This is a genomic window from Mesorhizobium sp. M7A.F.Ce.TU.012.03.2.1 (assembly GCF_004006095.1).
Classification (GTDB): domain Bacteria; phylum Pseudomonadota; class Alphaproteobacteria; order Rhizobiales; family Rhizobiaceae; genus Mesorhizobium.
The window spans coordinates 1,455,494-1,511,694 of the sequence record NZ_CP034779.1; the positions used below are offsets into that span (position 1 = coordinate 1,455,494).

A 56,201-nucleotide genomic window follows, 5' to 3' on the forward strand; every position below is an offset into this window, starting at 1 on the left:
AAATCGCCCCGGCCGATCGACAGACGCGGGGGCGGACGCGACCGCCGGGGCGCCATGCCTGAGGGTAATGATAGGGCCGGGTGACGCTGGGGAGTGTTCGGTTTTCCGCAGTGATTGTGCGGGGTTCCGCAGGGGGAGTCGGCAGTGCGCTTATGCTTTGCAGCCGCGCTGCGAGCAGATGCGCCAACGGCGCGGCGCCAATCTCCCTCCTTGAGGGGGAGATGGCCGGCAGGCCAGAGGGGGTCGGCACGACGGGACGCGACCTCCTACTTTAAACGGGACGCGACCTCCTACTTTAAAAAAGATGATGCTAGCGCTCTACGCGCGACGACCCCCTCTGTCGCCTTCGGCGACATCTCCCCCTCAAGGGGGGAGATTAGCGTTCCACCGTCGGCCACTCACCTCGGCCCAGCGCGCCGACCGCACCAACAATCCGCGCAAACGCCGCCGCCGCTGCCGGCAGCGACGTTCGGGCGCGCAGGAAGCTGTGCACCAGCCTCGGCTCCTCGTGCCACCAGGCCTTGCCGCCGGCGGCCACAATGCGGTCGCGGTAGGTCTCGCCATCCGACGACAGCGGATCGCATTGCGCCGTGACGATCACCGTCGGCGGCAGGCCGGAGAAATCGGTGTCGCGCAGCGGCGAGAAGGTCGGGTCGTCGGGCGATTGCCGCCAGGCCGAGCGGACGTCGCGGTAGAAGGCGATGTCGGCCACCGACAGCAGCGGCGCGTGGGCGTGCTCGATATAGGAACCGGCGGTATCGTCGCCACCGAGTTCGGGATAGATCAGCACTTGCCCGACCGCAGCTCTGATATGGCGGCGCGTCGCCTGCGCCACGGCGGCGGCGAGATTGCCGCCAGCGCTTTCGCCACACAGGACCAGCGGCAGGCCTGATGTCGCTGCCGCCCATTCGAAGGCGGTGACGGCATCGTCGAAGGCTGCGGGGTGGACGTGCTCCGGCGCCAGCCGGTAGTCGACCGACAGCACGTCGAAACCGGTGCCGGCGCAGAGCTCGGCGCAGATGTCGTCATGGCTTTCCAGCCCGCCGAGGATGAAGCCGCCGCCGTGGTAGTAGATCACCATCGCCTGGGCGGCCTTGCCCGCAAGCCGGTAACGGCGGATCGGGATGTCGCGGCCGGCGGCGGCGATCAGGCCGTCGCTGGCCTTCACGTCGGGCGGGCGGCCCTGGTGGAAGGCGCGGCTCATACGGTCATAGACGGCGCGCTGCTTGTCGATCGGCAGGCCGAGGATTTCGGGCGGATACCAGGCGTTGACGGCGTCGATATAGGCCCAAAGGGCCGGGCCGAGCCGTGTTTCGTAGGGGCCGCGCGTCATAGATCGGCGTAAAGCGCGGCCGCGTTGTCGAAGGAGAAGCGCAGCGGCACCGAGCCTTCGACCTGCCAGGCGGTGACGGTCTCGCCGGCCAGCAGCCGGCAGGCGCCATTGGTATCGGTGACGGCGCCGCCATAGAGCCGGTTGGCGAGGTTGAGGATGCCGGTCTGGTGCATGGCGGCGCTGCCGCTGCCGCAGGCATCCTTGACCAGAAGCACGCGAAAGCCTTTGGCCACCGCATCCTTGACCGTCGCGTCGATACAGGCCTCGGTCCAGACGCCTGATATGACCAGCCAGTCGATGCCTGAAGACTTGATGTCGCGCGCCGCCGGCCCGGTGCGGAAGGCGCTGGCCTCGGCCTTGATCAGCAGCGCCTCGCCGTTGATCGGCGCCACCTCACGGCAGATCTCGGTCAGCGGATCGCTCTTGTCGGAAAAAGCCGACTTGCCGTCTTCACCCAGCGGATGAAACGGCCGGTCCTGGCTGTCGAGATCGACGATGTAGGCCCAGTGGTAGATCGGCACATGGTTTTGCCGCGCCGCCGCTTGCAGGCGCTGGACGTTGGCGAGGATCGTGTCATAGCCGTCGACGAGGTAGCGCTTGTCCTGCCGGTGCTCTTCCTGCAGGTCGATGAAGATCGCGGCCACGGTGCCGGGTTTGATGGCGATGGGGGTTTTCATGCCGATGCGCCTTGGTTGTGGGCGGGCGACACCGCTCTGTTTAGCGAGCTGGCGCAAGCAGCGGTGATTGGCCGGCGCCTCCCCACCTTCGTCATCCACGGGCGGAGCAGGAGCGAAGCTCCGTCGCGGAGACCCGAGGATCCATGCCGTGACGTTGATCGAATGGTGCAGCGGTGCAGAACTTGTACCGTTGCGGTGCATAGAGGTCGCGGCATGGATCCTAGGGTCTGCGCCGCGTCGCTGCGCTCCTTGCTCCGCCCTAGGATGACGAAGTGGTGGGCGTTCGCGCTAGCCACGAAGGTCATGTCACCGAGGCGGGTTGCGGATATCAAACCTGCGTCTCCAGAAACTCATCCTCATAGGGAAAGCGCGACAGCAACTCCGTGCCCGTCTCTGTGATCAGGATCTCGTCCTCCAGCTTGACGCCCTCGCGGCCGCCTTTCTCGCCGATATAGCTTTCCACGCTCACCACCATGCCTGGCACGATATGGCCGTCGCGGCCATAGGTTTCGTAATCCATGGCATGCGCGATGAACGGTGTTTCGCCATGCATGCCGACGCCGTGCATGACCGAGGTGTAGCGCTGGTCGACGAAACGGTCCGGGATATTCCAGGCCTTTTCGGCGATCTCGCGGAACGCCATGCCGGGTTTGACGATCGAGATGTTGTGCTGAACCTGGTCGTGCGCCATGCGGTAGAGCGACTTCTGGTAGGGCGTCGGCTTGCCCGGCCCGCAGCGGAAGGTGCGCGAGAAATCCGAATAATAGCCGTAGCAGCCGATCGTGTCGGTATCGAGCGCCAGCAGTTCGCCGGGCCGGATCTTGCGGCCGCTGGCCTCGTTGAACCACGGATTGGTACGCTGGCCCGATGTCAGCAGCCGCGTCTCGATGAACTCGCCGCCCTGGCGGATGACCTCGCCATACATGATGGCGAACAGGTCGTTTTCGGAGACGCCGGGCTTGATCGCCTCGCGCACCGCATAGACGGCGGCCTCGGCGCCGGCCATCGACACCTGCAGGCATTTGACTTCCTCGGGCGTCTTCACCGCGCGCACCGCCAGGATCTCGCCCTGGCAATCGCGAACCTCGCAGCCGCGCTTTTCCAGGGCGAGCGCCTGCAGATGGCTGCAGCGGTCGAGCCCGAGCTTCATCGAGCCGCCACCATGCTGCTTCAGAAGCTCGGCGATCTCGTCGGCGAACGGCCCGGCGGTCTCGTCGTCACGGCCGGAGACCGACGACCAGACCAGCTTGGAAGGACGCGCCTCGTCGATCGTGTCGAGCACCATCGAGACATGATAGCTCTGCGGATATTCGAACAGCACGATCGGCCCTTCGGTCGGGATGAAAAAATAGCGGGTCGAGTTGCGCAGGAAATAGCCGAACATGTTGCGCGAACCGGTGGCGTAGCGCTGGTTGTAGGGGTCGAACAACACGACGCCGCCATAGCCGGCGTCGCGCATCCAGCCGCGCAGCTTGGCCAGCCGGCCCTTGCGCAGGGCATCGGCATCGATGAAGGACGGCTCGGTGTCCGACAGCCACATGCCGCCGGCCGGATCGGCCGCGGCCGGGTGGCGCATGCGGTCCTTGAAGTCCACGTCCTGCGTGCTGTCGGGGTCGAAAACGACGATGCTCATTGGGGGTACGGCCTTGGCTGGGTTGCGAGGTCGGAGCATGGCGCAGGAGAGGCGGGAGAATTGTGCGGAAAACCGCGTGTGTTGTGCGGGATGCCGCTGGCTAATCGGTTACGTCGCGATCCTTCGCGCCCCCCTCTGCCCTGCCGGGCATCTCCCCCTCAAGGGGGGAGATTGGCAGTTTCGATGCCGCCGTTCTTTTCTTCAACATCTGAGATTAGCGAAAGCAGAGATGCAGTCCGATCTCCCCCCTTGAGGGGGAGATGTCCGGCAGGACAGAGGGGGGCGCTGTCCCGCCAACGTCTCACCCGTCAGCAAGCGCCCTAATGCCGTCTCGCCAGTTTCGGCGGATGCCCGTGCTCTTCCCGAAACGCCCGGGCAAAACTCGACATCGATGCAAACCCACACGCCAGCGCCACGTCGCGCACGGCGAGCGTCGAATGCGCCAACAGGTCGGCGGCACGTTTCAGCCTCAGCCGCCGGTAATAGCCATTGGGCGAGATGGCGAGTTCGGAGCGGAAGGAGCGTTCGAGCTTGTCGGTCGACACGCCGAGCTTTGCGGTCAGCTCGGCCATGCCGAGCCGCTCCTCGACCGCGTCCTCCATGATGGCGATGGCCGACAGCACCAGCTCGTTCTGGACCCCGGTGCGCAGCCGCAGCGGCATCATCTTGCGGTCGATGCTGGAACGCAACTGGCTGTGCACGAACCATTCGGCGACGCCGGCGGCGAGCTCGGCACCATAGTCGCGGGTGATGATCTCCAGCATCATGTCGAGGCTGCCGACGCCGCCGGCCGAGGTGAAGCGCTTGCGGTCGATGACATAGAGGTCACGCCTGAGCTCGATGTTGGGGAAGGCTTCGGTGAAGGCGGCCTGGCTGGTCCAGTGCAAGGTGCAGGCATGACCGTCGAGCAGGCCGGCGCGGGCGAGGAAGAACGCCGCATCCGCCACCGCGCCGATATGGGCGCCGTTGCGCAGGCTCTTGCGGATCCAGTGTGCCGCGTCCTCGGCGACGAGATGATCGGCATCGCCGCCCGAGCAGACGACGATGCGATCGACCTTCGGCGCATCCTCGGCGTAAAAACCCGGCTGGATGACGACGCCGTTCGAGGCCTCGACCGAGCCTTTCGTGCCACCGACGATGATCCAGCGATAGCATTCTCTTTTCGCCAGGACATTGACGGCACGCAGTGGCTCAATGACCGAGCTGAACGCCATCATCGGAAAGCCGGGGAAGACCAGCACCGCGAAGGTGAGAGGGGTGTCGGTGGGTTTGGGTGGGGCGTGTGTGGCCATGGGCGCTAGACTTCGGGCAGATGGGGTGCGGCGTCAATTGGGCTGATGCTTGAACCTGGAACGTCAGCGCCGCCCCTCACCTGCCTGCCGGCATCCTCTCCCCGTAAACGGGGCGAGGGACGCTGTTATCGGCGCTTACGCCAATCACCGGCGGCCGCGGTTAGCGTCTTTCTTCCCGTCGCTATACGGGGAGAAATGCCCGGCAGGGCAATGAGGGGCGGCGCCGATTTTGGCGATTTGAGGGTCTATCCCCCCAGCGCCTGCTCCAAATCCGCGATCAGATCATCTCCATCCTCGATCCCCGCCGACAATCTTACCAGCGAATCCGATATACCGATCTCGGCCCGTTTCTCCGCCGGAATGGAGCCATGCGTCATCAGTGCCGGATGCTCGATCAGGCTCTCCACGCCGCCGAGGCTTTCGGCCAGCGTGAACAGTTGCGTGCGTTCGAGGAACTTTTTGGTGCCGGCAAGGTCGCGGTCGAGCACGGCCGTGATCATGCCGCCGAAGGCGTGCATCTGCTGGACGGCGACGGCGTGCTGCGGGTGGCTGGCGAGGCCGGGATAGATGACGCGGCGGATGTCGCGGCGCGCTTCCAGCCACTGCGCAATCTTCAGCCCGTTGGCGGAATGACGCTCCACGCGCAGCGCCAGCGTCTTCAGCCCGCGCAGCGCCAGAAAGCTGTCGAACGGGCCCGAAATGGCGCCGATGGCGTTCTGCAGGAATTTCAGCTGGGCGGCGAGATCCTTGTTGTCGCCGACCACGGCGACGCCGCCGACCATGTCGGAATGGCCGTTGAGATATTTGGTCGTCGAGTGCACCACGATGTCGATGCCGAGCTCCAGCGGGCGTTGAATATAAGGGCTGCAGAACGTGTTGTCGGCGACCGTCAGAATCCCCTTGCGCCTGGCAAGTGCCGCGACGCCTTCGAGGTCGACGATGCGCAACAGCGGGTTGGTCGGCGTTTCGACCCACAGCATTTTCGTCTCGGGCCGGATCGCGGCTTCCACGGCGGCCAGGTCGGTGAAGTCGACGAACGAGACCTGCAGATTGGCCGAGCGTTTGCGCACCCGCTCCATCAGCCGGAACGAGCCGCCATAGATGTCGTCGGTGGCGACGATGTGGGCGCCGGAATCGAGCAACTCCAGCACGGTGGCGATCGCCGCCAGGCCGGACGCGAAGGCAAAGGCGGCCGAACCGCTTTCGAGGTCGGCCACGGCGCGCTCGAAGGCAAAGCGCGTCGGGTTCTGGCTGCGGGCATATTCAAAGCCCTTGTGCACGCCGGGCGACTGCTGGGCAAAGGTCGAGGTGGCGTAGATCGGCACCATCACCGCGCCGGTCAGCGGGTCGTGGCTCTGGCCGCCATGGATGGTGCGCGTCGAGAAAGCCAGACGGTTCTTGCCCGGTGGTGGTGTTTCAGCGGTCATCGTGCGCGCCTCAGATGGTTGATCAGGTCGATGCGGGTAATCAGGCCGACGAACTCGTCGCCGTCGAAGATGATGGCGACCTCGTTGCGGTCGAACACCGGCAGCAGCGCATCCAGCGTCTGGCTGGCCTGTAGCGTGTGCAGATTGGAGGTCATCGCCGTGCGCACCGGGCCGTTGAAGCGCTCCCAGCGGCCGTCATAGGGGCCGTCGACCTTGGCCAGGATGTCGCTTTCGTCGACGATGCCGACGAGCTTGCCATTGTCGAGCACCGGCAGCTGCGAGACATCGGAACGGCGCATGCGGCCATAGGCGTTGAGCAGGCTTTCGTCCGGGCCGACATAGACGGTGTCGCCGGTGCGGTGCGAGCGCATCACCAGGTCGCGCAAATCGCCATGCTGCTCGTGCTCGGCCAGCCCCTGCTCCGCCAGCCAGAAATCGTCGAACACTTTCGACAGGTATTTGTTGCCGCTGTCGCAGACGAAGGTGACGACGCGTTTGGGCACCGTCTGCTCGCGGCAATAGCGCAGCGCGGCGGACAAAAGCGTGCCCGAGGATGAGCCGGCGAGGATACCTTCCTTCGACAAGAGGTCGCGCACCGCCAGCATGCTCTGCTTGTCGGGGATCGAATAGGCCTTCTTGACCAGCGACAGATCGGCGTTGGGCGGCACGAAATCCTCGCCGATGCCTTCGACGGTCCAGCTGCCGGCCTCTTCCATCTTGCCGGTCTTGATCAGCGGCGCCAGCACCGAGCCGACCGGATCGGCCAGCACCATTTCGGTCTTCGGCGACACTTTGGCGAAGTAGCGGCCAAGCCCGGTCAGCGTACCGCCGGAGCCGACGCCGACGACCACCGCATCGACGTCACCGTCGAGCTGCGAAAAGATCTCCGGACCGGTGGTGGTCTCATGCGCCAGCGGATTGGCCGGGTTGGCGAACTGGTTGGCATAGAAGGCGCCGGGCGTTTCCGCAGCGATCTTCTCGGCCATGTCCTGGTAATATTCGGCATGGCCCTTGCCGACATCGGAGCGCGTCATGCGCACCTCGGCGCCGAGCGCGCGCAGATGCTGGATCTTTTCGCGCGACATCTTGTCGGGCACGACCAGCACGATGCGGTAGCCCTTGGGGATGCCGACCTGGGCAAGGCCGAGGCCGGTATTGCCAGCGGTCGCCTCGACAATGGTGCCGCCGCGCCGGAGCTTGCCATGCTTTTCAGCCGCGGCGATCATCGACAGCGCGATACGGTCCTTGATCGAGCCGCCCGGGTTCTGGCTTTCAAGCTTGATGAACAGCCGGCATTTGCCGGTATCGAATTTGGTCAGCTCGACAACCGGCGTCTGGCCGATCAGGTCGAGCACCGATTTGTAGGGCGGACGCAGGCGGGATAATTCGTCGGCTGCGGCGATCTCATGCTCGCTCATATCGATGCTCCATGACCAAGCGACCGCCTCTAGGCAGGGCGGCAGCGTATCCTCTTTTCCAGCCCTTTGCAGTCGGAAAGAAGATAGATCGTGCCAATCAACCGGCCAGATGTGGAATGAAATTCCGGGTTTGCGTTGGCGAGAGTCGCTTCGAAGTCAGGCGAACCCTCCGCGCGTTCGTCATCCTAGGGCGAAGCGACGCGAAGCGGAGTGTAGACCCTAGGATCCATGCCGTGACATTGGTCGAAGAATGCAGCGGTGCAGAATTAATTTGGAAGCATCCGGCTGCATCGACAGGTTTGCACCGCCGCAAAGCTCGCAGGTCGCGGCATGGATCCTAGGGTCTCCGCGACGTCGCTTCGCTCCTGCTCCGCCCTAGGATGACGACGGCGTTGGGATTTGCGCGGAGCTCTCAGCCGAGCAGCTGCTTGCTCAGCCTCGCACACTGCACGCGGATATCGGGAATGGCGTCGATCTCGAAGAAGGTGCCGCGCGTCAGCGGGCCGACGGCGAGGATCTTGGCCGAGATGGTTCCGTCGCCGGCGATGATCTCGCATTTGGCCGATACATCGAGGCCGATGCGCAGCGGATCCGGCCGTGCCAGGCCGCGGTCGACCAGCGAGCGCACGACGCTGTTCGATGAGGTCGAGATGTCCCTGACGATACCAGAGCAATCGTAGATGCGGGCGACCTCGAAGGTCTCGAGACGCTGCGTGTGGCGCGACTGGACCTGGACGGTGAATTCGCCGTTGCGCGCGATGTCGACGACGCGGCCGGCGACCAGGCGGATGCGGCCGGATTGCACGGCTTCGGTGACACGGGCGTAGACCTCGGGCGCCATGCGATGGCGGTGGATGTCCCACCAGGCCTTGGTGTGCTCGACGAAGCGGCGCTTGGCGGAAGCCGGCCAGTTCTGCCAGATCTTCTGGTTGAACGGCCGCAGGCCGTCGACGACGTCGCGCCAGTCGATGCCGGCCTTCTGGTTTTCCTTGATCAGGTCGCGGAACCAGCCGACGAAATAGGAGAGCTGCGTGCCGAGCGGAATGTCGGCGACGTCGAGCTTGATCGGATTGCCCTTGCGATGCGGCGAGGGCAACAGGCCGCGCCGCGACACAGCTATGATGTCGCCGCGATGGCCGCGCTGTTCCAGCGCCAGGAAGGCATCGACCATGCTCAGGCCGGTGCCCAGCACCATGACGCCGGCGTCGGTCGGAAGTGCTGTATCGGCTTCCGATCCCATCCTGATGGCATGGCCTTGCGCCGGCTCCTCGTCGTGGCCGGTGGCCAGCACGGCGAGATGCGCAACGACGCTGGTGCCGTTGGCCAGCGCCACTTCGACACCGGATGCGGTGGGCGTGATCGAGAGGCTTTCCTCGCGGATCAACCGAAGCCGCCCGGTCTGCTTTTCGCGCGCCTGCAGCTCGTCGAGCAACTCGCCGAGGTAACGGGCATAGATGCTGCGCGGCGCATAGAAGGGCGCCTGCTCGGCCGTTGCCAGGCCGCGCTCCTGCAGCCAGCGCCAGAAATTGCCGGGATCGTCGGCATAGGCGCTCATGCCGGCGGCACTGACATTCAAGACATGCGCCGACAGCAGCGTCGAATAGGCGATGCCCTGGCCGAAATGCGGGCGCCTTTCGATCAGCGTGACGCGCAGGTCGGGATTGGGCGACTTCAGGAGATGTGCGGCCAGCACGACGCCGCTGGCGCCGCCGCCGACAATGATGATGGAGTTGGCGCGCCCGGTCATAGGCGTGCCTTCGCTCTGCGCAACGCCAGTGTCAGGCCTGGACCTTCACCGCGAGCGGCAGATCGCCGATGTCCCTCGCAACCGGCGGGTCGTCGAGAGAGATATCGCGCATTTCGGCGAGGCTGCGCTGATCGAGCACCTCGGCGATCGCCTGCCGGACCTCGAGCATCAGATATCGGACTTGGCATGTCGCCTCGTTGCAATCTTCACAGCGCTGGTACTGGGTGCGGCTGGCGCAGGGGATCGGCGCCAGCGGACCGTCGAGGACGCGCACGACATGGCCGACCTTGATTTCGTCGGCAGCGCGCGCCAGGCGGTAGCCGCCATCCTTGCCCTTGCGGCTCTGGACGAAGCCGGCGTTGCGCAACTCGCCCAGGATGGCGTCGAGAAATTTCTTCGGGATGTTGTTGCCGGTGGCAATGTCGTTGACGAAGGCGAGCTGTCCGGCCGGCAATCGCGCGAGGTGGACAAGCGCCTTGAGGCCGTACTTACCCTTTTTCGTGAGCATGAAATCAAAATTTCTCTGGCATGCGACGGCATGGAACCATCGGTTGCAAAACGCCTGGCGGGCGTTGCCGCCGCGTCCAAGCCCGCATGACACATAAATTCTAGTGACATGATGTACAAGCCGAGAACTGCTGATTTTGCTTTGTTTTCAAGCCGCGCCGGCCACTTTGGCCAGCCTTTGTGCCCACAGGGACACAAAAGCGCACGACTTTGAGGGCGCGATCGTCGCGATATGGTGACTGCTCATCGTCGCCTCCAGTCTCAATGTCGATAAGATTACTATACTTACCCTCGAACACGCGGGATAGGTTTTCTAAATGGGCCGTTGTTTGAGGTATGGATTTGCCTGATATTGGCCTGGGTAAGAACCTATCATTCGTGCGTGAACGGCACAGAGTTGAGTACCGAAGCGTACCTAACTTCGTCATTCACGGGCGGAGCAGGAGCGAAGCTCCGTCGCGCAGACCATAGGATGACGAAGCCGGGAGGCTCGCGGAGCGCCATTCTTGTTCGTATGCGATTTGTCATCGGGGCGATGATGGCGGTTGCAGCCGCCATATGCGCTCGGGTGCTCCGTCACCGACAGCTTTTTTCTAACAAGCCCGTCTCGGTTGGAAGGATTTAACTCTACAAACCTAATAGAATTAGCGGACTATCATGGGGCATTCCGATTTTTCTCTTTTCAGGAGCCCTTCATGTTCACCATTTCGCGACGCATTGTTCTCCTCTCGTCGGCGGCGCTTGCCGGCGCGGCCTTCCTCGGCCCGGCCCATGCCGACGACCTCAAAATCACCATCGGCTATCAAACGGTGGTCGAGCCTTCGAAAGTGCCGCAGGCCGACGGCGCCTATGAAAAGGAGACGAAGGCAGTAATCGACTGGCGCAAATTCGATTCCGGCGCCGATGTCATCGCCGCAGTCGCTTCCGGCTCGGTCGATATCGGCTATGTCGGCTCGAGCCCGCTGGCGGCGGCGGCTAGCCGCGAATTGCCGATCCAGACCATCTTTATAGTCGGCCTGATCGGCGAATCCGAGGCGCTGGTGGCGCGCAACGGCGCCGGCATCGAGAAAGTCGCCGACCTCGCCGGCAAGAAGGTCGCCGTGCCGTTCGTCTCGACGACGCATTACAGCCTGCTCGCCGCGTTGAAGCATGAGGGCGTGGATCCGAAGTCGGTCGTGATCCTCAATCTCAGGCCACCGGAAATCGCCGCCGCTTTCTCGCGTGGCGACATCGACGCGGCTTATGTCTGGGATCCGGCGCTCGGCCAGATCAAGACGACGGGCAAGGTGGTGGTGGATTCCTCGCAGGTCGCCGCCTGGGGCGCGCCAACCTTCGACGCCTGGATCGTGCGCACCGACTTCGCCGAAAAGAACCCGGAAGCGGTGCGCGACTTCGTCAAGGTGACGGGCGCCGCCTATGCCGAGTTCCTGGCCAAGCCCGACGCGTGGTCGGTGTCGTCGCCGCAGGCGGCCGCGATCGCCAAACTCACCGGCGCCAAGCTGGAAGAAGTGCCGCAGCTGCTCAAGGGCTATGTCTTCCCGACGCTGGAAGAGCAGGCCTCCGACAAATTCCTCGGCGGCGGCACGGTCAAGGCGGTGGAAGCGACATCCGCCTTCCTCAAGGAGCAAGGCAAGATCGACGCCGTGCTGCCGGACTATTCGAAATACGTGTCGTCGAAATACGTCACAGAGGCGCTTGCCTCGAACTAGTACTCGCTCAACGCAATTCCGGACGGAAAACCGCTTCACACTTTTCCTGGAATTGCTCTGAACCCGGCCCGCGCGCTTCTTCCCTGACGCCGCGTGCTGACTGCCCCGGAACCGCTGACGAGCGCCGGGGCCGTCGGATTTCAACGAAATTGCGAGGCATCCATGCCGCATCTCGTGCTCGACCCCCATCTCGTACTGGACCCCCATCTCGTACTGGACAAGGTCTCGATCCACTATGACGGCCAGGCGGAGCCTGCCGTCGAGCTTGTGTCGATCGATGTCGCCAAGGGCGATTTCGTCGTGCTGGTCGGCCGGTCCGGCTGCGGCAAGACCTCGCTGCTCAACGTCGCCGCCGGCCTTGTCGCGCCGGCACCCGGGCGCGCCTCCATCAACGGCAAGCCGATCACAGCACCTGGTTCGGACCGGGCGGTGGTGTTCCAGAACGACGCGCTGTTCCCATGGCTGACGGCGCGCGAAAACGTCGCCTTCGCGCTCAGGCTGCGCGGCGTCAGGCCCGCAGAGCGGGCCCAGCGCGCCGATGAGTTGCTGGCGCTGGTGAAGCTCACCGACGCCGGCGACAAGCGCATCTGGGAGCTTTCCGGCGGCATGCGGCAGCGTGTCGGCCTGGCCCGGGCGCTCGCCGCCGAACCGGAATTCCTGCTGCTCGACGAACCGCTCGGCGCGCTCGATGCGCTGACGCGCGAGCGCATGCAGACGACGCTGCTCGATTTGTGGACGGCAAGCGAGGTCGGCGTGCTGATGGTGACGCACGGCATCGAGGAGGCGCTGGTGCTGGCCACCCGCATCGTCGTGCTGGCGCCCGGTCCCGGCCGCGTGGTGCGGACTTTTGAACCCGGCTTCTCCAGGCGCTACGCATCGGGCGAAGCCATCCGCACCATCAAGGCCGATCCGGCTTTTGCGGTGGCGCGTGGCGAATTGACCGACGCGATCTTCGAAGGAGAGGCGGCATGACCGTTACCTCCTACACCGAGCGGGCGGGACACAAGATCGACGAGGCCGATGGCCTGTCGGTGCCGTGGTCGCGGCCCAGCCCGAAACGCAAAGGCGTTTCGGCGCGCGCGGTCAGCGCGGTGACCATCCTGATGGTGCTGGCGCTGTGGGCGCTGTCGGCCCGCCTGCAACTGGTGTCGCCAGTGTTTCTGCCATCGCCTGCCGCCGTGTGGAACAAGTTCATCACCGTCGCCCGTGACGGCTTCGTCGATGCTACGCTGCTGCAGCATGCCGTCGCCAGCCTGGGCCGGGTATTCGCCGCGCTGGTCGCCGCCCTTGCCATTGGCGTGCCGGTTGGTCTCGCCATCGGCATCAGCACCATCGGGCGCGGCATCTTCGATCCGCTGCTGGAATTCCTGCGGCCGATCCCGCCGCTCGCCTACCTGCCGCTGGTCATCATCTGGTTCGGCATCGGCGAGCCGTCGAAGATCCTGGTGATCGCCATTGCCATGCTGGCGCCGGTGGCGCTGTCGACCGCGTCCGGCGTTCGCGGCGTCTCGCAGGAACGCATCAACGCGGCGCGCTCGCTGGGCGCTACCCAGCGCCAAGTGGTCCGCCACGTCATCCTGCCCAGCGCGTTGCCGTCGATCCTGACCGGTCTGCGCATCGCGCTCGGCGCCGGCTGGTCGACGCTGGTGGCGGCCGAACTGGTGGCGGCGACACGCGGGCTTGGCTTCATGATCCAGTCGGCCGCCCAGTTCCTCGTCACCGACGTGGTGGTGATGGGCATATTGGTGATCGCGGCCATCGCCTTCGTGCTCGAATTCACCATCCGCAGGATCGAGCGCGTGCTCGTCCCGTGGGCGGGACGCGAATGATCCGAGCCCAGAGGAGCAGGAGAGAATGACGATGACCCATTCCACCGCCGTGCTGTTCGCCCAAGCCGGTAACTGGCTTCTCGCCTGGACCAGGGAAAGCCAGCCGCCAGAACAGCAACCGAAATCGCCAACGCCGGTCCGCTGGGACGCCGAGCGCGACCGCCTGCCGCCACGCGACGAGAGTTTTTACTGGGCCTGGCAGTATTGGTCGCAGTGAAGGGGGTGGCGCACGATTCATGTCACGAAGACGGCCTAACCCTGGTTTCGTCATCCTAGGGCGAAGCAAGGAGCGAAGCGACGCGCGCAGACCCTAGGATCCATGCCGCGACGGTGATGTTATGCTCCGGCGGTGAAAGAAACCGAGCGCCTACCAGCCGGTTCCACGAAAGAGCTCGAACCACTCTGGATTGGCTTTTTCGATCAATCGATCTTCCATTGACGTGGCCAGCGCTTCAGTGACTTCTCGCGCTGGATGGCATCGGTGATGTCGAAATACTCCTCGTACCAGACAAGGCGTTGCACGCCGTAGCGACTGGTGAAGCGCGAGCCCTCACCGGATTTGTGCTCCGGCATGCGGCGGCCGAGATCGTTGGTGACGCCGATGTAGATCGTACCGCGCTTCTGACTCGCGGTCATGTAGACGTAGCCGGTCATGGTTTCAGGGTAACAAGCCTCGGTGCGCGGACAAGCGCCATTCTGATCCGTAGCGTTCTAAGGCAAACGTCACGGCATGGATCCTAGGGTCTGCGCCGCGTCGCTTCGCTCCTTGCTCCGCCCTAGGATGACGAAGGAAGGGTCGCTGCAGAAAATATTTCCGCCGTTCGCAACGAACTCGCAAAATCATTCCTCTACTAACTTTATAGAACTACCTAGCCTGATCCATCTTCCAACCGGCGAGGCCATTTCCGGCGCCGATCCGCAGCGAAGGAGAGGGATCAATGTTCAATCTAACGAGACGTGTTTTCGGCATCGGCCTGCTGGCGGCGACGGTTGCCGTGTCATCCGGCGCCACAGCGCAGGACCTGAAGCAGCTCAGCATCGGCTATCAGAAGACCGGCCTGCCGGTGATCGCCAGGCAGCAGCAGGTGATCGAAAAGGCCCTTGAAGACAAGGGCGTGACGGTCAAATGGGTCGAGTTCACCGCCGGTCCGCCGCTCGTGGAGGCGCTCAATGTCGGCGCCATCGATGTCGGCTGGACCGGCGACGCACCGCCGATCTTCGGCCAGTCGGCCGGCGCCAACATCATCTATGCGGCAGCGCTGCCGTCGAACGGCGAGGGCGAGGCGATCTTCGTCAAGCCGGCGTCGCCGATCCAGTCCGTCGCCGATCTCAAGGGCAAGCGCGTCGGTGTCGGCAAGGGCACCAGCGCGCATAATCTGCTTGTCGCCGCACTGGAAAAGGCTGGCATTGCCTTCGACCAGATCACGCCGGTCTATCTCAGCCCGGCGGATGCGGCCGCAGCCTTCGCCAGCGACCAGATCGATGCCTGGAGCGTTTGGGATCCGTTCTTCGCCATCGCCGAAACCCGCTACCTGCCGCGTGTGCTGGCCCGCTCCAGCGAGGTGCTCAAGGTCAACACCTATTTCCTCGCCAACAAGGATTTCGCCAAGGCGCACCCCGAAACCATCACAACGACGATATCGGCCCTTGGCGAGGCGGCGAAATGGGCCGACCAGAACCGCGACAAGGTGGCCGCGGCGCTGCATGAGGTGACCGGTGTGCCGCTCGACGCGCAGATCATCGCCGCCAACCGCACCAAGTTCGGCATCTTTCCGATCACCGACGAGATCATCGCCGGCCAGCAGGCCACCGCCGACCGCTTCTACAAGCTCGGGCTGATCCCGAAAGCGGTCCGCATCTCCGACGCGGTGTGGACGGCACCCGGCAACTAACTTGTCCCCTGACGGCGCCGGGTGAGTACGCCCGGCGCCATTTGCGTTTGCACCCATATCTACAGGAGATCCGCCCGTGACTGTGCCAGACATGACCGCGCCTGCCAGCACCGCACCGCTCGATTTCTTCTGGTTCATCCCGACGCATGGCGACGGTTCCTATCTCGGTTCCGAGGAGCAGCAGCGACCGCCCGAATTCGGCTACTTCAAGGAGATCGCGCAAGCGGTCGACCGGCTCGGCTTTCCCGGCGTGCTGCTGCCCACGGGTCAGAACTGCGAAGATTCCTGGATCACCGCGACAGGTCTCGCGACGCTGACCGAAAAGCTGAAGTTTCTCGTTGCGCTGCGGCCGGGCGTCACGCTGCCGACTTTCGCCGCGCGCCAGACCGCCGCCCTCGATCGCTTGAGCAATGGCCGCCTGCTGCTCAATGTCGTGGTCGGCGGCAACCCGACCGAGCTCGCCGGCGACGGCGTCTTCCTGCCGCATGACGAGCGCTATGCCCAGGCGCATGAGTTCCTGACCATCTGGCGCGGCCTGGTGTCCGGCGAGCGGGTCAATTTCGACGGCAAATATTACCGCGTCGAGAATGGCCGCCTCGACCTTCTGCCGCACCAGGAGCGGCCGCCGCTCTATTTCGGTGGGTCGTCGGACGCAGGCCAGGACCTCGCCGCCGACCTCGTCGACATGTATCTGACCTGGGGCGAACCGCCGGCGCAGGTTGCCCAGAAGCTGGCGGCGGCGCGCGCAAAAGCGGCACTGCGCGGCAGAAAACTGCGCTTCGGCATCAGGCTGCATTTCATCGTCCGTGAGACCGAGGACGAAGCCTGGCGCGCCGCCGACCGGCTGATCAGCCATGTCACCGACGCCCAGATCGAAAATGCGCAGGCGCGCTTCCTCAACCAGATGGATTCGGTCGGCCAGCGCCGCATGGCGCAATTGCATGGCGGACGCCGTGACAGGCTGGTCGTCTCGCCCAATCTGTGGGCCGGTGTCGGGCTGGTGCGCGGCGGCGCCGGCACGGCGCTGGTCGGCACGCCGGAACAGATCACCGAGCGCATCCGCGAATACCAGGCGATCGGCATCGATACCATCATCGGCTCGGGCTATCCGCATCTCGAGGAAGCGTACCGCGTCGCCGAGCTTCTGTTCCCGAAACTCGGGCTCGGCACCAGGCGGCAGCGGGCGCATGAGAACATCGCCAACGAATTCTCGGTCGGCTTCCATGGCGCCAACCGCCTGCAGGCTTCGTCATGAGCTTTGCCACGCGCCTGCATGGCAATGCCATCGGCTGGTTGCTCCCGGCGCTGGTTATTGCCGGCTGGGAGATTGCCAGCCGCGCGGGCGTCATGCCCGCCAACGTGCTGCCGGCGCCAAGTGCGGTCGCCGAGGCCTTCTGGCGGCTGACGCTGTCGGGCGAACTGGTCCGCAACATCGGCGTTTCGACCGCGCGCGCCCTTGCCGGCTTCGCCATCGGCGGCTCGATCGGCTTTGCGCTTGGCCTTGCCAACGGGCTGTCGACGCTCAGCCGCGGCCTGACCGACACGACGCTGCAGATGATCCGCAACATCCCGCACCTGGCGCTGATCCCGCTGGTCATCCTGTGGTTCGGCATCGACGAGGAAGCCAAACTGTTCCTGGTGGCGCTCGGCGTGTTCTTTCCGATCTACGTCAACACGCTGCTCGGCATCCAGAGCGTCGACCCGCAACTGGTCGAGATGGGCCGCGTCTACGGCATGGACCGGCGCGCCCTGTTCTTCCGCGTCATCCTGCCCGGTGCGCTGCCGGCGATCTTCGTCGGCCTGCGCTATGCCCTGGGCATCATGTGGCTGACGCTGATCGTCGCCGAAACCATCTCGGCCAGCTCGGGCCTCGGCTACATGGCCATGCAGGCGCGCGAATTCCTGCTGATCGACGTCGTCGTGCTGTCGATCCTGATCTACGCGCTGCTCGGCAAGCTCGCCGACAGCCTCGCCCGCCTGCTCGAGCGGCTGTCGCTCGGCTGGCATCCGGCCTTCCAGAACGGATGAGAGATTGCCCATGACCGCCGCCAGCCTGACCGCACCCCGTTCCTTCGTCGCCACGCCGGTGCGGCCGATCGGCTCCGTCGAAGGGCAGCGGGCCTTTGCCTTCAGGCAAGCCGGCAAGCGCTTCGGCGACAAGACCGTGCTCGACGGCATCGACCTGGACGTGCCGGCCGGACAGTTCCTTGCCGTCATCGGCAAGAGCGGCTGCGGCAAGAGCACGCTTTTGCGGCTTCTGGCCGGGCTCGACCGGCCGACATCGGGATCGCTGACATTCGGCGTCGAAGAGGAAGGACACAGCCGCACGCGCTTCATGTTCCAGGAGCCACGGCTCCTGCCTTGGGCCAGCGTGGTGAAAAACGTCGAGGTCGGGCTGACCGGGATTGCTTCCGGCGCGGAGGCAAGGCAACGCGCGCTCGACATTCTAGGCGAGGTCGGGCTTGCCGACCGTTCCGACGAATGGCCTTCGGTGCTGTCGGGAGGTCAGAAGCAGCGCGTGGCGTTGGCCCGCGCGCTGGTCGGCCACCCGCAGATCCTGGCTCTCGACGAGCCGCTCGGCGCACTCGACGCCCTGACCCGCATCGAGATGCAGCAGCTTCTGGAACGAATCTGGCTCGCGCAGAAGTTCACCGCCGTGCTGGTCACGCATGATGTCGCCGAGGCAGTGGCGCTGGCCGATCGGGTCGTGGTGATCAGCGAAGGCCGGATCGCGCTTGATCTGGATGTCCCGGTCGAACGGCCGCGCCGGCGCGGTTCGGTGGAGTTGGCCCGGCTGGAGGGCAAGATCCTGGATCGGCTGTTCGGGTAGGTTTGTTGGGGGCGGCGCCGCAATTGGCGGAGTGGGGGTCGACCTTTCTTCGAAGCTCACCCTCGAGAACGGTTCGCCCACACCAATCCCCCCAGCCCGACCAGCATGGTGACGACACCGATATACAGCCATTGCGACTGGCCGGTCATGAAGCTGCCGCCGACCACGCCGACGCCTTGCAGCGACCACAGCGCGCCGATGGCAAGGGCAATCAACGCCAGAAGATTTTTGGTCAGCCTCATTGCCGGATCTCGCTTTCGAAGTCGATTGGTTGGAGCATCGGGGCAGCGATAAAAGAGCCGAAGGAAGTGGCCCGACCATGCCGGTCTCTACTTGGATATTAATGTTCGATCTTGTCAAACGGACGTCTGACCGCAGCACAAAGATCATCATTGATTGACCATCGCGTGCCGGAAAATCCCTGACAGACTGTTACCCAGCGACTCCAAACGTGTGCCATTGCCACGGAACCGCCAGATCACTGCCGCATTTCGCGCCTTATTTGGCACCTAACGGCTGGGGTCTGTCAAAAACGGAGCCATCCCCCAAATATGAAGAACCCAAAACAGACCGCGCTTGTCGCGGTAACGATCGCTGCTGGCCTGATGGTCGGCGCTTCTTCGGCGACCGCCGCCCAGTGCGGCCGCGCCTCGTGGTATGCCCTGCACTCCAAGACCGCCTCGGGCGAGCGCATGAACCCGTCGGCGCTGACCGCCGCGCATCGCACCTTGCCTTTCGGCACCAAGCTCAAGGTGACCAACAAGAACAACGGCCGCAGCGTCGTCGTGCGCATCAACGATCGCGGTCCGTTCATCAAGGGGCGCGTGCTCGACCTGTCGAAGGGTGCCGCCGGCCAGCTCGGCTTCATCGGCTCGGGCCACACTTCCGTGTGCATGGCGCGCGTCTAGAGCTGCCTGTGTCCGGCAAGAGGGGCCGGACACATTACCTACACATTTCGCAGCCGCACACTGAGCCGGCTGGCGCCGTTCGGCCCCGATTTCCATGGCCTTGAACCAAAGATGCATTGGTCACGCAGCGTGACGTATTGCATCGCAGCAATTAGTTGTTAACTTCCCCGCGAGACATCTAGGGCTCGGCGCTGCTCGTCGTCCCTTCGGTCGCAGGCAGCAGCGGGGTTCTCGATGTTCTACCAGCTCTATGAAATGAACCACGCCGCCTTGCAGCCCGCGCGCCTCTATGCCGACGCGGTGCGGATGTTCTATTCCAATCCGCTCAATCCGTTTTCCCACACGCAATGGGGCCGTTCGATCGCGGCGACGGCCGAACTGTTCGAGCGCACCACGCGCCGCTACGGCAAGCCGGCCTTCGGCCTGAGCAAGACCGTGGTCGACTGGAAGAGCGTCGAGGTCGCCGAGAAGACCGTCTGGTCGAAGCCGTTCTGCAATCTCGTCCGCTTCGAGCGTGCCGTGCCCGCCGGGCGCAAGCCCGATCCGAAGCTTCTGATCGTGGCGCCGATGTCGGGCCATTATGCGACGCTGCTGCGCGGCACGGTGGAAGCGATGCTGCCCTATGCCGACGTGCACATCACCGACTGGGTCGATGCCCGCATGGTGCCGCTTGCCGACGGCCAATTCGATCTCGACGACTACATTGATTACGTCATCGACATGCTGCACACGCTGGGGCCGGACACGCATGTGATGGCGGTGTGCCAGCCTTCGGTGCCGGTGCTGGCCGCCGTGGCGCTGATGGAAACGAAGGGCGACCCCTTCGTGCCCTCGACCATGACCTTGATGGGCGGCCCGATCGACACCCGCAGCAATCCGACTGCGGTCAATCTGCTGGCGCAGGAAAAGGGCATCGACTGGTTCCGCGACAATGTCGTTATGCATGCGCCCTGGCCGGTGCCGGGCTTCGGCCGCGAGGTCTATCCCGGTTTCCTGCAGCTGTCCGGCTTCATGAGCATGAATCTCGACCGCCACATCATCGCCCACAAGGACTTCTTCATGCATCTGGTGAAGCATGATGGCGACAATGCCGAGAAGCACCGCGATTTCTACGACGAGTACCTTGCTGTCATGGACCTGACGGCGGAGTTTTATCTGCAGACCGTCGATACCGTCTTCGTGCGCCAGGCCTTGCCCAAGGGCGAGATGACGCATCGCGGCACCAGGATCGATCCGTCGGCGATCCGCAACGTCGCGCTGTTCACGGTCGAAGGCGAGAACGACGACATATCGGGCCTTGGCCAGACCAAGGCGGCGCATGATCTGTGCCCCAATATCCCGGCTGAGCGGCATGCCCACTACATGCAGCCGGCGGTTGGCCATTACGGCGTGTTCAACGGTTCGCGCTTCCGTTCCGAAATCGTGCCGCGCATCGTCGACTTCATCACCAGCTATGGCCGCCAGGAGCGTGTCGCGGTGAAACCGAAGCTGGTCCGCGCCGCCAAGAGATAATGCAAGTCGCCCAAATTGCGGATTTTGGACGATGACCTGCATAGAACCAAGCTTAACGGCGACAAACCGTGAGATTGACCGGTAAAAGCCGGCTGGCTGGCCGATTCTGTTGCACAAGTGCCGCTGTCCAGCCCCTCGGGTAACCATGCCGACAATCCGATCGTCGTCGTAATTGACACGGACTGTAAATCCCCCTTAACCTTTCGTTAATAACAAAGGGTGAGCGGGGACAATGATTTCCTCATCGATGGCGCAACGGCTGCGCGTGTATGTGGCGGCCGGGCTGGCAGTGACGGCAGGCTGGGTGGCACCGGCTTTGGCGGGTGGAGCGATGGCGACCGGGGGGCTCACCTCGCAGCCGATCGGCCACTATGATTTCTGCAAGCTGCATCCGGGCGAGTGCTCGATCCGACCGACCAATCTGGCGCCGGCTCCGATGAGCGACGGGCTGATGCGCAAGCTCCTCAATGTCACCGCCAGGGTCAATGCCGCCGTCAAGCCGATGAGCGACATGGACATCTATGGCAAGGACGAGGTCTGGGCCTATCCCGACAAGGGCGTCGGCGATTGCGAGGACTATGTGCTGGAAAAGCGGCGCCAGCTTTCACGCATGAGCATCTCGCTTGCCGATCTGCTGATCACCGTCGTGCGCAAGCCCGACGGCGAGGGCCACGCCGTGCTGACGGTGCGCACCGACGAGGGCGACTATGTGCTCGACAATCTGACCGACAAGGTCAAACCATGGGACGCGACCGGTTACCGCTTCCTCAAGCGGCAGGCGATCGACAACACCGGCCGCTGGGTCTCGATCCGCGGTGGCCAGCAGGTTCTGGTCGGCGCGGTTCAGTAGCTTCTGCGCGAACAGGGCGGCATCGGCGATCCTTGGCCCCCCCTCTGTCCTGCCGGACATCTCCCCCTCAAGGGGGAAGATCGGATGTTACCTTCGCTTTCGCCAATTTCCTGCGTTGAATAATGTTGAAGAGGCGATCCGGCGCGAAGCCGCCATCTCCCCCCTTGCGGGCAGGGCTATCGCATATGGGTTCTTGCGAAGAAGGACCCCACCCTAACCCTCCCCACAAGGGGGAGGGAACGCTGCCGCGCACTCCAATCCAATCCTTTTGGCGTCTGAAACATTGGCAGTTTGCCGTTGTCAGCGCCGACCGGAGTCTCCCTCCCCCTTGTGGGGAGGGGTTAGGGGTGGGGGTCCGTGCCAAGCAGACATCTCAGGAGTTCCATATCCGATAGCCCTGCCCACGAGGGGGAGATGCCCGGCAGGGCAGAGGGGGGCGCTGTCCCGCCAGCGTCTCGCTCGTGGCCCGGCGCCGCGCGCATCCTCTAATAATCTCGCATTTCTCCGTGAACCATTTCGCTCCGGCCTGCGACACACAGCCGTAACCGAAACCAACCATGGAGACTTCAGATGACTGCTTTTCTGCGAAACACCCTTCTTGCCGCTCTCGCGGTGTCGAGCATGGCCGGATCCGCCATGGCCGAGCAGACCACCAGCTGTTCCAAAACCAACCTCAACGACCTCTGGGCCGGCCGCTGTTGCGGTGATGCCGGGGCGTCGGGCTGCCTGGGGGGTGGAAACAATGGCCATGGCGGCAATGGCGATCACGGCCGGGGCGGAAATGGCGGCACGGCCGGCAAGAAATGATCTCACCACTGTGCCCGCTGGCGGTCCGCCGGCGGGCAGTTTCCTGCTGAGGCAGGCGAACCTGCATCACGCTCGGATCGTCGGCTACGGCCGCTGGTTCAACGCCGCGCGGATCGATGCAGTGATGCGGCGAAGCTCGGCCTCGTCGAGTTTCTCGATGTTTTCGGCCAGCAGATTGGCAAGCTCGGTGGCAGCGGGGGAAAGACCCGACGTGTCGAGTTTTACACGCGGGTGCGAGGCCTCGGCCAGCCGCGCCAGTTCCTCGGCATCGTCCCAGATGATGTTGAAATAGCCGATGATCTTCTGGATCAGCGTCCAGGTCGGGGCACCGCGCCTGCCATGTTCGAGCGCCGACAGGTAGGCGGCGCTGACGCCGATCGCCGCCGCCATGTCCTTCTGGCGGACACCGCGTTCGCCTCGTAGCGTGCGCAGCTTCTCTCCGAACGGGGTCATGTCCCCGCCCTCATGATAGAACTCCTCACAGGCGCGCCCGCCGCAGGCGGATATAGAGCGCACCCGAACCGCCATGGTTGCGGGCGGCATGGTCGTGGCTGGAGACGAGCGGCCGGAAGGCGGGCGTCGACAGCCAGGCCGGTACCGCGCGACGCAACACGCCATCGCCGCCGGAGGACGAGCCCTTGCCGGTGATGACCAGGACATAGCGGACGCCGCCGGCATGCGCCCGGTGCAGGAACGAAAACAGCAGCGAATAAGCCTCGTCCTGGGTCATGCCGTGCAGGTCGACACGGCCCTCGATCGGCAGCCGGCCTTTCGACAATTTGTCCAGCGTCGGCTCGTCGAGGCGGTGCGTGACTTGCTGAGCCTTCGGCTTTGCGGTCCCTGCGGCGTTGGCAGAGGCCAGCGCCGGCTGCGGCTGATTTGGCCTGGCCTCGGCGGCAATGTCGGGGACGTCGACGGCAAATTTGCCCTTCAGCGGCTTGGCCGTGCGCGCCACCAGGTTCCACAGAACCCGGTCGTCCTCGCTGAGCTTGTCCGGGCGCCGGGTCATCGGACCGCACCCGCAACGAGCGCGCGCGGCACCAGCGCATAAAAATCCGCGGCATTGCGGACCACGCCGGCGATCTCGCCCGCGGCATCGCCCGAACCGGCGAACAGGTCGCCCCGCGCCGGTCCGGTGATGGCCGAGCCGGTGTCCTGCGCGATCATCAGGCGGCGGAACGGTTTTGCGTCGAAGGCAGTGAGCGTCGGCGCGTCGATGTAAAAGGGCGTGCCGAATGTATGCAGCAGGCGGTCGACGGCGATCGAGCGGCCCGGCGTCAGCGGCACCTTGGCGGCGGCGATCGGGCCAAGGGCCGCGTCCTCGACATCGGCCTCGCGAAAGAAGATGTAGGAGCGGTTCTGACGCAGGATCTCGTCGACGCGGTCCGGATGCGCCTTGAACCAGGCGCGGATCGACTGCATCGTCACCTCCGCCAGCGGGATCTCGCCAATCTCGCTCAGGATCTTGCCGGGCCCGGTGAAGCGCTGGCCGGATTTGGCAGCATAGGTGACGCGGACAAGCCGGCCGTCGGTCATGGCGAGGCGTGCGGCACCTTGCACGTGAATGAAGAAGGCATCGACCTTGTCGGCCAGCCAGGCGATTTCCAGGCCCTTGCCGTCGAGCGCGCCGCGCTCGATCTCGCCACGGTCGGGATACTCGACCGGCCCGTTCGGCGTCTGGCGCGCGAAAGCGAGGTAGGGATCCAGGCCGGGCGGCCGGTTTCCGTCGTCGATATCGACGAGATCGGCCGGGCGCGACAGCAACGGCACCGAAAATCGGTCCGTGCGCACCGGTGAGGCCTCGACTTGCGGTTCATAGAAACCGGTGACGAGCCCGGCGCCGGCATTTTCGGCAGGGATAAGCGCCGGGGCAAAATGACGCTCGAAGAAGGCGCGGGCTTCCCCGCGGGTCGGCGACCGATTCGCCGGCGAAACGGTCCGCGCCTCCGCGTAGGCATCGGCAAAAGCGTGGAAGTCGACGCCGAGCGCACCGCTGCGATAGGGTTTGGTCAGGACATGGAAGGCCGAGCGGCGAAAGGCAGCGAAGGCCGCCAGATGGTCGTCATCGTCCCAGCCGGGCAGGTCGCCGAAGGCTTTCTCGACAAAAAGAGGCGATAGCGACACCGGAGCCTCGCCGCGTGTTTCGAACTAGTCTTCTTCCTCGGTGGCGACGAGCTTCCAGTTCGGATCGCGCGAGCGCGTGTCGCGCGCGAAGGTCCAGACATCCTTGACCTCGGCGACGGTTTCCGGGTCGCCGTCGATGACCGCGCCTGCCTTGTCGCGGGTCGCGGAAATCAGCTCGCTGATGATGCGCAGCGTGACATGCGCCTCGCCGCCCTTCATCTCGGCCGAGACGATGTCGGCCTTGTCGATGCCGACGAAGGAGGACTGGATCTTTTCCGCCTTGGCCTCGCGATCGCCGATGGCGGCGACAAAACCGTCATAGACCTCGCGCGACAACAGGTTCTTCAGCGTTTTTCGATCGCCGTCGGCATAGGCCATGACGATCATCTCGTAAGCCATCTTGGCGCCGTCGACGAAACCCTTCGGCTCGAAGGACAGATCATTGTCCTTGATGCTGCGCAGGCCCTTGTTGAGGTCGGTATCGGGCTTGGCGAAAGCGTCGATCGCGGCATAGGTGTCTGGAGCCGGCTCGCCTGGCGCGCGCTTGCGCGGCAGCGAGACGACGTTTTCGGATTTCTGGGCGGCATCCTTGTCGCCGGTGCGAGCCGCCGAATAGGGATCGAAGGGCGGCCGTTCGCTGCCGGTGCGGCGGCCCAGCACATTGCGCAGCTGGAAAAAGATGACCACCGCCGCAATCAGGAAGAAAATCGTGCCGAAGTCGAAGAATCCCATATCTTCCGCCAATCAATCCCTGCCCTGTGGCCGGACCGTCAGGCCCAATGGCCACGGTCGCATAGCGTTCAACATTCAAAGCATATAGAACGCAAGGCGCAATCATTCAAATCAAAGGCAGGCATACCTATCTAACAGCCTCAGTGCCAGCGGCGATTGCTCGCTGGCGGCCAAAACAATCGAAACGATCATAACAATCGAAAAAGGTTGGCAAGACTTGCGCATTTCGCTGCTTCCCTTCTTTCTCCTCGCGCTTCCGCTGCTGGAAATCGCCGGTTTCGTCATCGTCGGCCGCGAGGTCGGCGCGCTGGCGACGGTCGGCCTCGTGCTGGCCTCAAGCATCGCCGGCGTGCTTTTGCTCCGATACCAGGGCTTTGGTGTGATGGCCCGCATCCGCACCGAGATGGCCGCCGGCCAGAACCCCAGCCGCCACCTTGCGCACGGCGCCATGATCGTGGTTGCGGCGATCCTCCTGATCATCCCCGGCTTCATATCAGACATCATCGGCCTGCTGCTGTTCCTGCCGCCATTGCGCGATTTTGCCTGGAGCCGGTTCAAGGGCCGCATTGTCGTCGCCACCGATTTCTCGACCGGCGGTTTTCGTGGCCGGCGCGACAGGGTCATCGACCTCGAAGACGGCGACTATTCGCGCGAGGACGATCTGAAGCGCGGACCGGATCACAACTCGCCGTGGCGCCGCCTGAAGGACGATTAGGGCGCCGTCCCATCTCCATCCCGCAGCCCGGAAGCAAGGCGGCAAACCTTGTCTTGTCATCCCCGCCATGGTAGCGAACGCCCGATTTCAATTCGGTCAGCGACGCTGCCCAGGCAAGAGGACAAGGCTAATGGCCAGCAAAGATGACGCGCCGGTCGGCGCAGCCAACGGAAACGGCAATGCGGCGCAGCCGTCGCTCAACGTTCTGGCGCAATATGTGAAGGACCTGTCCTTCGAAAGCCCCGGCGCGCCCAATTCGCTGCGCGGCCGCGACAAGGCGCCGGGCATCGCCATCAACGTCAACGTCAACGCCAACCCGCTCTCCGACAAGCAATTCGACGTCAATCTGACGCTGAACGCCAAGGCGTCCTTCGACCAGGAAGTGCTGTTCAATGTCGAGCTGGTCTATGGCGGTGTGTTCGCCATTGCAGGTTTTCCGCAGGAGCACATGCTGCCGATCCTGTTCATCGAATGCCCGCGCCTTTTGTTCCCGTTCGCCCGCCAGATCATCGCCGAGGCAACCCGCAATGGCGGCTTCCCGCCGCTGATGCTCGACCCCATCGACTTCGCCCAGATGTTCCAGCAGAAGCTGGCCGAGGACGAGGCGTCAAAGGTCAAGGTGAGCTGAGCTGAGCTCGGCTGCCACGAATTGTTGAAAACCCGGCCTCGCGCCGGGTTTTTTGTTTTGGAAACGCTGGCAGGACAGAGGGAGGTGTGAAGGATCGCTGCGGAACGACATTGTTCCGTCTTGCTCAGCCAACCGCAACCTTCAGCCACAGCGCCTTTTCGCCAAGCGTCCCGACCATGCCGGCGTGCAGGGCGCGTTCGGCTTCGGTGACACGCGGCGGCAGGGGTGCCGGGCGCTGGCTGATGATGATTTCGATCTGGCGGACATTCTCGCCTTGCGCCGGCGCGGTGGCGCTGTCGAGGATGAGGGCCGCCTGCTTGCCGCCGATCAGCTCGATATAGACCTCGGCCAGCAATTCGGAATCGAGCAGGGCGCCGTGCTTGGTGCGCTTGGTGTTGTCGATGCCGTAGCGCCGGCAGAGCGCATCGAGCGAATTGGGGCCCATCGGGTGCTTGCGGCGCGCCAGCGCCAGCGTGTCGACGACAAAACCATTGTCTATGACCGGGTGACCAAGCCGGCCGAATTCGACGTTGAGGAAGCCGACATCGAAAGTGGCGTTGTGGGCGACCAGCTTGGCGCCGTCGGTGAAGTCCAGCCACTCCTGCACAATCTCGGCAAAGGTTGGCTTGCCCGCGAGATCCGCCGCGCTGATGCCGTGCACGGCCTGTGCCTCGGCGTGGATCGCGCGGCCTTGCGGGTTGATGTAGTGGTGGAAGGTCCTGCCGGTCGGAAAGCGGTTGACCAGCTCGACGCCGCCAAGCTCGATGACGCGGTCGTCGCGCGAATCGAGGCCGGTGGTTTCCGTGTCGAAGATGATCTCACGCATCGAATCAGTCGCTCCGCTCCAAGGGAGCAGATTCATACAACGGAACAAAATGGCAATGAGAAACGGCGTTGCCTAGGACAATCGCCACAGGTTTGCGCTGCCCCTCATCGCCCTGCCGGGCACTTCTCCCCGTATAGTGACGGGGAGAAGGTGCCGGTGTCCGAACCGGATAGATAGGTAACAGAATGGACTGATTAGATGGGTGACAGTTTTCTTGTCCGCCGGGAGGACCGGCGATGGTTTGGCGAGAGGCGATGGTTTGGCGAGAAACCCAACCGCTTGGCGCTGCCGCGAACCCATCATAAGGGGGAAAACTGTTACCTATCTATCCGGTTCAAACTGTTACCCATCTATCGGCTGGACACCGGCAGGCAGATGAGGGGCGGCGCCGACATCAGCCAGTGTCAGCGGCCTGGTTTGCCGACTCCTATCAGCTGCCTGATGATCGCATTGACCGCCGCGCGCGCGGCGTCCAGCCCCTGGCCGGTGTCGACGATGAAATCGGCCTGACGCCGCTTTTCCGCATCCGGCACCTGCTTGGCCAGGATCGACGCCAGCTTTTCCTCCGTCATGCCAGGCCGCGCCAGCACGCGGGCGCGCTGGGTCTCGGCCGGCGCAGTGACGACAACGACTTTGTCGACGCGGTTGCGGCCGCCGGTTTCGAACAGCAGGGGGAAATCGAGGACGGCGATCGGCGCGCCTGATCCACGATGCCTGGCCAGAAAGGCATCGGCGTCGGCGCGCACCAGCGGATGGATGATCGCCTCGAGCCGCTTCAGCGCGGCGGCGTCACCGAGCACACGCGCGCCAAGCTTTGCCCGGTCGACCACCCCGGCAGATGTGGTGCCGGGAAAGGCGGCCTCGACCAACGGGGCTGCCTTGCCGGCATAGAGGCGATGCACCGTCTCGTCGGAATCATGGACCGGCACGCCGGCGTCAGCGAACATCCTGGCCGTAGTCGACTTGCCCATGCCGATGGAGCCGGTGAGGCCGAGCACGATCATGGCTTCGGCACCAGATCGGCGACGATTAGCGCCCGGAGTTCGGCCGTCACCCGCGGCCTGACGCCGAACCAGCGCTCGAAGCCGGGCACGGCCTGATGCAGCAGCATGCCAAGGCCGTCGACCGCCTTCAGATTTCGCCCACGGGCGGCCGCGAGCAGCGGCGTCTCCAGCGGCACATAGACGATGTCAGTGACGATGGCATGGTCGGGCAGCCGGGCAGGATCGGCCGACAGGCCTTCATTGCCATGCATGCCGAGCGCGGTGGTGTTGACCAGCAGGCCGGCATCGCTGAGCAGTTCATCGGTCGCCGCCATGCCATGCGCCGACACGCCGGCGCCGAAACGATCGCGCAGTTCTATAGCCCGGGCCAGAGTGCGGTTGACGATGCGGATGTCGGCAACGCCGCGCTCCTTCAGCGCATGGATGACGGCGCGCGACGCGCCGCCGGCGCCGAGCACCACCGCCGAACCCTTGCTTGCCCAGCCCGGTGCATGATCGTCGAGGTTGGCGGCAAAGCCGTGACCGTCGGTGTTGCCGGCCCACAGGACGCCGTCCTCGAACCACAGCGTGTTGACGGCGCCGATTTCCTGCGCCGCCTGGTCGCGGCGTTCGGCCAATGCGAAGGCCGCTTCCTTGTGCGGGATGGTGATGTTGCCGCCGCGGTAATTGTTTGCCTGCAACGTGTTCACGAACTCGGCAAAATCCTGCGGCGCGACATCGATGGCCTGGTAGCTTCCGTCGATGCCATGTTTGGCCAGCCAGTGGCCATGGATCTTCGGCGAGCGCGAATGCTTGACCGGATGGCCCGACACGAAGGCCTTCTTTGACGCCTCAGCCATCGATCGCTCCCAGCGTGCGCAGTTCGGCGAGCAGCGGCAGAAGCGGCAAGCCGACAATGGTGAAATGATCGCCTTCGATTTTCTCGAACAATTGAATGCCTTCGCCTTCGATCTGATAAGCGCCGACGCTCCCCAGCGCCTTGGCGCCGACGCGGGCGAGATGGCGGCCGATGAAGGCCGGGTCGAGCTTGCGCATGGTCATCGAGGCGATGCCGACATGGCGCCACAAAACCTCGCCGTCGCGGACCAGCACCGCGGCGCTGTTGAGCTGATGGGTCCTGCCCGACAGCGCCAGCAGATGACGGCGTGCGCCTTCCCTATCGGCCGGCTTGTGGAACACCTCGTCGCCGAGCGACAGCGTCTGGTCGCAGCCCAGCACCAGGGCACCCGGCCTGCGCTCGCTGACTTCGGTTGCCTTGGCCTCGGCCAGCACCAGGGCGACGTCCTCGGGTGAGACACCGCTGTCCTGCAAAGGCGCCTCGAGCGCACGCTCGTCGACATCGGCCGGCACCGCCTCGACGTCGACGCCGGCATTGACCAGCATCGCCTTTCGGAACGGACTGCCGGAAGCGAGGATGAGTTTTTCGGTCATTTTGCACTCGGGCGCAGACACAGGCGCGGTTGGAGTATGATCAGCTCTAGTCCTGTAAGGTTGGCGCTGCCCCTCATTGTCCTGCCGGACATTTCTCCCCGTATAGAGACGGGGAGAAAGGGGCAGCTTCAGCGCTGGCGCTGTTTCCAGCCACAGTCGCGATTGGCGAAACCATCAATGACAGCGCCCCTCTCCCCGTCACTATACGGGGAGAGGATGCCGGCAGGCAGGTGAGGGGCGGCGCCGAATTTCCGCCAGGGAAGACTCGGAAAACGCACTCCTCGCTCATCTATCTATTCTTCCCCCGCAGGGCAACGATGGCCGCCGCCGTTTCCTCGATCGAGCGGCGGCTGACGTCGATCATCGGCCAGCCATGGCGCGTGCAGATCTTGCGGGCATAGGCGAGCTCCTCGCCGATTGCGGCGCGGTCGACATAATCCGATGCCTCATACGAGCCGCTGTTGCCGAGGATGCGATTTTGCCGGACATGCGAGATGCGCTCGGCGGTGGCGATCAGCCCGACGATCAGCGGCTTGCTGGCGGCAACCAGGCTTTCCGGCACCGGCACGCCGAGCACGATCGGGATGTTGGCGGTCTTGATGCCGCGATTGGCGAGATAGATGCTGGTCGGCGTCTTCGACGTGCGAGAAATGCCGATCAGCACCACATCGGCATCGTCCATGTTGAGCGGCAACTGGCCGTCATCATGGTCCATGGTGAAATTGAGCGCGTCGATGCGGCGGAAATACTCGGCGTCGAGGACATGCTGGGCGCCGACGCGGCGGCCGGCCGGGGTGCCGAGATAGGACTGGAACACGGTCAGCACCGGCTCCAGCACCGATACACAGGGCAGGCCCATGGCCGCGCAGCGCTCGTCGATGCCGCGCGCCAGCTTCTGGTCGACGACCGTATAGAGGATGATGCCCGGTTCCTCCTCGATGTCCTCGAACACCTTCGCCACCTGCTTTTCGGTGCGGATAAGCGGATAGATATGCTCGATGGCGCGCGCATCCTTGTACTGCGCCGAAGCCGCCCGGCCGGCGGCGAGCAGCGTTTCGCCGGTCGCGTCGGAAATCAGGTGCAGGTGGAAGAAGCTCTGGGGTTTGTTCACAGGGGGTCACCTGGGGCTGTGGGCTTCTGTGGATAAAGCGGGATGAAAAGACTGGCCTGTCGGAGGCGACTGTATCAGATGGCAGTTTGTCCACAATTCGATGCGCTGTCAGCTTCGTCGGGCGATTGGGGACAAGTTTGGGGGCGGCTTTTTTCGACTACGGTCCGTCCACAGGACCCGCCTTTCACCGCAATGCCTAACGCTTTGACTCGATTGATCGATTCCGAGCCATCCCCAGAACCCTACATCTGGGAAAAAGAAGCACGCGACAATATGTTGGCTGGTGTTTTCCGGGGCAAAGCGGGACAGGTGACAACCACCAGAACCAACAGACTCTTAGAATCAGAAGAATCTTAGATATAAGAATCTTTGATTATAGAAGAGGCTGGGAGAAGCGAGCGCCCGATGCCCCAGAACCGGATCATGCTGGATGTCCTGAAGGGCAAGGCTCATTTTCCGCCTCCGCTCTGGATGATGCGTCAGGCCGGACGCTATCTGCCGGAGTATCGGGAGACACGCAGGCGAGCAGGCTCGTTCCTGGACCTCTGCTACGATCCCGACCTTGCGGTCGAAGTGACCTTGCAGCCGATCGAGCGTTTTGGTTTCGATGCCTCGATCCTGTTTTCCGATATCCTTGTCGTTCCGCATGCGCTTGGCCGTGACGTTCGCTTTGAAGAGGGCAGAGGGCCGCTGCTGACGCCGATCACCGCGCCGGAGATTTTGGCTCTGGAAGGCAAGGTGTTTCACGTGAATCTCGAACCGGTCTATGAGACGGTTCGCCGGTTGCGGGCCAAACTGCCCGAAGAGACAACCCTGATCGGCTTCTGCGGCGCGCCGTGGACGGTGGCGACCTACATGATCGCCGGTCATGGCACGCCCGACCAGGCGCCGGCGCGGCTTTTTGCCTATCGCGAACCGGTGGCCTTTCAACGATTGCTGAAGGTGCTTGCCGAACATTCGGCCGCCTATCTCATCCGCCAGATCGAGGCGGGTGCGGATGTGGTGCAGATATTCGATTCCTGGTCCGGCGTGCTGGACGATGAGAGTTTCGACCTGTTCTGCGTTCAGCCGATGGCCGAGATCGTTGGCCGGGTGCGGGCGGTTCATCCCGATGTTCCGATCATCGGTTTTCCCAAGGGTGCCGGTTCGCGCTACCGGACATATCGACAGAAGACCGGCGTGACGGCGCTGGGGATCGACTGGACGGTACCCCTGATCGCAGCGAAGGAATTGCAGCGCTCGGGTGCGGTTCAGGGCAATCTCGATCCCTTGCGGCTCGTGGCTGGCGGCAAGGCGCTGTCGGATGGCGTCGAGGCGATCCTGAGGGCGCTGGGAGACGGGCCGCTGATCTTCAATCTCGGTCACGGCATCACGCCGGAGACGCCGATCGCCCATGTCGAGGCGATGGTGAGTCAGGTGCGGAGCGCGACACGCTGATGGCTGAGATGAAAAACGCGAACAGCACCGGTCAGGCGATGATGCGGATGATATCAGGTATCGCGGTGCTGGTCGTTCTCACCGCGCTTTTGTATTTCGCGGCACCCGACAGCTTCTATCTCTGGGCAAAGGCGATCCATATCCTCGCCGTCATCTCATGGATGGCGGGCATGCTCTATCTGCCGCGGCTGCTGGTCTATCATGCCGATGCCGAGAAGGGCTCGGTGCAATCGGAGACCTTCAAGGTGATGGAGCGGCGCCTGCTGCGCGGCATCATCAACCCGGCGATGATCGTCACCTGGGTGTTCGGCCTGTGGCTCGCCTGGAAGGGTTTTGGTTTCCAGGGCGGCTGGCTGCATGCCAAGATCGGTGCGGTGCTTTTGCTGTCCGCCGTTCACGGATATCTGGCCGGCGCGGTGCGCAAATTCGCCGAGGACCGCAATGAAAAACCGGCCAGGCACTGGCGGATGGTCAACGAGATCCCCACATTGCTGATGATCGCAATCGTCATCCTGGTGGTGGTCAAGCCGTTCTGATGCATGCTGCTCAAAAACGGCCAGGAGACAACGACGGGCAGTGATGCGTTTCAAGCCTTCATAGGTCACGCAAAACGCAGCTTGCTCTTTCACCCGACCGACGATAAAAGACGGGTCTTCCTTCCCGTCATGCGCCGCCCCTCATTGTTTTCGGCCGCGCCCGGCATTTGTCGCATCCCGCCGATATTTTCCCAAAGCCTACCCAGACTCCATCTATTCAAGGTCCGTCTATGCAAGAAATGAAACTCGCCGAGTTCAAGAACAAGAAACCGCCAGAGCTGATCGCTTATGCCGAATCGCTCGAGGTCGAAAACGCCAGCGTCATGCGCAAGCAGGAGCTGATGTTTGCGATCCTGAAGAAGCTGGCCGCCCAGGAGATCGAGATCATCGGTGATGGCGTGGTCGAGGTGCTGCAGGACGGTTTCGGCTTCCTGCGCTCCGCCAATGCCAATTATCTGCCAGGTCCCGACGACATCTATATTTCGCCGTCGCAGATCCGGCGCTTTTCGCTGAAGACCGGCGATACGGTCGAAGGGCCGATCCGCAGCCCGAAAGAGGGCGAGCGCTATTTCGCGCTGCTGAAGGTCAACACCATCAATTTCGACGATCCCGAAAAGATCCGCCACAAGATCCACTTCGACAATCTGACGCCGCTCTATCCGACCAAGCGGCTGAAGATGGAGATCGAGAATGCGACCACCAAGGACATCTCGCCGCGTGTGATCGACCTGGTCGCGCCGATCGGCAAGGGACAGCGCGCTCTGATCAACGCGCAGCCGCGTACCGGCAAGACGGTTCTGATGCAGAACATCGCCCACTCGATCACCGCCAACCATCCGGAATGCTATCTAATCGTGCTGCTGATCGACGAGCGGCCGGAAGAAGTGACCGACATGCAGCGCTCGGTGAAGGGCGAGGTGATCTCCTCGACCTTCGACGAGCCGGCGGTGCGCCACGTGCAGGTCGCCGAAATGGTCATCGAGAAGGCCAAGCGCCTGGTCGAGCATGGCCGCGACGTCGTCATCCTGCTCGATTCGATCACCCGCCTCGGCCGCGCCTACAACACCGTCGTGCCGTCATCCGGCAAGGTGCTGACCGGCGGTGTCGACGCCAACGCGCTGCAGCGGCCGAAGCGCTTCTTCGGCGCCGCCCGCAACATCGAGGAAGGCGGTTCGCTGACCATCATCGCCACCGCGCTGATCGATACCGGCAGCCGCATGGACGAAGTCATCTTCGAAGAGTTCAAGGGCACCGGCAACTGCGAAATCCAGCTCGACCGCAAGGTGGCCGACAAGCGCATCTATCCGGCCATGGACATCTTGAAGTCCGGCACCCGCAAGGAAGACCTGCTGGTTTCCAAGCAGGATCTGCAGAAGATCTTCGTGCTGCGCCGCATCCTGGCGCCGATGGGAACCACCGACGCAATCGAGTTCCTGATCGACAAGCTCAAGCAGACCAAGACCAATGCGGATTTCTTCGATTCGATGAACACGTAAGAGGACTGGCGAGGGCCAACGGGCAACTGCTTGCGCTGCCCCTCATCCGCCTGCCGGCACCTTCTCCCCGTATAGTGACGGGGAGAAGGGAGATGGCCGCACCCTCGGCGCTCGTTTGAAAATTGGCGAAACCGTCCATGACGGCGTCTTTCTCCCCGTCCCTATACGGGAGAAATGCCCGGCAGGGCAATGAGGGGCGGCGCCAGCGCCGCAATTTTGGGCTGATCGAGCAGCGTTGCCCTTATAGCCCTCGCAACAATCGTTCCAACTCTTCAGCATCCGTCACGACCGGCAAACACACCTGCCCAGTACACAACCATGCACCCGCCTCGTTGGTCGGCGGCAGGATTCCGCCAGGCAGCAAGGGTCGATTCGTACCCGTACCGATCGGCACGACAACGTCGACGCGGCGGGGGTCCGGACTTCGATTCGCAATCGGAACGAGCTTTGGATCGTCAAGCGCATCGACGATGACCAGTTTGAGTGGCTCGATCGCCAGCGCGCAGGCGTTGACGATGCCGGCCTGGCCATAGGCCTGGTGCGCCGCGCGGCCGGCGGCGTGCTCGGCAACTTGCCAGGCCCTTTCCTGCAGGTCGAGATTGCCGGTGACGGAGGCCAGCCGGACCAGTGCCTCGATGATCTGGCCGGTGGCGGAGGGAATGGCCTCGTCGACATCGCCGCGGATGCGGATCGGCACGTCGGTGCTGTCCGAGGCGGTCAGGTAATAACCTGTCTTTTCGGTATCGGCGTACCAATGGTCGAGCTGCTCGATAAACTGGCCGGCCTGGTCGACATAGCTCCAATTCCCAGTGGCCTCGAACAGCGAGATCGCTGCGTTGGCCATGGCGGCATAGTCGCTGGACAAAGCAGGGAATAGTTTTCTGGCGCCGAGCATCGAATGCGGCAGACGGCCGTCGCGGCCGGCGGTGCTGATGTGGGCAAAGGCCTTTGCCGCCGCGTCGATCCAGTCGGGCCGCGCCAGCGACCGGCCGGCCTCTGCAAGCGCTGCGATCATCTGGCCGTTCCAGTCGGTGAGGGTCTTTGCGTCAAGACCGGGCCTGACCCGCTGTTCCCGCACGGTGAGGAGTTTCGCCTTGAGCGGGCCGATCTGTTCGCGATCGATCACATAGTGCGATTGTTGGGACAGGGTTTGGTGGACGACCGGCTTGCCTTCCCAACCGTGCGGGCTGGAGAGGATGAAGTCCTTGAAAAACAAAGCGGAATCGTCGCCGAGGGCGGCTTCTATCTCTTCTCGGCTCCAGGTGTAGAACAGCCCTTCCTCGCCGTCGCTGTCGGCGTCGAGACTGGCGGCAAAAGCACCGCCGTCGACGCGCATTTCGCGCAGCAGCCACTCGATCGTCTCTTCGATTCGGACCCGGAACAACTCGTTGCCGCTTGCGGCATAGGCCCAGCTGCAGAAGCGGATCAGCTGGGCATTGTCGTAAAGCATCTTTTCGAAATGCGGCACCAGCCATTCGGCGTCGGTCGAGTAACGGCTGAGCCCGCCGGCGATATGGTCGTAGATGCCGCCGCTGAGCATCTGTTCGAGGCTGTTGAGGACGTCGTCGCGATGGCTGGCGTTGCCGTCGCGCAGCCAGGACAGCCACAGCGTTTGCATGAACGGCGCATTGGGGAATTTCGGCGCGCCACGCAAGCCGCCCAGATCGCGGTCAATCATGCCGTCTATGCCCTTGGCAAGCTCAGCCAGCGTGTCGCGATCGAGCCCTGTTTTCGCGTGCGAGCCGGCGAGCCGGGCTTCGACATGTGTGGTCAGGCCGTCGGCGCTCTGGTTGAGGCTCGCCCGCTTCTCGCGCCAGGCCTTGTCCACCGCCTCCATTACCTGGATGAAACCGGGGCGGCCGTAGCGTGGCTCGCGCGGAAAGTAGGTGCCGCCCCAGAACGGCTTGCCGTCCGGCGTCAGGAACATGGTCAGTGGCCAGCCACCCTGCTCGCCCATCGAGGACAGCGCCGCCATATAGATCTGGTCGATGTCGGGGCGCTCCTCGCGGTCGACCTTGATATTGACGAACAGACGGTTCATGACGGCGGCGACACCATCGTCCTCGAAGCTTTCATGCGCCATGACGTGGCACCAGTGGCAGGCGGCATAGCCGACCGAGAGCAGGATCGGCCTGTCCAGCGCCTTGGCCTCTTCGAGCGAAGCCGGCGACCAGGCCCGCCAGTGGACGGGATTGCCGCTGTGCTGCTGCAAATAGGGGCTGGCTTGTTCAGCAAGCAGGTTTTGCGTGGGCAGCGTCACTGGGCAAACTCGGGTGCGATTGGCTGATGGGCGTAAAGCTAGGGCGGTTCGGTAGAGCGGGCAAATGATTTCAGGCGATTCCATCGTAGCGCTGTCGAGCGGCCGGCTCCCGGCCGGCGTCGCCGTCATCCGTATTTCCGGCCCACAGACTCGATTCGTAGTCGAAACGATTGCCGGGGGTATGGTTAAAGACCGCGTCGCGGTCTTGCGCAGATTTACAGCGCCCGATGGAACCGTGCTCGATAATGGCTTGGTCATCTTCTTTCCCGGACCGGCCAGTTTTACGGGCGAGGATGTGGCGGAATTCCACGTTCATGGCGGACGCGCCGTGGTGGCCAGGATCCTGGAGACGATTACTGGTTTCGACGGCATCAGGCACGCGGAACCGGGCGAATTCACGCGCCGCGCCTTTCTCAACGGCAAGGTCGACCTGGTCGAGACCGAGGCGCTGGCGGACCTCGTCAATGCCGAGACGGAGGCGCAGCGGCGTTTTGCCGTTCAAAATGCCGAAGGCGTTCTCAGCGAACTCTATCTCGGCTGGCGCCGCCGACTGATCAACGCCCGCGCCATGATCGAGGCCGAGATCGATTTTGCCGATGAGGACGATGTCCCCGGTTCCGTTTCGGATACGGTTTGGTCCGATGTCAAAACTATGATCGGCGAGATCGACCGGCACATTGCCGGATTTCGCGCCGCCGAGATCATTCGCGACGGCTTCGAGGTCGTTATCCTTGGCGCGCCCAACGCCGGTAAGTCGAGTCTGTTCAACGCCCTGGCGCGGCGGGATGCCGCTATAGTAACGGATGAACCCGGCACGACGCGGGATCTGCTTGAAGTGACACTTGATCTCCAGGGGCTGCGGGTCCGGCTTACAGATACGGCCGGGCTGCGCGATGCGCCGGGGAAGGTCGAGGCGATCGGCATCGAGAAGGCCAGGGCCAAGGCGCATGGCGCCGATCTCTTGCTCTTGCTGCAGGACATCGCGAACCCAAGAGATGTCGGCGAGCTGCCGACTGTGGCGCCGACCGTGCGCGTCGGCACCAAGCTCGATCTGCTGGAAGACCGCGCGGCGAGTGACGCGACGAAGGATTACGACCTTGTCATTTCGGTAAAGAACGGGACGGGCGTCGAGGAACTGCTGGGGAAAATCGGCCGGCGGGCAGCGGATGCAGCCGGCAGCGTCGGCGATGTCCTGCCGTCGCGCCTGCGCCACGTCGAATTGCTCGGCGCAGCGAATAGCCACCTGCGTCGCGCAACCGACGGCCAGACTGTCGGGCAGGAATTGCGCGCCGAGGAGTTGCGGCTTGCAGCAGATCGTCTGGGCCGTATTGTCGGCGCCATTGACGTCGAGGACATGCTGGACGTGATTTTCTCACAGTTCTGCATTGGGAAATGACTCACGTGAAACGATGCGCTCTCGTAAAATGACTCAGTTTGTCGATGCAGAGATTTTGATGGACCGTTTGCGGAACGCCCCATCGCTTCGTCATCCCCGGGCGGAGCAAGGAACGTAGCGACGCGGCGCAGACCCGAGGATCCATGCCGCGACTTCTGAGCGCGCGCCACGATGCAGAATTCTGATCCGCTGTACTCTTTGGCCAAGATCACGGCATGGAATCCTAGGGTCTCCGCGACGTCGCTTCGCTCCTGATTTGCCCTAGGATGACGAATGTTGCGAACGTTTGGGTAAGACCTTCGAGCAGCGGCAAGGTGCGACTCACGTGAAACATCGGTGCCCCGATGACTCACGTGAAACACACGTGATGGCGGTGCACGGCTGTTTCACGTGAAACGACTCGCGGAGTTTTCTTGACAGCCAAGCCTCGCGGGGACATGTGTCCCTCAATCATTCGAGTCTGGGAAGTTTGTGATGACCAATCACTATGATGTGGTTGTGGTGGGCGGCGGTCACGCGGGTTGCGAGGCGGCCAGCGCTGCCGCGCGCGCTGGTGCCAAGACCGCACTGGTGACGCTGCGCTTTGATACGATCGGGGTCATGTCCTGCAATCCGGCGATCGGCGGGCTCGGCAAGGGCCACCTGGTGCGCGAGATCGATGCCATGGACGGGCTGATGGGGCGCGTGGCGGATGCGGCCGGCATTCAATTCCGCCTGCTCAACCGCCGCAAGGGTCCCGCCGTGCGCGGCCCTCGTACGCAGGCCGACCGGAAGCTTTATCGTCTTGCCATGCAGGAAGTGATTCGGCAGCAGAACGATCTCGACGTGGTCGAAGGCGAGGTGCTGGATTTTGAGATCGCCGATGGGCGGATCACGGCTGTTCTCCTGGCCGACGGCAGGCGGCTTGGCTGTGGTGCGGTCGTCCTGACGACCGGGACTTTTCTGCGCGGCCTCATTCATATTGGCGAGAAGAAGATTGTCGCCGGCCGCATGAACGAGCAGGCCAGCCTTGGGCTCTCGGCGACGATGGACCGCGCGGGCTTCAAGCTTGGACGGCTGAAGACCGGCACGCCGCCACGGCTCGACGGCCGGACCATCGACTGGGCGTCGCTGGAAAGCCAGGCCGCGGATGAGAATCCGGTGCCGTTCTCGCTGATGACCGACCGCATCACCACGCCGCAGATCGAGTGCGGCATCACCCGTACGACCACGGCCACGCATGAGTTGATCCGCGCCAATCTTGGCCGGTCGGCCATGTATTCCGGCTCGATCGAGGGCGTCGGGCCGCGTTATTGCCCGTCGATCGAGGACAAGATCGTCAAGTTCGGCGATAGGGACGGGCACCAGATCTTTCTGGAGCCGGAAGGGCTGGACGATGATACCGTCTATCCCAATGGGATTTCCACCTCGTTGCCCGAAGATGTGCAGCTCGATATATTGAAAACCATTCCGGGGCTGGAGCGCGCAATCATGCTGCAGCCCGGCTATGCCATCGAGTATGATCATGTCGATCCGCGCGAACTGCATCAGACGCTGGAGACGAAGCGCATCGGTGGTCTCTTCCTCGCCGGTCAGATCAACGGCACGACCGGCTATGAGGAAGCGGCCGGGCAAGGCTTGCTCGCAGGCCTCAATGCGGCGCGGCGGGCGGCGGGCAGCGAGCAGATCGTGCTCAGCCGCACCGAAGCCTATATTGGCGTGATGGTCGACGATTTGACCAGCCGCGGCATCAGCGAACCCTACCGGATGTTCACGTCACGGGCCGAGTTCCGGCTATCGCTGCGTGCCGACAATGCCGATGAGCGACTGACGCCTCTGGCTGCGAAACTGGGCATCGCCTCGGCACAGCGCATGCAGCGCTACGGGCAGGTCATGCAAAGCCTGGATGAGGCGCGGGATTTGGCGAAGTCGCTCGCCATGACGCCGAATGAGGCGGCGCGGCACGGGCTGGACATCAACCGGGATGGCGTGCGCCGGTCCGGCTATGAATTGCTGTCCTATCCCGACGTCGATGTCGCTTGGCTGGCCGGCGTCGATCCGCGCTTTGCGGCGATCGACGGCAAGACGGCGGAGCGCCTCGAGACGGAAGCGAAGTATTCTGTCTATCTCGACCGCCAGAAGACCGACTTGGCGCAGATCCGGCATGAGGAGAGCCGGCTGATCCCCGAGACGGTCGATTTCGCCGGAGTGCCGGGTCTGTCGAACGAGCTGAAGCAGAAGATGCAGGCGCGGCGGCCGCGCTCCATCGCCGATGCCCAGCGCATGGAAGGCATGACGCCGGCGGCGCTGGCGATCATCGTCGCGCATGTCCGTCACGCGGAGAGCGCCCAGCGCCCACAAAAGGATGTTGCGTGAGTTCTTTTTCCCTGGAGAGCCTGCAGGATGCGGCAGGCCCGGTTTCACGTGAAACATTCGATCGGTTGGTGGCGTTCGAGCAGATGTTCCAGAAATGGAACCGCAGCATCAATCTGGTGGCGCAGTCGACGTCGGGCGATGTCTGGCAGCGCCATATCCTGGACAGCGCCCAACTCGGGCGCATAGAACCCGTTGCCACACGCTGGGTGGATCTCGGCTCGGGCGGTGGATTTCCAGGCCTTGTGATGGCGTTCCTGCTGGCCGAACGCGACGGCGCCAGCATCGATCTGGTTGAAAGCAATCGCAAAAAGGCATCCTTCCTGCAGACCGTCGTCGGCCAGTTCAGCCTGCCGGCGCGGGTCGTGGCGCGCCGCATCGATGACAGCCATGCGCTGGTTTCGACGCCGCAAATCGTCACGGCGCGGGCGCTGGCTCCGCTTTCGACCTTGCTGGACCTGTCGGCGCCCTGGCTGATTTCGGGCGCGCGCGGCCTGTTCCACAAAGGCCGGGATTACCGCACCGAAGTGCAAGAAAGCGTTCACCGATGGTCCTTCGATCTGGTAGAACATCCAAGTGTGACCGACGTTGGCGGCGTCATCCTGGAATTGTCCAACCTGCGACCTGTCTGATCCGTCACTGACAGGCGATTTGGCGCCCAAAATGAATTTCTGGCATAAACCCATGATGAAGAATGGCCCCCGAATCATCACCGTAGCCAACCAGAAGGGCGGTGTCGGCAAGACGACGACTGCCATCAATCTGGCGACCGCGCTGGCTGCGATCGGCGAAAAGGTGCTGATCGTCGATCTCGATCCGCAGGGAAATGCCAGCACCGGTCTGGGCATCGACCGCAAGGACCGGACGGTGTCGTCCTATGACGTGTTGACCGGCGAGCTGGAGCTGGAAGCCGCGGCCATCCCCACAGCCGTGCCGGGCCTGTCGATCGTGCCGTCGACGCTCGATCTGCTCGGCATCGAAATGGAGATCGCCTCCGCGCCCGACCGGGTGCTCAAGCTGCGCAACGCGCTGCGCGCCGCCACCGAGCGCGGCGCACCGTTCGGCTATGTGCTGATCGACTGCCCGCCATCGCTCAACCTTTTGACCTTGAATTCAATGGCTGCAGCCGATTCTGTTCTTGTGCCGCTGCAATGCGAGTTTTTCGCGCTAGAAGGTCTCAGCCAGTTGCTGGAGACGGTCGAGCAGGTGCGCCGCTCGATCAATCCGGATCTCACCATCCAGGGCATCGTGCTGACCATGTATGACGGCCGCAACAATCTCGCCAACCAGGTCGTGCAGGATGTGCGGGCGCATATGGGCGACAAGGTCTACGAGACCATCATCCCGCGCAATGTGCGGGTGTCCGAGGCGCCGTCCTACGGCAAGCCGGCGATCCTCTACGATTTGAAGTGCTCGGGCAGCCAGGCCTATCTGCAACTGGCGTCGGAAGTGATCCGCCGCGAGCGCAAGTTACGCGCCGCTTGATGAGGCCGGATGCATAGTTAAGAGCCGATTCGATACCGAAACGATTTGGAATAGCCAACTGGAATAAAGATGAGCGAAGATCTTTCGAGAAAGAGACTTGGGCGTGGGCTGGCGGCGCTGATCGGCGAGATCGATCGCCCAGTAGCGCCTGAAAAACCTGGCATGAGCGCCGACGGCAAGGTGCCGATCGAGTTCCTGACCCCCAATCCGAAGAATCCGCGCCGGCATTTCGGCGACGCCGAGCTGACCGACCTCGCCCAGTCGATCCGCGAACACGGCGTCGTCCAGCCGGTGGTGGCGCGGCCTTCGCCGACACAGGCCGGACGCTACGAGATCATCGCCGGCGAGCGGCGCTGGCGTGCAGCGCAGCGCGCCGGGCTGTCCGAGATCCCGGTCATCATCCGTGAGGTCAACGATCGCACCGCACTCGAACTGGCGATCATCGAGAACGTCCAGCGCACCGATCTCAACGCGGTCGAGGAAGCGCTCGGCTATCAGCAGCTGATCGACGAGCACGGCTACACCCAGGCCGATCTCGGCCAGGTGATCGGCAAAAGCCGCAGCCATGTCGCCAATACGCTCAGGCTCTTGAAGCTGCCGGACGTGATTCGCGACATGCTGGTCGACGGCGCGCTGTCGGCGGGTCATGCCCGCACGCTGGTGACAGCGGAAGATCCGGCCGGCCTTGCCAAGCGCATCGTCGAAGAAGGACTTTCGGTGCGCCAGGCCGAAGCGCTGGCGCAGATGCCGGCCGGCACCAGCAGCGCCAGGGAAGCCAGGCCGGCGCCAAGTCCTGACGAAAAGGACGCCGACACGCTGGCGCTGGAAAAACTGTTGACCGATACGATCGGCATGATCGTGTCGGTGGATCACAAGGGCAGAGGCGGCACGCTTCGGGTAGCCTATCGCTCGCTGGAGCAGCTCGATGAGTTGTGCAGGCGGCTGAAGCAGGAACGATAATTAGCCGGCGAATTATCTTCTGAATTGAGCATGGGCTGGCGATTGCCAGCCCTTCTCTTTTTCAGCGATGATGATTGGCGAAATCGGCGACGCCGCTAATCTCCCTCCTTGAGGGGGAGATGGCCGGCAGGCCAGAGGGGGTCGCCTCACACCAAGCGCCGGCGCCCTTGTGGAAACGAAGAGGAGGCCAGCGCTCCACGCGCAACGACCCCCTCTGTCGCCTTCGGCGACATCTCCCCCTCGAGGGGGAGATCAGGCGCGCTGCGCCAGCCTGCTGCTTTCCACCGCAATCCCCAGCAATGCCTGCCGTGCCAGCGCCACGGAAAGGTCCGGCCGCCGTCGTGTCTGCAACACCGCCGTCTGCAGCCGGGTCAACGCGCGGCCGAGCGCGTCGGTGCTCCAGCGCTCCAGTGCCTTCTCGACCAGCTTGCGCCTGGAGAAAAACACCGGTGGCCGGGCGGCGGCGACGACCGAGGCGGCGTTGCGGTTGCCGGACTCCATCTGGCCGCGCATGATCTGGATCTGCTGCAACTGCCGCATCGCCGAGGACAGCACCAGGAAAGGCTGGCCGCCGGACTGGCAATGGCGAGTGAAGGCGGTGTCGAAGTCGCCGATCTTACCTTCGAGGAGCGCGTCGACCGCGTCGTCAAAAGACGCGCCGGAGACGTCGCCCGACATCGCCTTGACCTCCTCCAGCCCGATCTCGCTCTGGCCATGGGCGTAGAGCACGAGCTTCTCGATCTCGCCGCGCGAGGCCAACCGGTCGCCGCCGAGATTGCGGCGCAGCGCCTGTCTCGCCTCCATGGTCATCGACATGCCGGCCTTGCCCAGTTCGGCGTCGATGACGCCGTCGATGTCGCGCGCTTCATCGGCATAGCAAGGCAGCGCCATGGCGTTGTCGGCCGCCTCGACGATGGCGCGCAGGCCGACACCCTTCTTGAGATCGCCGGCCTCGATGAGAATGATGGCATCCCGCGCGGGCTCCGCCGTCAGCGCCTTGACGTCGTCGGCCAATGCCTTCTGGCCGCTGGCATTGCGCACCCACAGCAGCCGCCGGTCGGAAAACATCGGCACGGTGCGGGCCTCGTCGAGCAGCCGGCCCTCGTCACGGTCGACCTCCGAACCCTCGAGCCTGACCACCGAGAAGGGATCGTCGAGCGGCAGGCCGGTCTTGCCGGCAAACGCCTTCGCCCGCTCGGAGACGAGGCCGCGATCGGGGCCGTAAAGCAGGACGATCGAAATGCGCTGGTCCGGCTTCGCGAGCCAGCTGTCGACCTCGTAAGCTTTCTTCTGTGCCATGCCGGGTTGGTTAGCATGATGCGGGCGTGGGGTGAACCGGGGTGTGCGTGATCTCCCCCCTCGAGCGGGAGATGGCCGGCAGGCCAGAGGGGGTCGGTTCGACTGGATGCGACATTTTATGCGCCGAAAGAAGAAGTTGGCGCTCCATGCGCGGCGACCCCCTCTGTCGCCTTCGGCGACATCTCCCCCTCAAGGGGGGAGATTACGCTTCGCGCTTCCCCAATCACCCTATCTGCCAGCAAACCCGGCTCAATCTTGCGTCTAATTGCGCGCCGGCGCCCAACATCGACAAGAAATTTCGCCGACATATCTTCATCTTGGTGCGTGGGAGGCTGGATCGGCCGGCGCTGCCGGGACCGACGTCCGCAGGCTGCCCGACGAATTCGCACTGGCCTGGCGGCGCAGATATGTAAATATCGACACCAGGCAACATTGGAGGACAAAGGTCATGGCCGATGCTGGGATGTTGCGTTTTCACGTTCCGGAACCGGAAGTGCGGCCGGGCGGGACGCCTGATTTTTCCAATGTGCCGATCCCCAAGGCCGGCTCGGTGCCGCGCCCCGAAATCGATGTCGATCCGCGCACCGTCCGCGATCATGCCTTCTCGATTATCCGCGTGCTGAACCGCACTGGCGAGGCCGTCGGTCCCTGGGCCGGCCTGCTCTCCGATGAGGAACTTCTGGCCGGCCTGCGCCACATGATGACGCTGCGGACCTTCGACGCGCGCATGCAGATGGCGCAGCGGCAGGGCAAGACCTCGTTCTACATGCAGCATCTGGGCGAAGAGGCGGTGGCTTGCGCCTTCCGCAAGGCACTGGCGCCGGGCGACATGAATTTCCCGACCTATCGCCAGGCAGGGCTGCTCATCGCCGACGGCTATCCGATGGTCACGATGATGAACCAGATCTATTCCAACGAGGCGGATCCGCTGAAGGGCCGGCAATTGCCGGTCATGTATTCGTCGAAGGAGCACGGCTTCTTCTCGATCTCCGGCAATCTGGCGACGCAGTACATCCAGGCGGTCGGCTGGGCGATGGCCTCGGCGATATCGAACGATTCGCGCATCGCAGCCGCCTGGATCGGCGACGGCTCGACGGCCGAATCCGATTTCCACTCGGCGCTGGTGTTCGCCTCGACCTACAAGGCACCGGTCGTGCTCAATGTGGTCAACAACCAGTGGGCGATCTCGACCTTTCAGGGCATTGCGCGCGGCGGCTCGGGCACATTCGCGGCAAGGGGGCTCGGCTTCGGCATCCCGTCGCTGCGCGTCGACGGCAACGACTATCTCGCCGTCCATGCGGTGGCCAAATGGGCGGCGGAGCGGGCGCGCAGCAATCTCGGGCCGACGCTAGTCGAATATGTCACCTACCGTGCCGGCGCGCATTCGAGCTCGGACGATCCGTCCGCTTACCGGCCAAAGACCGAGTCCGACGCCTGGCCGCTCGGGGATCCGATCGTGCGGCTGAAGAACCATCTCATCGCGCTCGGCGTCTGGTCGGACGAGCGGCACGCGCAGGCCGAGGCGGAAATCCTCGACACGGTTATCGCGGCGCAGAAGGAAGCCGAAAGCCACGGCACGCTGCATGCCGGCGGCAAGCCGTCGACGCGCGACATGTTCGAGGGCCTCTACGCCGAGATGCCGCCGCATCTCAGACGCCAACGCCAGCAGGCGGGGGTCTGAGCCATGCCGAGACGGACCATGATCGAGGCCATTCGCGATGCCATGGACGTGTCGATGGGGCGCGACGACAAAGTCGTCGTGTTCGGCGAAGATGTCGGCTTCTTCGGCGGTGTCTTCCGCTGCACGCAGAGCCTGCAGGCCAAATACGGCAAGAGCCGCTGCTTCGACGCGCCGATCAACGAATCCGGCATTGTCGGCTCGGCCATCGGCATGGCCGCCTATGGGCTGAAGCCGTGCGTGGAGATTCAGTTTGCCGACTACATGTATCCGGCCTACGACCAGCTGACCCAGGAAGCGGCGCGGCTGCGCTATCGCTCGAACGGCGATTTCACCTGCCCGATCGTGGTGCGCATGCCGACCGGCGGCGGCATCTTCGGCGGCCAGACGCACAGCCAGAGCCCGGAAGCGCTGTTCACCCATGTGTCGGGGCTGAAGACAGTGGTGCCGTCCAACCCACACGACGCCAAGGGGCTCTTGATCGCGGCGATCGAAGACCCCGATCCGGTGATCTTCCTTGAGCCGAAGCGGCTCTACAATGGTCCGTTCGACGGCCATCACGACCGGCCGGTGACGCCGTGGTCGAAACATGAGCTCGGCGAGGTCGCCGACGGCCACTACACTGTGCCGCTCGGCAAGGCGGCGATCCGCCGGCCGGGTTCCGCCATCACGGTGCTCGCCTACGGCACCATGGTCTATGTCGCGCAGGCCGCGGCCGAGGAAACCGGCATCGATGCCGAGATCATCGATCTCAGGACGCTGCTGCCGCTTGATCTCGATACGATCGTCGCATCGGTGAAAAAGACCGGGCGCTGCGTCATCGTGCATGAGGCGACGCTGACGTCCGGCTTCGGCGCCGAACTGTCGGCGCTGGTGCAGGAAAACTGTTTTTATCACCTCGAAGCGCCGGTGGCGCGGGTCGCCGGCTGGGACACGCCCTATCCGCATGCGCAGGAGTGGGATTATTTCCCCGGTCCCGCCCGGGTCGGCCGTGCCCTGCTTGAAACCATGGGAGCCTGAGATGGGCGAACACATCATCAAGCTGCCCGATGTCGGCGAAGGTGTCGCCGAGGCCGAGCTGGTCGAATGGCACGTCAAGATCGGCGACATGGTGCGCGAGGACACTGTGCTTGCCGCCGTCATGACCGACAAGGCGACGGTCGAAATCCCATCGCCGGTCGATGGCGAAATCCTGTGGCTGGGCGCCGAGATCGGCGACACGGTGGCGATCGGCTCGCCCATCGTGCGGCTGAAGGTGGCGGGCGAGGGGAATGTTGTCGCAGACACGAAATCGCCAGAGGTCACAGCGGCATCTACCCCCACCCCTAACCCCTCCCCACAAGGGGGAGGAGGAGGCGCCACAGCTTCCAAGGGCGGAGCAAAACCTACTTCATCGTCATCAGCAAATCCCAAAGGAATCGAAGGCGGGGAAGCGGCGGCGACCGAATCCCCCTCCCCCTTGTGGGGAGGGGCTAGGGGTGGGGGTACGGCGCCGACATCTCAAGTTGCCACGCCCGCCGGCGCACGGCGTCCCGAGGGCGAAAGACCGCTGGCTTCGCCTGCCGTGCGTCTGCGGGCAAAGGAAGCCGGCATCGATCTCAGGCAGGTTGCGGGATCCGGCCCTGCCGGCCGCATCGGCCATGAGGACATCGAAGCGTTCCTGGCGCGCGGGCCGCAGGTTGCCAGGACATCCGGCCTCGCCCGCAACGATGCGATCCAGGATATCAAGGTGGTGGGCTTGCGGCGCAAGATCGCCGAGAAGATGTCGCTGTCGAAATCGCGCATCCCGCACATCACCTATGTCGAGGAGATCGACGTCACCGCGCTGGAGGAATTGCGCGCCGCGCTCAACAAGGAGAAGCGCCCAGGTAAGGGTGGCGTGGAGCGGCCGAAGCTGACGCTGCTGCCGTTCCTGATGCGGGCCATGGTCAAGGCGATAGCGGACCAGCCCAATCTCAATTCGCTGTTCGACGACGAGGCCGGCATCATCCACCAGCATGGCGGCATCAATATCGGCATTGCCGCGCAGACGCCGACGGGGCTGGTGGTGCCTGTGGTCAAGCATGCCGAGGCGCGCGATATCTGGGAGTGCGGCGCAGAAATCATCAGGCTGGCCGAGGCGGCCAAGTCCGGCACGGCGACACGCGACGAGCTGTCTGGCTCGACCATCACCATCACTTCGCTCGGCGCCATGGGTGGCGTGGCGACGACACCGGTCATCAATCATCCCGAAGTGGCGATCATCGGCGTCAACAAGATGATGGTGCGGCCGGTGTGGGACGGCACCCAGTTCATGCCGCGCAAGATGATGAACCTGTCGTCGAGCTTCGACCATCGGGTGATCGACGGCTGGGACGCGGCGGTGTTCATCCAGCGGATAAAGACGCTGCTGGAAACGCCGGCGCTGATCTTTGTGGATTGAGGGGCGGGACAATCGAGATGCCGGCGGGACAGCGCCCCCCTCTGCCTTGGAGGACTGGTTTTCTTCTTACAATGTTGAAAATCAGCGAAAGCAGTGGAGGGCGTAATCTCCCCCCTCGAGGGGGAGATGGCCGGCAGGCCAGAGGGGGTTGGTACGACTGGACGCGACCGCCTTGCGCGACAGATGCAGGCCGGCGCTCTACGCGCGGCGACCCCCTCTGTCGCCTTCGGCGACATCTCCCCCTCGAGGGGGGAGATTACGCGCTTCGAGGGCGGCGCGAAGGACCCAACATTATCTGCCTTCCAGCACCATTGTGAACCAGGATGCCAACATGAAAGAAATCTCCTGCAAGCTGCTCGTCATCGGCGCCGGTCCCGGGGGCTATGTCTGCGCCATCCGTGCCGGGCAGCTCGGCGTCGACACGGTGATCGTCGAGTCGGGCAAACCAGGCGGCACCTGCCTCAATGTCGGCTGCATCCCGTCCAAGGCGCTGATCCATGCGGCGGAAGAGTTCGAGAGGGTCTCACACATGGCGAGCGGCAAGAGCCCGCTTGGCATTTCGCTCACCGCACCGACGCTCGACCTGGCTAAGACGATCGCCTGGAAGGACGGCATCGTGAGCCGGCTCAACAGCGGCGTCGCCGGCCTGCTCAAGAAGGCAGGAGTCAAGACCGTGCATGGCTGGGCGAGCTTTCGCGACGGCAAGACTGTGGAGGTCGAAACCGAGACAGGAAGCCAAGTCATCCGCGCCGAGGCGATCGTCATCGCCACCGGCTCGGCGCCGGTCGAACTGCCGTTCCTGCCCTTTGGCGGTCCGGTGATTTCGTCAACCGAGGCACTGGCACTCGGCGCGGTTCCACAAAAACTCGCTGTCGTCGGTGGCGGCTATATCGGGCTGGAACTCGGCATGGCCTTCGCCAAAATGGGCGCCAAAGTGACCGTGGTCGAGGCCTTGCCGCGCGTGCTGGCGCAGTATGACGCCGAACTCACGCGGCCCGTGGTCAAGCGGCTCAACGCACTCGGCGTCGAGGTGATGCTGGGTGCCAAGGCCAAGGGGCTATCGACCAAAGGCGATGCGTTGCTGGTCGAGACGGCGGATGGCAAGAGCGCCAAGGTCGCCGCCGAAAAAATCCTGGTCACGGTCGGCCGCAAGCCGGTGACCGAAGGCTGGGGGCTCGAGCAGATCGACCTCGACAGGGCAGGCAAATTCATCCGCATCGACGACCAGTGCCGCACCTCGATGCGCGGCATCTTCGCCATCGGCGACGTCACCGGCGAGCCGATGCTGGCGCACCGGGCGATGGCCCAGGGCGAGATGGTCGCCGAGATCGTCGCCGGTCACAAACGCAGCTGGGACAAGCGCTCGATTCCCGCCGTCTGCTTCACCGATCCCGAGCTGGTGACGGCAGGCTTGTCGCCGGAAGAGGCCAAGGCGCTCGGCGGCGAGATCAAGATCGGCACGTTCCCGTTCGCCGCCAACGGCCGGGCGATGACCAAGCTCGGCGAGGACGGTTTTGTCCGTGTCGTCGCGCGCGCGGACAACCATCTGATGCTCGGCATCCAGGCGGTCGGGCAGGGCGTCTCGGAACTGGCGGCGGCTTTTGGACTGGCGCTGGAGATGGGCGCGAGGCTGGAGGACATTGCCGGCACGATCCATGCCCATCCGACGCAAGGCGAGGGATTCCAGGAAGCGGCGCTCAAGGCGCTGGGGCACGCGCTGCATGTTTGATTCGTGATAGTGCAAAGGCGGTGATGCTGGCGGGACACTCGCCCCCCTCTGTCCTGCCGGACATCTCACCCTCAAGGGGGGAGATCAGCAGTTTCGGGCAACCCGCCTCTTCCAAGACTTTGAAAATTGGCGAAATCTAAGATGACAGCCGATCTCCCCCCTAGAGGGGGAGATGCCCGGCAGGGCAGAGGGGGGCACTGTCCCGCCAGCCTCTCACAAGAGAGAGACGCTGATCACCCCGCCAGCCGGCTCACCATCTCGTGCTGCGCATAGGCGCGCCCGAAACGGTTGGCCAGAAACGCGTCAAGCGCGATGTCTTCCTGCTTGATGAAACCCGTCGCCGGCAGGCTGCCGTCGGCCAGCATGTCGAGCACGGCGCAGATGCCCGACGCGGTGGTGATCTGGATGGCGCTTCGCACCTGGTCGCCGATGCGCCTGGAGTAGATCTTGTTGGCGTAGGTCTCCTGCAGCAGGCGGCCGTTCTTGCGGCCGGAGACGGTGACGAAGACGATGACCACGTCCTGCAGCGTCGCCGGCAGGGCGCTTTCGAAAATGTCTTTCAGCACGTCACGGCGGTGGCGCAGGCCGAGATCGTTGAGCAGCGCCTTCATGATCGCGGCGTGGCCGGGATAGCGGATGGTGCGGTAGTTCAGCGTGCGCACTCTGCCCTTCAGCGTCTCGGCCAGCGTGCCAAGGCCGCCGGAGGTGTTGAACGCTTCGTAGGTGACGCCGTCGAGCGAGAACTCCTCGCGCTCTTCCAGTGGCGGCACCTCGACCAGCTCGCCTTCGACGATCGCCTCGCAGGGCTCGCAATATTCGTTGATGACGCCGTCGGTGCTCCAGGTCAGATTGTAGTTCAGCGCGTTGGAGGGATATTGCGGCAGTGCGCCGACGCGCATGCGCACGCTCTCCAGCGAATCGAACCGGCTGGCGAGATCGTTGGCGACGATCGAGATGAAGCCCGGCGCCAGGCCGCATTGCGGAATGAAGGCGCTTCTGCCCGAACGCGCCAGTTCCTTGACGCGGCGGGTCGAGACGACGTCCTCGGTCAGGTCGAGATAGTGCACGCCGGCACTGGCCGCCGCTTCGGCGATGCGGGTGGTCAGATGGAAGGGAGCGGCGCTGAGCACCGCGAATTTGCCGGCGAGCGCGGCTTCCAGCGCGCCGGCGGCTTCGATGTCGAGCTCCAGCGTCGCAACCGTGGCCGGCAGTTCGGCAGCAGCGAGCTGTGCTGCCGAGCGGTCGACGAGCGTGACCTGATAATCCCCAGTGGCGGCGAGCATCTCGGCAATGGTCGAGCCGATCTTTCCGGCGCCGACAACGACAATTTTTTTCATGACCGATCCCTCACTGATTGTGAGCTCAGATTCGCAGCTTGCCCGTCGAATGGAAGCGTGGTTTTGTTCGAAACGAAACCGTTGATTGGACAGTCTGCCGAGAAGAATCGTCGAAATGCTCAGTGACGCCGAACAGGCTCTGCTTTCCCTGCTGCGCGAGAATGCGCGCGCCTCGACCGCCGAGCTGGCGCGGCGGCTTGGCGTGTCTCGAACGACCGTGCAGAGCCGCATCGAGCGGCTGGAGCAGCGCGGCATCATATCAGGCTATGGCGTCCGGCTGGCGCCGGACTACGAGCAGGGGCTGGTGCGGGCGCATGTACTGCTCACCGTGACGCCCAAGCTCGCCGACAAGGTGGTGCGCGGCCTGCGCGCCCTGACGACGGTCCGGACGCTGCATTCGGTCAGCGGCAATTTCGACATGATCGTCATCGTCGACGCGCCATCGATCCGCGACCTCGACATGCTGCTCGACCAGATCGGCGCCATGGACGGGGTCGAGCGGACCCTGTCGTCGATCATCCTGTCGACGCGGATCGATCGGTGAAGCTGCTGGTCTCCCCCCTCGAGGGGGAGATGGCCGGCAGGCCAGAGGGGGTCGGTCCGACCGGATGCGACCTCCTTGCGACAGATGGAGGCTGGCGCTTCACGCGAGGCGACCCCCTCTGTCGCCTTCGGCGACATCTCCCCCTCAAGGGGGGAGATCGGCCTCTAATCCATCGCCAGCGGAAAACTCACCGCCACCGCAAGCCCGGGCTGCCCATCGCCCAGCGTGATCGATGCGCCATGCAGATCGGCGATTGCCCGGACAAGGCTGAGACCCAGCCCGCTGCCCGATGTCGACCGGCTATGGTCCAGCCGATAGAGCCGCTGGAACACTTTTTCATGTTCGTCGGCGGGAATGCCGGGACCGTTGTCGGCGACGCCGGCAACGACGCGTTCGCCCTGGCGCGCCGCCGACAGCTTTATCGTCGTGCCCGATGGACAATGGCGCAGCGCGTTCTCGACCAGATTGGCGAACATCTGCGTCAACAGCTCGCGATCGCCATGGATCCGGTCCGTCGTTTCCTGTGGTTGCGCCAACGACAGCGACTTTCCGTCGTCTTCGGCAACATCGGCATAGATCTCGGCGATGGTCTGCAGCACCTCGCCCAGATCGACATCGGTGAACCGCGCCCGGCGCGCGCCAGCTTCGATCTGCGCGATGCGCAGCAGGGCATCGAAGGTCTCGTTGATCTGCAGGCTTTCGGCATGCGCCTCGGCCAGTTCGCGGGCGACCTTTTGACCTGACAGGTTCTTTTCGGACGCGGTGTCGAGGATCATCTGCAGCCGGTTGAGCGGCGTCTTCAGGTCGTGGGCGATGTTGGCGCTGACCTGTTTCATGCCTTCGACCAGCGCCGACAGGCGGTCGAGCGCGGCATTGACCTGGCTGGAGACGATGTCGATGTCGTCGCCCTTGCCGGTCAGCGGAATGCGGGTGTCCAGCCGTCCATGCGAGACATCCACCATGGTGGCGGCGATGCCGTCGAGACGGCGCTGGACCCGCGAGGCCAGCAGGGCGCCGCCGGCGACCGCCAGCCCGATGATGATCAGGGTTCCCCAGCCAAAGCTCATCAGCACGATCCTCTCCAGCTCCTCCGTCTCGGAAAGGCTGAAGGCGACGGTCAGGGTGTTGCCCCCGACCGGGCCGGAATAGGCGCGGTACTCGGCGCCGGGCGGCACGCCGGGCATTTCGGTGTCGAACATCGAGAAGCCGTCGGGAAGCCCTGCCGCGGTGAAGTTGCCGGCCAGGCGATTGCCCGTCGCGTCGGTCAGCGAAAACAGCTGCTCCTTCCTAGGGCTGCGCAGGGAGTGGCTGCCGACGGTCTCAACCAGCTCCTTGAGATCGTTCTCGGCATAGGTCGCGGCGACTACCGCGTAAGTCTCCTTGATGGTGTCGTCGAGCCGCTCGGCAAGATCGGCGCTCATCATCTGGTAGACGATGGCGCCAGACAGGACGAACGCCAGCACGAACAGGAAGGCGAAGGTCAGGGCCAGCCGGAACGGCGTGCTGCGCAGCAGGCGGGACCATGTTCCGGTCATGACGGCGCGTGCAGGCTGTAGCCGGTGTTGCGGACGGTGTGGATGAGCTGGGTTTCGAAGGGCTTGTCTACCTTGGCCCGCAGCCGGCTGATATGGGTCTCGACGACGCTGGTCCTGGGATCGAAATGAAAATCCCAGACGCGCTCCAGAAGCATGGTCCGGGTGATGACGCGGCCTTCGCCGCGCATCAGCACTTCCAGCAGGCTGAATTCCCTGGGCTGCAGGTCGATCGGCTGGCCCCGCCTCGTGACCCGCCGCATGATCAGGTCCATTTCGAGGTCGGCGACCCGCAGGACGGTTTTCTGCTCCTGCGCCGCCGGCCGCCGGCCAAGCGCGTTGATGCGGGCGAGAAGTTCGGAAAAGGCGAAGGGCTTGACCAGATAGTCGTCGCCGCCGGCCTCCAGCCCCTCGACGCGATCGTCGATGCCGCCGACGGAGGTGAGAAAGATCGCGGGCGTTCGTACGCCCGCGGCGCGCACCGCCTTGATCATCGACAGCCCGTCGAGGCCGGGGATCATCCGGTCGGCGACGATCACGTCGTAATTGCCCCGGGTCGCCGCGAACAGCGCGTCATGTCCGTTGCGAAGCAAATCGCAGACATGGCCGGCCTCGGTCAGTCCCCTGACGATATAGTCGGCCGTCCTGTGGTCGTCCTCGACGAGAAGCAGTCGCATGAAAGGTCCGGTCCGTTGCCGAGATGGAGAGGCTATCACCGGCACGGGCTTGTTCCTAGGATGTCACGAAGGCGCAGGTATGGTGGCGCTAGAACGTTCAAGATTGGCCGAAGCGGTGGGGTTTTCGGCAATTATCAACGCTAGCGCATCCGCCCTGCACCTAGTCCAGGTCCAGCAACAGTTCGTCCGCCTCGTCGGTTGCCCCCTTCAGGGTCATGTGCAGGACGAGGGCAATGATACAGCCAAGGAAGAGCAGGCTGGTGAAGATGGTGCCGAGACCCAGGCCGCCGTGCCTGGCCGACCGCGACAGCAGGTCGCCGAACGAAGCGCCAAGCGGTCGCGTCAGGATATAGGCGAGCCAGAAGGCCAGGATGCCGTCGAGACTGAGCAGCCAGTAGGCGAGCGCTATCAGCGCGATGACGCCGCCGAACAGCAGCCCCGATGTGAGGTAGCCCATGTCGAAGCTTTCGGCGACGAGGTCGCCGGCGGCGGTGCCGAGCGCGAAGGTCAAGAGGATCGCCAGCCAGTAGAAGATCTCGCGCCTGGTGGTGAAGATGGTGTGGATCGACAGCGTCCTTTCGCTGGCGTACCAGACCGCGAATGTCGCGGCGAGCGCGACCGAGAAGGCGATGGTTGCCGTCTGCAGGCGCACGCCGAAACTGTCGACGAGGCTGTCCGTCACCAGCGTGCCGACGATGCTGATCAGCACCACCGCCGGCCAATAAGCCCACGGCACATAGCATTTCCGCGTAAACTGCAGGACAAGGGCCGCGATCAGGATGCCGGTCATGATCAGCGAGGTGGCGGTCAGCCCGAGCCCGATTGTGTCGGCAAGATAATCCGCCGCGGTCTCGCCCGTGGTGACCGCCATCAGCTTGACCAGCCAGAAGTCGAGGGTGACGTCGGGAACCCTGTTGTGGCTCGGTGCGGCGGGTTGTTGCCTGTTGGGCGCGAGCATGGCTGAAGTCCAGAAGTCGACGGTTGCGGCGGGGCGATGGCGATCCGCCCCGCGCATCGTAAACAAACGAGTTCACACCGGCCTGTCCGGCGGCATACAAATTCGTAAGAATGGGCGCAAAAGGCATTGCCAATGTCTGGCGATGCGTTTGATGGAATGCGGCGCCTTGCATCCGCCATCGCTGTTCAACGGCTCGCTGATGGCGGCCGCGGTGCCGGGCCGCACGTTCGGCCCGACCCATCCTGCGCTCTGGTGATCGGTGGTTCTAGCTACCGAGCGGATGCGGCATGTAGCCGACGAAGCCTGATATCTTCCAGCTGCCGCCGACCTTGCTGCAGAAATACAGCGTCTGCCATTTCAAGCGGTCGACGCTGCCGTCCGCCTTGGCAACCGAGCCGTCGAATTTCTTGTGCAGCACGGCGCGGTCGCCGTCGACATCGATGTCGCGCATGTTGGTGACGCGAAACAGCGCCTCGCGCAGCGGCTCGGAGAATTTGGTCGCCGCCGTCTCCCTGGCCTGGCGCAGCCATTCGTCGCGGTAGATGTCCAGCCTTGGAAACTGCAGCCGCCAGGCATCGGCATTGCTGAGGAAATGCGCGTGCATGCCGAAGAAGCTCTCGGCGACGAAATCATCCTCGACCATGGCCCAGTCCTGGCCGATGAAAGCGTCGATGTCGCGCCGCACCAGCATTTCCCAGAGCGCGTGGCGATCGGCATCGCCTGATGGAAACGGGTTCTTGTCGTAGGTCATTGCTGGGTGTCTCCGCTCTGGCTAATGCGTCTGTGCGGTGCGGCTACAAGGCAGCCCGCCAGCGCGCACGATGCAAGCGCTCCTGTAATAAAGCAACACGGATTTCGAAGAATGTTGCTTTCCAACAAGGCCCCTATGAGGATCGCCCCGATCGGCGTAAATGTCGATCGAAGCGGGCGCCGCCATGGCACCCCGTCCTGTCATCAGAGGAGGCTTGTCCCTTGCCGAAACAGTGTTTTGGAACATCGCATGTGCCGTTGTCGCCAGCCGTGCGGGCCGGCGATCTCGTCTATGTCTCGGGCCAGGTTCCCGTCGGCAGCGACGGCATCGTGGTAAAGGGCGGCATATCGGAACAGACCGAGCAGGTGCTCGCCAACATCAAGGCCGCGCTGGCGCTGGCCGGCTGCACC

General features: G+C 63.9%; 54 protein-coding genes and 1 pseudogene (1 of these 55 cut by a window edge). 29 read left to right on the forward strand and 26 right to left on the reverse strand.

Translation table 11 applies throughout. The features are described from left to right. Positions 1-376 precede the first annotated feature (376 nt). From EJ079_RS07070 to EJ079_RS07115, 8 genes are all read right to left on the reverse strand, one after another. The gene (locus tag EJ079_RS07070; RefSeq protein WP_127808538.1) at positions 377-1,333 is read right to left on the reverse strand and encodes an alpha/beta hydrolase; all 957 of its coding nucleotides are present in this window, start codon (positions 1,331-1,333) and stop codon (positions 377-379) included. Beyond that, a complete protein-coding gene (locus EJ079_RS07075) occupies positions 1,330-2,010 on the reverse strand; it encodes an isochorismatase family protein (protein WP_127808540.1) in 681 nt (226 codons plus the stop codon). Before EJ079_RS07075 ends, EJ079_RS07070 begins: the two co-directional genes overlap by 4 nt. Positions 2,011-2,338: 328 nt before the next feature. After that, complete coding sequence (locus tag EJ079_RS07085; protein WP_127808544.1) at positions 2,339-3,643, reverse strand: Xaa-Pro peptidase family protein; 1,305 nt, start codon at positions 3,641-3,643, stop codon at positions 2,339-2,341. 320 nt (positions 3,644-3,963) lie between these two features. Then, complete coding sequence (locus tag EJ079_RS07095) at positions 3,964-4,935, reverse strand: GlxA family transcriptional regulator (protein WP_127808546.1); 972 nt, start codon at positions 4,933-4,935, stop codon at positions 3,964-3,966. A gap of 245 nt (positions 4,936-5,180) precedes the next feature. Next, entirely contained in the window at positions 5,181-6,362 is a 1,182-nt protein-coding gene (locus EJ079_RS07100; protein WP_127808548.1) for a PLP-dependent aspartate aminotransferase family protein, read from the reverse strand. Then, on the reverse strand, positions 6,359-7,780 hold the full coding sequence (locus EJ079_RS07105) for a pyridoxal-phosphate dependent enzyme (protein WP_127808550.1): 1,422 nt from the start codon (positions 7,778-7,780) through the stop codon (positions 6,359-6,361). The genes EJ079_RS07100 and EJ079_RS07105 overlap by 4 nt, the downstream gene beginning before the upstream one ends. A 412-nt stretch (positions 7,781-8,192) precedes the next feature. Continuing rightward, positions 8,193-9,527 (reverse strand): FAD/NAD(P)-binding protein, encoded by a 1,335-nt coding sequence (locus tag EJ079_RS07110; protein ID WP_127808551.1) that lies wholly within the window; start codon positions 9,525-9,527, stop codon positions 8,193-8,195. 31 nt (positions 9,528-9,558) lie between these two features. Then, positions 9,559-10,035 (reverse strand): Rrf2 family transcriptional regulator, encoded by a 477-nt coding sequence (locus EJ079_RS07115; RefSeq protein ID WP_127398778.1) that lies wholly within the window; start codon positions 10,033-10,035, stop codon positions 9,559-9,561. A gap of 694 nt (positions 10,036-10,729) precedes the next feature. Here EJ079_RS07115 and tauA point away from each other — a divergent pair. From tauA to EJ079_RS07135, 4 genes are all read left to right on the forward strand, one after another. Further along, positions 10,730-11,743 (forward strand): taurine ABC transporter substrate-binding protein, encoded by a 1,014-nt coding sequence (gene tauA / locus EJ079_RS07120; protein WP_127808553.1) that lies wholly within the window; start codon positions 10,730-10,732, stop codon positions 11,741-11,743. A 162-nt stretch (positions 11,744-11,905) separates the two neighbouring features. Next, positions 11,906-12,715 (forward strand): taurine ABC transporter ATP-binding protein, encoded by an 810-nt coding sequence (locus EJ079_RS07125; protein WP_127399179.1) that lies wholly within the window; start codon positions 11,906-11,908, stop codon positions 12,713-12,715. Next, complete coding sequence (locus tag EJ079_RS07130; protein WP_127808555.1) at positions 12,712-13,572, forward strand: ABC transporter permease subunit; 861 nt, start codon at positions 12,712-12,714, stop codon at positions 13,570-13,572. Before EJ079_RS07125 ends, EJ079_RS07130 begins: the two co-directional genes overlap by 4 nt. A 31-nt stretch (positions 13,573-13,603) precedes the next feature. Next, a complete protein-coding gene (locus EJ079_RS07135; RefSeq protein ID WP_127269227.1) occupies positions 13,604-13,789 on the forward strand; it encodes a hypothetical protein in 186 nt (61 codons plus the stop codon). A 150-nt stretch (positions 13,790-13,939) separates the two neighbouring features. Here EJ079_RS07135 and EJ079_RS07140 read toward each other — a convergent pair. Further along, positions 13,940-14,226: pseudogene (locus EJ079_RS07140) on the reverse strand (GIY-YIG nuclease family protein). 284 nt (positions 14,227-14,510) lie between these two features. Here EJ079_RS07140 and EJ079_RS07145 point away from each other — a divergent pair. From EJ079_RS07145 to EJ079_RS07160, 4 genes are all read left to right on the forward strand, one after another. Then, positions 14,511-15,464 carry a sulfonate ABC transporter substrate-binding protein gene (locus tag EJ079_RS07145; protein ID WP_127808557.1) on the forward strand — a complete coding sequence of 318 codons (954 nt, stop codon included), beginning with the start codon at positions 14,511-14,513 and terminating at the stop codon, positions 15,462-15,464. A gap of 91 nt (positions 15,465-15,555) precedes the next feature. Next, on the forward strand, positions 15,556-16,719 hold the full coding sequence (gene ssuD, locus EJ079_RS07150; RefSeq protein WP_164873927.1) for an FMNH2-dependent alkanesulfonate monooxygenase: 1,164 nt from the start codon (positions 15,556-15,558) through the stop codon (positions 16,717-16,719). Further along, positions 16,716-17,492, forward strand: a complete 777-nt coding sequence (locus EJ079_RS07155) for an ABC transporter permease subunit (RefSeq protein ID WP_127808559.1) — start codon at positions 16,716-16,718, stop codon at positions 17,490-17,492. Before ssuD ends, EJ079_RS07155 begins: the two co-directional genes overlap by 4 nt. Before the next feature lie 10 nt (positions 17,493-17,502). Next, positions 17,503-18,294 carry an ATP-binding cassette domain-containing protein gene (locus EJ079_RS07160; RefSeq protein ID WP_127808561.1) on the forward strand — a complete coding sequence of 264 codons (792 nt, stop codon included), beginning with the start codon at positions 17,503-17,505 and terminating at the stop codon, positions 18,292-18,294. A 56-nt stretch (positions 18,295-18,350) separates the two neighbouring features. On the opposite strand, the gene EJ079_RS33190 is transcribed toward EJ079_RS07160, so the two are convergent. After that, complete coding sequence (locus tag EJ079_RS33190; RefSeq protein ID WP_164781829.1) at positions 18,351-18,536, reverse strand: hypothetical protein; 186 nt, start codon at positions 18,534-18,536, stop codon at positions 18,351-18,353. A gap of 309 nt (positions 18,537-18,845) precedes the next feature. Between EJ079_RS33190 and EJ079_RS07170 the strand changes: the two genes are divergently transcribed. The 4 genes from EJ079_RS07170 (at position 18,846) to EJ079_RS07200 (ending at position 22,371) form a co-directional block, all read left to right on the forward strand. Beyond that, positions 18,846-19,202, forward strand: coding sequence for a septal ring lytic transglycosylase RlpA family protein (locus EJ079_RS07170; protein WP_127397591.1), 357 nt, complete (start codon positions 18,846-18,848; stop codon positions 19,200-19,202). 234 nt (positions 19,203-19,436) lie between these two features. Continuing rightward, on the forward strand, positions 19,437-20,714 hold the full coding sequence (locus EJ079_RS07175; RefSeq protein ID WP_127321403.1) for a polyhydroxyalkanoate depolymerase: 1,278 nt from the start codon (positions 19,437-19,439) through the stop codon (positions 20,712-20,714). Positions 20,715-20,946: 232 nt separating this feature from the next. Next, on the forward strand, positions 20,947-21,564 hold the full coding sequence (locus tag EJ079_RS07185) for a transglutaminase-like cysteine peptidase (RefSeq protein WP_027040328.1): 618 nt from the start codon (positions 20,947-20,949) through the stop codon (positions 21,562-21,564). Between the two features lie 570 nt (positions 21,565-22,134). Beyond that, complete coding sequence (locus EJ079_RS07200; RefSeq protein ID WP_127268047.1) at positions 22,135-22,371, forward strand: hypothetical protein; 237 nt, start codon at positions 22,135-22,137, stop codon at positions 22,369-22,371. An 84-nt stretch (positions 22,372-22,455) separates the two neighbouring features. On the opposite strand, the gene EJ079_RS07205 is transcribed toward EJ079_RS07200, so the two are convergent. Genes EJ079_RS07205 through EJ079_RS07220 form a run of 4 tightly spaced genes read right to left on the reverse strand, consistent with a single transcriptional unit; the run spans position 22,456 to position 25,227 of the window. Then, positions 22,456-22,824 (reverse strand): helix-turn-helix transcriptional regulator, encoded by a 369-nt coding sequence (locus tag EJ079_RS07205; protein WP_027040326.1) that lies wholly within the window; start codon positions 22,822-22,824, stop codon positions 22,456-22,458. A 25-nt stretch (positions 22,825-22,849) separates the two neighbouring features. Then, positions 22,850-23,380 carry a Smr/MutS family protein gene (locus EJ079_RS07210; RefSeq protein ID WP_127399003.1) on the reverse strand — a complete coding sequence of 177 codons (531 nt, stop codon included), beginning with the start codon at positions 23,378-23,380 and terminating at the stop codon, positions 22,850-22,852. After that, positions 23,377-24,495 carry a murein transglycosylase A gene (locus EJ079_RS07215; RefSeq protein WP_127808567.1) on the reverse strand — a complete coding sequence of 373 codons (1,119 nt, stop codon included), beginning with the start codon at positions 24,493-24,495 and terminating at the stop codon, positions 23,377-23,379. Before EJ079_RS07215 ends, EJ079_RS07210 begins: the two co-directional genes overlap by 4 nt. A gap of 24 nt (positions 24,496-24,519) precedes the next feature. Beyond that, entirely contained in the window at positions 24,520-25,227 is a 708-nt protein-coding gene (locus EJ079_RS07220) for a Tim44/TimA family putative adaptor protein (RefSeq protein ID WP_127808569.1), read from the reverse strand. 217 nt (positions 25,228-25,444) lie between these two features. On the opposite strand from EJ079_RS07220, the gene EJ079_RS07225 reads away from it, so the two are divergent. Beyond that, a complete protein-coding gene (locus tag EJ079_RS07225) occupies positions 25,445-25,942 on the forward strand; it encodes an FxsA family protein (protein WP_127271639.1) in 498 nt (165 codons plus the stop codon). A 130-nt stretch (positions 25,943-26,072) separates the two neighbouring features. After that, the gene (secB, locus tag EJ079_RS07230; RefSeq protein ID WP_023813420.1) at positions 26,073-26,570 is read left to right on the forward strand and encodes a protein-export chaperone SecB; all 498 of its coding nucleotides are present in this window, start codon (positions 26,073-26,075) and stop codon (positions 26,568-26,570) included. 124 nt (positions 26,571-26,694) lie between these two features. On the opposite strand, the gene dnaQ is transcribed toward secB, so the two are convergent. The 5 genes from dnaQ to EJ079_RS07265 all read right to left on the reverse strand — a co-directional run bounded on the left by dnaQ (position 26,695) and on the right by EJ079_RS07265 (position 30,942). After that, entirely contained in the window at positions 26,695-27,396 is a 702-nt protein-coding gene (gene dnaQ / locus EJ079_RS07235) for a DNA polymerase III subunit epsilon (protein ID WP_127808571.1), read from the reverse strand. Between the two features lie 404 nt (positions 27,397-27,800). Next, complete coding sequence (gene coaE, locus EJ079_RS07245) at positions 27,801-28,400, reverse strand: dephospho-CoA kinase (RefSeq protein WP_127808575.1); 600 nt, start codon at positions 28,398-28,400, stop codon at positions 27,801-27,803. Next, complete coding sequence (locus EJ079_RS07250; protein WP_127808577.1) at positions 28,397-29,239, reverse strand: shikimate dehydrogenase; 843 nt, start codon at positions 29,237-29,239, stop codon at positions 28,397-28,399. Before EJ079_RS07250 ends, coaE begins: the two co-directional genes overlap by 4 nt. Beyond that, complete coding sequence (locus EJ079_RS07255) at positions 29,232-29,831, reverse strand: Maf-like protein (protein WP_127808579.1); 600 nt, start codon at positions 29,829-29,831, stop codon at positions 29,232-29,234. Before EJ079_RS07255 ends, EJ079_RS07250 begins: the two co-directional genes overlap by 8 nt. A 289-nt stretch (positions 29,832-30,120) precedes the next feature. After that, entirely contained in the window at positions 30,121-30,942 is an 822-nt protein-coding gene (locus EJ079_RS07265) for a pyruvate, water dikinase regulatory protein (protein WP_127320737.1), read from the reverse strand. A gap of 405 nt (positions 30,943-31,347) precedes the next feature. Between EJ079_RS07265 and hemE the strand changes: the two genes are divergently transcribed. From hemE to rho, 3 genes are all read left to right on the forward strand, one after another. Further along, on the forward strand, positions 31,348-32,379 hold the full coding sequence (gene hemE, locus EJ079_RS07270; RefSeq protein ID WP_127808581.1) for a uroporphyrinogen decarboxylase: 1,032 nt from the start codon (positions 31,348-31,350) through the stop codon (positions 32,377-32,379). Then, entirely contained in the window at positions 32,379-32,915 is a 537-nt protein-coding gene (gene hemJ / locus EJ079_RS07275) for a protoporphyrinogen oxidase HemJ (RefSeq protein WP_127808583.1), read from the forward strand. Before hemE ends, hemJ begins: the two co-directional genes overlap by 1 nt. A 230-nt stretch (positions 32,916-33,145) precedes the next feature. Then, the gene (gene rho, locus EJ079_RS07280; protein WP_127268017.1) at positions 33,146-34,411 is read left to right on the forward strand and encodes a transcription termination factor Rho; all 1,266 of its coding nucleotides are present in this window, start codon (positions 33,146-33,148) and stop codon (positions 34,409-34,411) included. Positions 34,412-34,652: 241 nt separating this feature from the next. On the opposite strand, the gene EJ079_RS07290 is transcribed toward rho, so the two are convergent. Next, complete coding sequence (locus EJ079_RS07290; RefSeq protein ID WP_127808585.1) at positions 34,653-36,671, reverse strand: thioredoxin domain-containing protein; 2,019 nt, start codon at positions 36,669-36,671, stop codon at positions 34,653-34,655. A 64-nt stretch (positions 36,672-36,735) separates the two neighbouring features. On the opposite strand from EJ079_RS07290, the gene mnmE reads away from it, so the two are divergent. The 5 genes from mnmE to EJ079_RS07315 all read left to right on the forward strand — a co-directional run bounded on the left by mnmE (position 36,736) and on the right by EJ079_RS07315 (position 42,864). Beyond that, positions 36,736-38,067 (forward strand): tRNA uridine-5-carboxymethylaminomethyl(34) synthesis GTPase MnmE, encoded by a 1,332-nt coding sequence (gene mnmE, locus EJ079_RS07295; protein ID WP_127808587.1) that lies wholly within the window; start codon positions 36,736-36,738, stop codon positions 38,065-38,067. Between the two features lie 474 nt (positions 38,068-38,541). Beyond that, positions 38,542-40,422, forward strand: a complete 1,881-nt coding sequence (gene mnmG, locus EJ079_RS07300) for a tRNA uridine-5-carboxymethylaminomethyl(34) synthesis enzyme MnmG (protein ID WP_127808589.1) — start codon at positions 38,542-38,544, stop codon at positions 40,420-40,422. Continuing rightward, complete coding sequence (gene rsmG, locus EJ079_RS07305; RefSeq protein ID WP_127322417.1) at positions 40,419-41,051, forward strand: 16S rRNA (guanine(527)-N(7))-methyltransferase RsmG; 633 nt, start codon at positions 40,419-40,421, stop codon at positions 41,049-41,051. Before mnmG ends, rsmG begins: the two co-directional genes overlap by 4 nt. 52 nt (positions 41,052-41,103) lie before the next feature. Further along, a complete protein-coding gene (locus EJ079_RS07310; protein ID WP_081738757.1) occupies positions 41,104-41,904 on the forward strand; it encodes a ParA family protein in 801 nt (266 codons plus the stop codon). 69 nt (positions 41,905-41,973) lie between these two features. Further along, the gene (locus EJ079_RS07315; protein WP_127808591.1) at positions 41,974-42,864 is read left to right on the forward strand and encodes a ParB/RepB/Spo0J family partition protein; all 891 of its coding nucleotides are present in this window, start codon (positions 41,974-41,976) and stop codon (positions 42,862-42,864) included. A 252-nt stretch (positions 42,865-43,116) separates the two neighbouring features. Here the strand turns inward: EJ079_RS07315 and holA are convergent, their stop codons facing one another. Further along, positions 43,117-44,163 (reverse strand): DNA polymerase III subunit delta, encoded by a 1,047-nt coding sequence (gene holA / locus EJ079_RS07320; protein ID WP_127808593.1) that lies wholly within the window; start codon positions 44,161-44,163, stop codon positions 43,117-43,119. Between the two features lie 448 nt (positions 44,164-44,611). Between holA and EJ079_RS07325 the strand changes: the two genes are divergently transcribed. The 4 genes from EJ079_RS07325 to lpdA all read left to right on the forward strand — a co-directional run bounded on the left by EJ079_RS07325 (position 44,612) and on the right by lpdA (position 49,992). Continuing rightward, positions 44,612-45,844, forward strand: a complete 1,233-nt coding sequence (locus EJ079_RS07325; RefSeq protein ID WP_127808595.1) for a 3-methyl-2-oxobutanoate dehydrogenase (2-methylpropanoyl-transferring) subunit alpha — start codon at positions 44,612-44,614, stop codon at positions 45,842-45,844. Between the two features lie 3 nt (positions 45,845-45,847). Next, positions 45,848-46,861 carry an alpha-ketoacid dehydrogenase subunit beta gene (locus tag EJ079_RS07330; protein ID WP_127808597.1) on the forward strand — a complete coding sequence of 338 codons (1,014 nt, stop codon included), beginning with the start codon at positions 45,848-45,850 and terminating at the stop codon, positions 46,859-46,861. A gap of 1 nt (position 46,862) precedes the next feature. Further along, positions 46,863-48,263 (forward strand): dihydrolipoamide acetyltransferase family protein, encoded by a 1,401-nt coding sequence (locus EJ079_RS07335; protein WP_127808599.1) that lies wholly within the window; start codon positions 46,863-46,865, stop codon positions 48,261-48,263. A gap of 331 nt (positions 48,264-48,594) precedes the next feature. Then, positions 48,595-49,992: a dihydrolipoyl dehydrogenase gene (lpdA, locus tag EJ079_RS07340; protein WP_127808601.1), complete on the forward strand. Its 1,398-nt coding sequence runs from the start codon at positions 48,595-48,597 to the stop codon at positions 49,990-49,992. Between the two features lie 233 nt (positions 49,993-50,225). Here the strand turns inward: lpdA and EJ079_RS07350 are convergent, their stop codons facing one another. Then, positions 50,226-51,329: a saccharopine dehydrogenase family protein gene (locus EJ079_RS07350; RefSeq protein WP_127397738.1), complete on the reverse strand. Its 1,104-nt coding sequence runs from the start codon at positions 51,327-51,329 to the stop codon at positions 50,226-50,228. 115 nt (positions 51,330-51,444) lie between these two features. On the opposite strand from EJ079_RS07350, the gene EJ079_RS07355 reads away from it, so the two are divergent. Then, positions 51,445-51,873, forward strand: a complete 429-nt coding sequence (locus tag EJ079_RS07355; RefSeq protein WP_127329250.1) for an Lrp/AsnC family transcriptional regulator — start codon at positions 51,445-51,447, stop codon at positions 51,871-51,873. Positions 51,874-52,037: 164 nt separating this feature from the next. Here the strand turns inward: EJ079_RS07355 and EJ079_RS07360 are convergent, their stop codons facing one another. The 3 genes from EJ079_RS07360 to EJ079_RS07370 all read right to left on the reverse strand — a co-directional run bounded on the left by EJ079_RS07360 (position 52,038) and on the right by EJ079_RS07370 (position 55,040). Beyond that, positions 52,038-53,408 carry an ATP-binding protein gene (locus EJ079_RS07360; RefSeq protein ID WP_127808603.1) on the reverse strand — a complete coding sequence of 457 codons (1,371 nt, stop codon included), beginning with the start codon at positions 53,406-53,408 and terminating at the stop codon, positions 52,038-52,040. Next, entirely contained in the window at positions 53,405-54,082 is a 678-nt protein-coding gene (locus tag EJ079_RS07365) for a winged helix-turn-helix domain-containing protein (RefSeq protein ID WP_127383177.1), read from the reverse strand. Before EJ079_RS07365 ends, EJ079_RS07360 begins: the two co-directional genes overlap by 4 nt. 160 nt (positions 54,083-54,242) lie before the next feature. Then, entirely contained in the window at positions 54,243-55,040 is a 798-nt protein-coding gene (locus EJ079_RS07370) for a hypothetical protein (RefSeq protein WP_127808605.1), read from the reverse strand. Between EJ079_RS07370 and EJ079_RS07375 the strand changes: the two genes are divergently transcribed. Further along, complete coding sequence (locus tag EJ079_RS07375; RefSeq protein ID WP_127399182.1) at positions 55,039-55,296, forward strand: hypothetical protein; 258 nt, start codon at positions 55,039-55,041, stop codon at positions 55,294-55,296. The genes EJ079_RS07370 and EJ079_RS07375 overlap by 2 nt on opposite strands. A 9-nt stretch (positions 55,297-55,305) precedes the next feature. On the opposite strand, the gene EJ079_RS07380 is transcribed toward EJ079_RS07375, so the two are convergent. Then, a complete protein-coding gene (locus EJ079_RS07380) occupies positions 55,306-55,791 on the reverse strand; it encodes a hypothetical protein (RefSeq protein ID WP_127808607.1) in 486 nt (161 codons plus the stop codon). Between the two features lie 221 nt (positions 55,792-56,012). On the opposite strand from EJ079_RS07380, the gene EJ079_RS07385 reads away from it, so the two are divergent. Then, on the forward strand, positions 56,013-56,201 hold the 5' portion of the coding sequence (locus EJ079_RS07385; RefSeq protein ID WP_027037525.1) for a RidA family protein. Its footprint extends 177 nt past the window's final position; the window shows 189 of its 366 coding nt (coding positions 1-189); the start codon lies at positions 56,013-56,015; its stop codon lies beyond the right edge, outside the window.

Coding starts and splice junctions, on each gene's coding strand:
- EJ079_RS07160 (WP_127808561.1), top strand. CDS start 17,503: ATGACCGCCGCCAGCCTGACCGCACCCCGTTCCTTCGTCGCCACGCCG.
- EJ079_RS07070 (WP_127808538.1), bottom strand. CDS start 1,333: ATGACGCGCGGCCCCTACGAAACACGGCTCGGCCCGGCCCTTTGGGCC.
- hemE (WP_127808581.1), top strand. CDS start 31,348: ATGCCCCAGAACCGGATCATGCTGGATGTCCTGAAGGGCAAGGCTCAT.
- EJ079_RS07105 (WP_127808550.1), bottom strand. CDS start 7,780: ATGAGCGAGCATGAGATCGCCGCAGCCGACGAATTATCCCGCCTGCGT.
- EJ079_RS07100 (WP_127808548.1), bottom strand. CDS start 6,362: ATGACCGCTGAAACACCACCACCGGGCAAGAACCGTCTGGCTTTCTCG.
- coaE (WP_127808575.1), bottom strand. CDS start 28,400: ATGATCGTGCTCGGCCTCACCGGCTCCATCGGCATGGGCAAGTCGACT.
- EJ079_RS07170 (WP_127397591.1), top strand. CDS start 18,846: ATGAAGAACCCAAAACAGACCGCGCTTGTCGCGGTAACGATCGCTGCT.
- mnmE (WP_127808587.1), top strand. CDS start 36,736: ATGATTTCAGGCGATTCCATCGTAGCGCTGTCGAGCGGCCGGCTCCCG.
- EJ079_RS07135 (WP_127269227.1), top strand. CDS start 13,604: ATGACCCATTCCACCGCCGTGCTGTTCGCCCAAGCCGGTAACTGGCTT.
- dnaQ (WP_127808571.1), bottom strand. CDS start 27,396: ATGCGTGAGATCATCTTCGACACGGAAACCACCGGCCTCGATTCGCGC.
- EJ079_RS07250 (WP_127808577.1), bottom strand. CDS start 29,239: ATGGCTGAGGCGTCAAAGAAGGCCTTCGTGTCGGGCCATCCGGTCAAG.
- EJ079_RS07125 (WP_127399179.1), top strand. CDS start 11,906: ATGCCGCATCTCGTGCTCGACCCCCATCTCGTACTGGACCCCCATCTC.
- secB (WP_023813420.1), top strand. CDS start 26,073: ATGGCCAGCAAAGATGACGCGCCGGTCGGCGCAGCCAACGGAAACGGC.
- EJ079_RS07335 (WP_127808599.1), top strand. CDS start 46,863: ATGGGCGAACACATCATCAAGCTGCCCGATGTCGGCGAAGGTGTCGCC.
- EJ079_RS07130 (WP_127808555.1), top strand. CDS start 12,712: ATGACCGTTACCTCCTACACCGAGCGGGCGGGACACAAGATCGACGAG.
- EJ079_RS07380 (WP_127808607.1), bottom strand. CDS start 55,791: ATGACCTACGACAAGAACCCGTTTCCATCAGGCGATGCCGATCGCCAC.
- EJ079_RS07355 (WP_127329250.1), top strand. CDS start 51,445: ATGCTCAGTGACGCCGAACAGGCTCTGCTTTCCCTGCTGCGCGAGAAT.
- EJ079_RS07175 (WP_127321403.1), top strand. CDS start 19,437: ATGTTCTACCAGCTCTATGAAATGAACCACGCCGCCTTGCAGCCCGCG.
- EJ079_RS07185 (WP_027040328.1), top strand. CDS start 20,947: ATGATTTCCTCATCGATGGCGCAACGGCTGCGCGTGTATGTGGCGGCC.
- mnmG (WP_127808589.1), top strand. CDS start 38,542: ATGACCAATCACTATGATGTGGTTGTGGTGGGCGGCGGTCACGCGGGT.
- EJ079_RS07155 (WP_127808559.1), top strand. CDS start 16,716: ATGAGCTTTGCCACGCGCCTGCATGGCAATGCCATCGGCTGGTTGCTC.
- EJ079_RS07255 (WP_127808579.1), bottom strand. CDS start 29,831: ATGACCGAAAAACTCATCCTCGCTTCCGGCAGTCCGTTCCGAAAGGCG.
- EJ079_RS07205 (WP_027040326.1), bottom strand. CDS start 22,824: ATGACCCCGTTCGGAGAGAAGCTGCGCACGCTACGAGGCGAACGCGGT.
- EJ079_RS07220 (WP_127808569.1), bottom strand. CDS start 25,227: ATGGGATTCTTCGACTTCGGCACGATTTTCTTCCTGATTGCGGCGGTG.
- EJ079_RS07210 (WP_127399003.1), bottom strand. CDS start 23,380: ATGACCCGGCGCCCGGACAAGCTCAGCGAGGACGACCGGGTTCTGTGG.
- EJ079_RS07365 (WP_127383177.1), bottom strand. CDS start 54,082: ATGCGACTGCTTCTCGTCGAGGACGACCACAGGACGGCCGACTATATC.
- ssuD (WP_164873927.1), top strand. CDS start 15,556: ATGACCGCGCCTGCCAGCACCGCACCGCTCGATTTCTTCTGGTTCATC.
- EJ079_RS07370 (WP_127808605.1), bottom strand. CDS start 55,040: ATGCTCGCGCCCAACAGGCAACAACCCGCCGCACCGAGCCACAACAGG.
- EJ079_RS07085 (WP_127808544.1), bottom strand. CDS start 3,643: ATGAGCATCGTCGTTTTCGACCCCGACAGCACGCAGGACGTGGACTTC.
- lpdA (WP_127808601.1), top strand. CDS start 48,595: ATGAAAGAAATCTCCTGCAAGCTGCTCGTCATCGGCGCCGGTCCCGGG.
- EJ079_RS07145 (WP_127808557.1), top strand. CDS start 14,511: ATGTTCAATCTAACGAGACGTGTTTTCGGCATCGGCCTGCTGGCGGCG.
- EJ079_RS07110 (WP_127808551.1), bottom strand. CDS start 9,527: ATGACCGGGCGCGCCAACTCCATCATCATTGTCGGCGGCGGCGCCAGC.
- EJ079_RS07075 (WP_127808540.1), bottom strand. CDS start 2,010: ATGAAAACCCCCATCGCCATCAAACCCGGCACCGTGGCCGCGATCTTC.
- EJ079_RS07350 (WP_127397738.1), bottom strand. CDS start 51,329: ATGAAAAAAATTGTCGTTGTCGGCGCCGGAAAGATCGGCTCGACCATT.
- holA (WP_127808593.1), bottom strand. CDS start 44,163: ATGGCACAGAAGAAAGCTTACGAGGTCGACAGCTGGCTCGCGAAGCCG.
- EJ079_RS07360 (WP_127808603.1), bottom strand. CDS start 53,408: ATGACCGGAACATGGTCCCGCCTGCTGCGCAGCACGCCGTTCCGGCTG.
- EJ079_RS07375 (WP_127399182.1), top strand. CDS start 55,039: ATGGCTGAAGTCCAGAAGTCGACGGTTGCGGCGGGGCGATGGCGATCC.
- EJ079_RS07310 (WP_081738757.1), top strand. CDS start 41,104: ATGATGAAGAATGGCCCCCGAATCATCACCGTAGCCAACCAGAAGGGC.
- hemJ (WP_127808583.1), top strand. CDS start 32,379: ATGGCTGAGATGAAAAACGCGAACAGCACCGGTCAGGCGATGATGCGG.
- EJ079_RS07315 (WP_127808591.1), top strand. CDS start 41,974: ATGAGCGAAGATCTTTCGAGAAAGAGACTTGGGCGTGGGCTGGCGGCG.
- EJ079_RS07325 (WP_127808595.1), top strand. CDS start 44,612: ATGGCCGATGCTGGGATGTTGCGTTTTCACGTTCCGGAACCGGAAGTG.
- EJ079_RS07200 (WP_127268047.1), top strand. CDS start 22,135: ATGACTGCTTTTCTGCGAAACACCCTTCTTGCCGCTCTCGCGGTGTCG.
- EJ079_RS07095 (WP_127808546.1), bottom strand. CDS start 4,935: ATGGCCACACACGCCCCACCCAAACCCACCGACACCCCTCTCACCTTC.
- rho (WP_127268017.1), top strand. CDS start 33,146: ATGCAAGAAATGAAACTCGCCGAGTTCAAGAACAAGAAACCGCCAGAG.
- EJ079_RS07115 (WP_127398778.1), bottom strand. CDS start 10,035: ATGCTCACGAAAAAGGGTAAGTACGGCCTCAAGGCGCTTGTCCACCTC.
- EJ079_RS07330 (WP_127808597.1), top strand. CDS start 45,848: ATGCCGAGACGGACCATGATCGAGGCCATTCGCGATGCCATGGACGTG.
- EJ079_RS33190 (WP_164781829.1), bottom strand. CDS start 18,536: ATGAGGCTGACCAAAAATCTTCTGGCGTTGATTGCCCTTGCCATCGGC.
- tauA (WP_127808553.1), top strand. CDS start 10,730: ATGTTCACCATTTCGCGACGCATTGTTCTCCTCTCGTCGGCGGCGCTT.